This is a genomic window from Pseudomonas sp. FYR_5 (genome assembly GCF_043106315.1).
Lineage (GTDB): Bacteria > Pseudomonadota > Gammaproteobacteria > Pseudomonadales > Pseudomonadaceae > Aquipseudomonas > Aquipseudomonas putida_Y.
Genome location: NZ_JBICMK010000116.1, coordinates 1 through 57,671, shown reverse-complemented (window position 1 = coordinate 57,671; position 57,671 = coordinate 1). Strand labels below are relative to the sequence as shown.

General features: G+C 62.3%; 44 protein-coding genes and 1 pseudogene (1 of these 45 running past the window's edge). 34 read left to right on the top strand and 11 right to left on the bottom strand.

Features of this window, described 5'->3' with window-relative positions; all coding sequences use genetic code 11:
* The 5 genes in view from tssG to tssB are tightly spaced (at most 17 nt apart) and all read right to left on the bottom strand, a layout consistent with a single transcriptional unit that may run on beyond the window.
* A protein-coding gene (gene tssG, locus ACF8RA_RS24410) for a type VI secretion system baseplate subunit TssG (protein WP_176684150.1) crosses the window boundary here: on the bottom strand, window positions 1–433 show its beginning. Its footprint begins 584 nt before the window's first position; only the first 433 of its 1,017 coding nucleotides appear in the window; its start codon is at window positions 431–433; the stop codon falls past the left edge of the window.
* The gene (tssF, locus tag ACF8RA_RS24405; RefSeq protein ID WP_392519656.1) at window positions 397–2,163 is read right to left on the bottom strand and encodes a type VI secretion system baseplate subunit TssF; all 1,767 of its coding nucleotides are present in this window, start codon (window positions 2,161–2,163) and stop codon (window positions 397–399) included. Before tssF ends, tssG begins: the two co-directional genes overlap by 37 nt.
* Window positions 2,164–2,166: 3 nt before the next feature.
* Entirely contained in the window at window positions 2,167–2,577 is a 411-nt protein-coding gene (gene tssE, locus ACF8RA_RS24400; protein WP_252459129.1) for a type VI secretion system baseplate subunit TssE, read from the bottom strand.
* Window positions 2,574–4,064, bottom strand: a complete 1,491-nt coding sequence (tssC, locus tag ACF8RA_RS24395; protein ID WP_392519655.1) for a type VI secretion system contractile sheath large subunit — start codon at window positions 4,062–4,064, stop codon at window positions 2,574–2,576. Before tssC ends, tssE begins: the two co-directional genes overlap by 4 nt.
* A 17-nt stretch (window positions 4,065–4,081) precedes the next feature.
* Entirely contained in the window at window positions 4,082–4,585 is a 504-nt protein-coding gene (tssB, locus tag ACF8RA_RS24390) for a type VI secretion system contractile sheath small subunit (RefSeq protein ID WP_209966696.1), read from the bottom strand.
* A gap of 326 nt (window positions 4,586–4,911) precedes the next feature.
* Here tssB and vasI point away from each other — a divergent pair, with 326 nt between their 5' ends.
* The 3 genes from vasI to tssM are packed head-to-tail and all read left to right on the top strand — an operon-like array spanning window position 4,912 to window position 10,630.
* A complete protein-coding gene (gene vasI, locus ACF8RA_RS24385) occupies window positions 4,912–5,562 on the top strand; it encodes a type VI secretion system-associated protein VasI (protein ID WP_176684146.1) in 651 nt (216 codons plus the stop codon).
* Window positions 5,550–7,013: a type VI secretion system protein TssA gene (tssA, locus tag ACF8RA_RS24380; RefSeq protein ID WP_392519654.1), complete on the top strand. Its 1,464-nt coding sequence runs from the start codon at window positions 5,550–5,552 to the stop codon at window positions 7,011–7,013. Before vasI ends, tssA begins: the two co-directional genes overlap by 13 nt.
* Entirely contained in the window at window positions 7,010–10,630 is a 3,621-nt protein-coding gene (gene tssM, locus ACF8RA_RS24375) for a type VI secretion system membrane subunit TssM (RefSeq protein WP_392519653.1), read from the top strand. Before tssA ends, tssM begins: the two co-directional genes overlap by 4 nt.
* A gap of 77 nt (window positions 10,631–10,707) precedes the next feature.
* Here tssM and ACF8RA_RS24370 read toward each other — a convergent pair whose 3' ends face one another.
* Window positions 10,708–12,561 carry an ABC transporter ATP-binding protein gene (locus ACF8RA_RS24370; protein WP_176684143.1) on the bottom strand — a complete coding sequence of 618 codons (1,854 nt, stop codon included), beginning with the start codon at window positions 12,559–12,561 and terminating at the stop codon, window positions 10,708–10,710.
* Between the two features lie 303 nt (window positions 12,562–12,864).
* Here ACF8RA_RS24370 and ACF8RA_RS24365 point away from each other — a divergent pair, with 303 nt between their 5' ends.
* The 15 genes and pseudogenes from ACF8RA_RS24365 (at window position 12,865) to ACF8RA_RS24295 (ending at window position 32,469) form a co-directional block, all read left to right on the top strand.
* Window positions 12,865–14,355: a BcsE family c-di-GMP-binding protein gene (locus ACF8RA_RS24365; RefSeq protein WP_392519661.1), complete on the top strand. Its 1,491-nt coding sequence runs from the start codon at window positions 12,865–12,867 to the stop codon at window positions 14,353–14,355.
* Entirely contained in the window at window positions 14,352–14,537 is a 186-nt protein-coding gene (bcsF, locus tag ACF8RA_RS24360) for a cellulose biosynthesis protein BcsF (RefSeq protein ID WP_176684142.1), read from the top strand. The genes ACF8RA_RS24365 and bcsF overlap by 4 nt, the downstream gene beginning before the upstream one ends.
* Window positions 14,530–16,143 carry a cellulose biosynthesis protein BcsG gene (gene bcsG, locus ACF8RA_RS24355; protein ID WP_392461227.1) on the top strand — a complete coding sequence of 538 codons (1,614 nt, stop codon included), beginning with the start codon at window positions 14,530–14,532 and terminating at the stop codon, window positions 16,141–16,143. The genes bcsF and bcsG overlap by 8 nt, the downstream gene beginning before the upstream one ends.
* Window positions 16,140–16,358 carry a cellulose biosynthesis protein BcsR gene (bcsR, locus tag ACF8RA_RS24350; protein WP_176684140.1) on the top strand — a complete coding sequence of 73 codons (219 nt, stop codon included), beginning with the start codon at window positions 16,140–16,142 and terminating at the stop codon, window positions 16,356–16,358. The genes bcsG and bcsR overlap by 4 nt, the downstream gene beginning before the upstream one ends.
* Entirely contained in the window at window positions 16,355–17,062 is a 708-nt protein-coding gene (bcsQ, locus tag ACF8RA_RS24345; RefSeq protein WP_176684139.1) for a cellulose biosynthesis protein BcsQ, read from the top strand. Before bcsR ends, bcsQ begins: the two co-directional genes overlap by 4 nt.
* Window positions 17,059–19,668 (top strand): UDP-forming cellulose synthase catalytic subunit, encoded by a 2,610-nt coding sequence (gene bcsA / locus ACF8RA_RS24340; RefSeq protein ID WP_176684138.1) that lies wholly within the window; start codon window positions 17,059–17,061, stop codon window positions 19,666–19,668. The genes bcsQ and bcsA overlap by 4 nt, the downstream gene beginning before the upstream one ends.
* On the top strand, window positions 19,665–21,953 hold the full coding sequence (gene bcsB / locus ACF8RA_RS24335; protein WP_176684137.1) for a cellulose biosynthesis cyclic di-GMP-binding regulatory protein BcsB: 2,289 nt from the start codon (window positions 19,665–19,667) through the stop codon (window positions 21,951–21,953). Before bcsA ends, bcsB begins: the two co-directional genes overlap by 4 nt.
* On the top strand, window positions 21,953–23,068 hold the full coding sequence (gene bcsZ / locus ACF8RA_RS24330; protein WP_176684136.1) for a cellulose synthase complex periplasmic endoglucanase BcsZ: 1,116 nt from the start codon (window positions 21,953–21,955) through the stop codon (window positions 23,066–23,068). Before bcsB ends, bcsZ begins: the two co-directional genes overlap by 1 nt.
* Window positions 23,056–26,574, top strand: a complete 3,519-nt coding sequence (bcsC, locus tag ACF8RA_RS24325; RefSeq protein WP_392519652.1) for a cellulose synthase complex outer membrane protein BcsC — start codon at window positions 23,056–23,058, stop codon at window positions 26,572–26,574. The genes bcsZ and bcsC overlap by 13 nt, the downstream gene beginning before the upstream one ends.
* Window positions 26,575–26,911: 337 nt before the next feature.
* Window positions 26,912–27,778, top strand: a complete 867-nt coding sequence (gene dapA, locus ACF8RA_RS24320; RefSeq protein ID WP_176684134.1) for a 4-hydroxy-tetrahydrodipicolinate synthase — start codon at window positions 26,912–26,914, stop codon at window positions 27,776–27,778.
* Window positions 27,779–27,964: 186 nt separating this feature from the next.
* The gene (locus ACF8RA_RS24315) at window positions 27,965–29,008 is read left to right on the top strand and encodes an aliphatic amidase (protein ID WP_392519651.1); all 1,044 of its coding nucleotides are present in this window, start codon (window positions 27,965–27,967) and stop codon (window positions 29,006–29,008) included.
* Between the two features lie 55 nt (window positions 29,009–29,063).
* A pseudogene (locus tag ACF8RA_RS24310) lies at window positions 29,064–30,184 on the top strand (AAA family ATPase).
* Window positions 30,185–30,205: 21 nt separating this feature from the next.
* Window positions 30,206–31,363, top strand: a complete 1,158-nt coding sequence (locus tag ACF8RA_RS24305) for a transporter substrate-binding domain-containing protein (RefSeq protein WP_392461232.1) — start codon at window positions 30,206–30,208, stop codon at window positions 31,361–31,363.
* Window positions 31,360–31,944 carry an ANTAR domain-containing response regulator gene (locus ACF8RA_RS24300; RefSeq protein WP_012052055.1) on the top strand — a complete coding sequence of 195 codons (585 nt, stop codon included), beginning with the start codon at window positions 31,360–31,362 and terminating at the stop codon, window positions 31,942–31,944. Before ACF8RA_RS24305 ends, ACF8RA_RS24300 begins: the two co-directional genes overlap by 4 nt.
* Window positions 31,945–31,956: 12 nt before the next feature.
* Window positions 31,957–32,469, top strand: a complete 513-nt coding sequence (locus ACF8RA_RS24295; RefSeq protein WP_209966662.1) for an AmiS/UreI family transporter — start codon at window positions 31,957–31,959, stop codon at window positions 32,467–32,469.
* A gap of 36 nt (window positions 32,470–32,505) precedes the next feature.
* Here the strand turns inward: ACF8RA_RS24295 and ACF8RA_RS24290 are convergent, their stop codons facing one another.
* Window positions 32,506–32,952, bottom strand: coding sequence for a GNAT family N-acetyltransferase (locus ACF8RA_RS24290; protein ID WP_176684129.1), 447 nt, complete (start codon window positions 32,950–32,952; stop codon window positions 32,506–32,508).
* Between the two features lie 115 nt (window positions 32,953–33,067).
* Entirely contained in the window at window positions 33,068–34,834 is a 1,767-nt protein-coding gene (locus ACF8RA_RS24285; protein ID WP_392487527.1) for a M24 family metallopeptidase, read from the bottom strand.
* On the opposite strand from ACF8RA_RS24285, the gene ACF8RA_RS24280 reads away from it, so the two are divergent.
* From ACF8RA_RS24280 to ACF8RA_RS24260, 5 genes are all read left to right on the top strand, one after another.
* Entirely contained in the window at window positions 34,835–36,331 is a 1,497-nt protein-coding gene (locus ACF8RA_RS24280; RefSeq protein WP_392487526.1) for a PLP-dependent aminotransferase family protein, read from the top strand. It abuts the gene before it with no gap.
* Between the two features lie 319 nt (window positions 36,332–36,650).
* Window positions 36,651–37,541, top strand: coding sequence for an alpha/beta fold hydrolase (locus tag ACF8RA_RS24275; protein WP_392461235.1), 891 nt, complete (start codon window positions 36,651–36,653; stop codon window positions 37,539–37,541).
* Window positions 37,542–37,681: 140 nt separating this feature from the next.
* Window positions 37,682–39,307 (top strand): methyl-accepting chemotaxis protein, encoded by a 1,626-nt coding sequence (locus ACF8RA_RS24270; RefSeq protein ID WP_392461236.1) that lies wholly within the window; start codon window positions 37,682–37,684, stop codon window positions 39,305–39,307.
* Between the two features lie 740 nt (window positions 39,308–40,047).
* Entirely contained in the window at window positions 40,048–42,762 is a 2,715-nt protein-coding gene (gene mgtA, locus ACF8RA_RS24265; RefSeq protein WP_392487525.1) for a magnesium-translocating P-type ATPase, read from the top strand.
* 21 nt (window positions 42,763–42,783) lie between these two features.
* Window positions 42,784–43,161: a DUF2493 domain-containing protein gene (locus ACF8RA_RS24260; protein WP_392487524.1), complete on the top strand. Its 378-nt coding sequence runs from the start codon at window positions 42,784–42,786 to the stop codon at window positions 43,159–43,161.
* A 106-nt stretch (window positions 43,162–43,267) separates the two neighbouring features.
* Here the strand turns inward: ACF8RA_RS24260 and ACF8RA_RS24255 are convergent, their stop codons facing one another.
* The 3 genes from ACF8RA_RS24255 to ACF8RA_RS24245 all read right to left on the bottom strand — a co-directional run bounded on the left by ACF8RA_RS24255 (window position 43,268) and on the right by ACF8RA_RS24245 (window position 46,688).
* Window positions 43,268–44,494, bottom strand: a complete 1,227-nt coding sequence (locus ACF8RA_RS24255; protein WP_392515304.1) for an MFS transporter — start codon at window positions 44,492–44,494, stop codon at window positions 43,268–43,270.
* Between the two features lie 293 nt (window positions 44,495–44,787).
* Window positions 44,788–45,663, bottom strand: a complete 876-nt coding sequence (locus ACF8RA_RS24250; protein WP_392461238.1) for a universal stress protein — start codon at window positions 45,661–45,663, stop codon at window positions 44,788–44,790.
* Between the two features lie 206 nt (window positions 45,664–45,869).
* Window positions 45,870–46,688, bottom strand: coding sequence for a helix-turn-helix domain-containing protein (locus tag ACF8RA_RS24245; RefSeq protein WP_392515302.1), 819 nt, complete (start codon window positions 46,686–46,688; stop codon window positions 45,870–45,872).
* A 156-nt stretch (window positions 46,689–46,844) separates the two neighbouring features.
* Between ACF8RA_RS24245 and ACF8RA_RS24240 the strand changes: the two genes are divergently transcribed.
* The 11 genes from ACF8RA_RS24240 to ACF8RA_RS24190 form a co-directional block, all read left to right on the top strand.
* Window positions 46,845–47,270, top strand: a complete 426-nt coding sequence (locus ACF8RA_RS24240; protein ID WP_176684121.1) for an MAPEG family protein — start codon at window positions 46,845–46,847, stop codon at window positions 47,268–47,270.
* A 71-nt stretch (window positions 47,271–47,341) separates the two neighbouring features.
* Complete coding sequence (locus ACF8RA_RS24235) at window positions 47,342–47,575, top strand: hypothetical protein (protein WP_176684120.1); 234 nt, start codon at window positions 47,342–47,344, stop codon at window positions 47,573–47,575.
* 217 nt (window positions 47,576–47,792) lie between these two features.
* Window positions 47,793–48,824 (top strand): phosphate ABC transporter substrate-binding protein PstS, encoded by a 1,032-nt coding sequence (gene pstS, locus ACF8RA_RS24230; protein ID WP_176684119.1) that lies wholly within the window; start codon window positions 47,793–47,795, stop codon window positions 48,822–48,824.
* Between the two features lie 70 nt (window positions 48,825–48,894).
* Window positions 48,895–49,863 carry a phosphate ABC transporter permease subunit PstC gene (gene pstC / locus ACF8RA_RS24225; protein WP_004574212.1) on the top strand — a complete coding sequence of 323 codons (969 nt, stop codon included), beginning with the start codon at window positions 48,895–48,897 and terminating at the stop codon, window positions 49,861–49,863.
* Complete coding sequence (gene pstA, locus ACF8RA_RS24220) at window positions 49,860–50,753, top strand: phosphate ABC transporter permease PstA (RefSeq protein WP_104887448.1); 894 nt, start codon at window positions 49,860–49,862, stop codon at window positions 50,751–50,753. The genes pstC and pstA overlap by 4 nt, the downstream gene beginning before the upstream one ends.
* A gap of 50 nt (window positions 50,754–50,803) precedes the next feature.
* Entirely contained in the window at window positions 50,804–51,589 is a 786-nt protein-coding gene (pstB, locus tag ACF8RA_RS24215; RefSeq protein ID WP_003254117.1) for a phosphate ABC transporter ATP-binding protein PstB, read from the top strand.
* Between the two features lie 94 nt (window positions 51,590–51,683).
* Window positions 51,684–52,382 carry a hypothetical protein gene (locus tag ACF8RA_RS24210; RefSeq protein ID WP_392519650.1) on the top strand — a complete coding sequence of 233 codons (699 nt, stop codon included), beginning with the start codon at window positions 51,684–51,686 and terminating at the stop codon, window positions 52,380–52,382.
* Complete coding sequence (locus ACF8RA_RS24205) at window positions 52,382–52,981, top strand: hypothetical protein (RefSeq protein ID WP_021784016.1); 600 nt, start codon at window positions 52,382–52,384, stop codon at window positions 52,979–52,981. Before ACF8RA_RS24210 ends, ACF8RA_RS24205 begins: the two co-directional genes overlap by 1 nt.
* A 345-nt stretch (window positions 52,982–53,326) precedes the next feature.
* Window positions 53,327–54,514: a porin gene (locus ACF8RA_RS24200; RefSeq protein ID WP_392487520.1), complete on the top strand. Its 1,188-nt coding sequence runs from the start codon at window positions 53,327–53,329 to the stop codon at window positions 54,512–54,514.
* A gap of 140 nt (window positions 54,515–54,654) precedes the next feature.
* The gene (gene nosP, locus ACF8RA_RS24195) at window positions 54,655–55,818 is read left to right on the top strand and encodes a nitric oxide-sensing protein NosP (RefSeq protein ID WP_003254110.1); all 1,164 of its coding nucleotides are present in this window, start codon (window positions 54,655–54,657) and stop codon (window positions 55,816–55,818) included.
* On the top strand, window positions 55,787–57,671 hold a 1,885-nt coding region (locus ACF8RA_RS24190; RefSeq protein ID WP_392519649.1), incomplete at its 3' end, for a NahK/ErcS family hybrid sensor histidine kinase/response regulator. The genes nosP and ACF8RA_RS24190, both read left to right, overlap by 32 nt.

Here is a 57,671-nt window from a genome sequence, read left to right as displayed (position 1 = left end):
GGAAGCGGATGTAATAGCGGTACTTGCGCCAGATACGGTGCAACAGGCTGAGCAGGTAGTGGTTGAAGAAGTCGAAGAAGGCTGGCCGTACACCGATGCCATGCGCATGTTCGTACGCCACCTGTTCCAGGTAATAGGTGGGCAATGGCGAATCGGAGCCGTGCAACCCCAGGAACGTGGCAACGATGCGGTAGCGCTCGTCCTCAGCGGGCATTCTCTGGGCTTTGTACACGTCCGATACAGGGAAGGTCAGCCGTGGGTCGCAGGCCAGGCGCACGCGCAACCGGGTGGCCTCGTCCGGCCAACGCGGTTCCAGGTTATCGCCATGCAGCCCGTGCAACCGCTCCAGCAACTGGAAAAAGTTGTACTGGTGCGCTTTGCAGAGCAGCTTGTCGGCTAGATCAGCGGTTGCTTGCCGGTCTGTATTGGCCATGTGTAGTGCTCGTTATTGGTGGTGTTGATCACTTCCAGCTGGTGGAAGGAATTGATGCTGGCGTACAGGGCGAAGAAGTGCGCGAGCACACAGCTGAACAGGTACAAGTCGCCTTCGCAGAGGAAGGCGGTCTGGTCCAGTTTCAGCAGGGTGTGCAGGCCGCGAATGGGTTGCCCCTTGATCAGCCAATCCATGGGCTGCGTATGAATGTCGCGCATACCCTCCAGGCGTTTACGGGTGGTGCGGGCCTGCTGGATGTCGTGCAGGGCCATGAAGTCATAGGCGCGGATCACCGCTTTCAGCGGCTCTACCGAGAGCATGGACAGGTAGTTGAGCGACATGTTGGAGATCAACGCCCACTGCAACTGGCCGTCCAGCACCGGGCGACAGGGGCGGGTGGGGGTACAGAGATTGGTGTAGGTGGCCAGCGGCGGCGTAAGTTCGCTCAGGACGTTGATGTCATCCACGCCTAGCGCCAGCGGTAGGTCCCGATTTGTGCAGGTGAGGTCGATGGACGCGGTTTCCAGCTCGCCTATGTAGCTATTGGCGTCGGCGCGGACGAAGGCGATTCGATGCATGACGCCATTGCCGTGCAGGCACTCTTCCAGCTGGCAGCGGTAATACAGCGCCGTGCGCCCCTGAACGTGCTCGATTTCATGGGCGAAGGACTCGAAGGGACGGAAGGTCCGAAGGTGCTCACCGGTGTTACCGTCAGTCGTCGTTCGGGTGCTGATCACCTGGTCGACACTGAAGATTTCGTAGCCGTGCGGCGCTGTGCCCTTGGGCTTCAGTGGAACCATGGCGTCCTTGCCGGACAGGTCGATGGGCTCGGCGCTGTGCTGGAACAGGTTGACCGCAGGTGCGCAGAACAGGTTGAAATCTGCTTTGCCGACACGCAACGAGTCGGGTAGCTGGCGCGTGAAGTGAAATTCGAGGCTTACCTGCTGGCTGTCATGAGCTGGCCAGATCTTTTCCAGCCCGGTAACGCTGAAAAAGTGGAAGCGTTGGGGGAGCGCGAAGTATTCCTGCAGGATCCGGTAGCCATCAAAGACGTTCTGTGGGTAAGGCAGCAAGGCGTCGTTGGGGCTGAATCCTGGGAATGCGATGCTGTTTGCCGGCAGCCGACGAACCTCGCCATTGATGGTCACGCTGACATGCTTGAGGTATTGAGAAATCCACAGGTAAAGCGTGCGGGCGGTACCGGTATCGCCGCTGAGGTAAAAGTCGAGGCTGGTACAGCTTAGGCTGTTCAACGGACGCTCGACCAGTGTTTGAAGGCCGATGCAGACTACAGAACGGTCGGATGTCTGGGTGGCGGCCACTGTGTCGATCTCGAACGGATGAATGTTGACCGCTGTGCAGGTGCGGAACTCGCAGGCCACGCCGTCTACCGGTTTCGAGAACAACCGCGACCCCTTGGGAATGCGCTGTGACTGGCTGAGGGATTGCCTCACCGGGCTGAACTTGATGATCGTCGCACTGGGCAGCGGCCGCAGGTAGTTCGGCCAGAGCAACTGCAGCATGGGCTGGGTCAGCTCTGGCAAGTCGTCTTCCAGCTTCAGCCGTAGTTTGGCGGTCAGGAACGCAAAGGCTTCCATCAGGCGTTCGACATCGGGGTCGCTGGCGCCTTTGCCAAGCAATCGCGCGAGTTGTGGGTTGTCCTTGGCAAAGTCGTTCCCCAGTTCGTGCAGGTAACGCAGTTCTTCGCTGAAACTGTCTCTCAGTGACATCGGTCACCTCACTCGCGTGTAGCAGTTGTGGCCATCGACCAGCAGCTCGAGTTGCAGCTGCTCTGCGTGGTTGTTGACCTGTACCAGGCAATCCAGCCTGAAATGCAGCTCCAGCGGGGCATGGGTATCGGGCACTGCGTTGAGCGTGCGTACCTGTATGCGCGGCTCGAAGCGCTGGAGGGTGCGGCGGATATCCGCGCTCACCTGCACAAGCAAGTCGCCGTTGCTCACGTCATGCCCGTTGAAGTCGCGCAGGCCCAATTCAGGGCTGCTCTGGGAGCACCCCTGGCGGGCATTCAGCAGCGTTTCGAGGTGGCGCTTGATGGCGGCGAACTTGTGGGAAGCGCTCTCGCGTCGGGAGGCCTCCCGGCGGGTGCACTGGTCCACCATCAGGCGATCAAAAAGACCACTCATTGCGTATCGAGCCGCCCGACCAGGGAAATCTCGAAGTTCGCGCCCATGTACTTGAAGTGCGGACGTACGGCGAGCGAAACCTGGTACCAGCCCGGGTCACCCGCAACATCCGATACCTCAATACGCGCGGCACGCAGCGGCCGGCGGCTGCGAACGTCGGCAGACGGGTTCTCCTGGTCGGCGACGTACTGCTTGATCCATTTGTTCAGCTCGGACTCAAGGTCACGGCGCTCTTTCCAACTGCCGATCTGCTCGCGCTGCAGCACCTTGATGTAGTGGGCGAGCCGGTTGACGATGAACAGGTAGGGCAACTGGGTACCCAGCTTGTAGTTGGTCTGTGCCTGAAGCCCCTCAGGGGTTTTCGGGAAGTGCTTGGGCTTTTGTACCGAGTTGGCGGAGAAGAACGCGGCGTTGTCGCTGTCTTTGCGCATGGTCAGGGCGATGAAGCCCTCTTCGGCAAGTTCGAATTCCTTGCGGTCGGAAATCAGTACCTCGGTAGGAATCTTGGCCTGCAACTGGCCCAGTGATTCGTACAGGTGGACCGGCAAGTCTTCGACGGCACCGCCCGATTGGGGGCCGATGATGTTCGGGCACCAGCGGTAGCGGGCGAAGCTGTCGTTGATGCAACTGGCCAACAGGAAAGCAGAATTGCCCCACAGGTAGTTGTCGTGCTGCCCGGCGATGTCTTCGTCGTAGTTGAAGCTCTCGATCGGTTGTTCCTGCGGGTGGTAAGCGGAGCGAAGCATGAAGCGCGGCCCGGTCAGGGCGACGTGGCGGGCGTCTTCGCTTTCACGAAAAGCGCGCCACTTGGCATGCCGTGGGCCGGCGAAGAGGTCTTTTATTTCCTTGAGGTTCGGCAGCTCCTCGAAGCTGTTCAAATTGAAGAACTCGGGGGCAGGTGCGGCAAGAAAAGGGGCATGGGACATGGCGCCAACGGAGGCCATGTAACTTAGCAACTTGATGTCAGGGGAAGAGGGGGCGAAGTTGTAGTTGCCTACCATGGCCGCAATCGGCTCTCCCCCGAATTGGCCATAACCTGCGGTGTAAACATGTTTGTAGATACCACTGCAGGTAATGTCCGCAGCATTCTCGAAGTCGTCGAGCAGGTCCTCTTTAGTGACATGCAAGATTTCAAGCTTGATGTTCTCCCTGAAGTCCGTTCGGTCGACCAGAAGTTTCAGGCTGCGCCAGGATGATTCAAGCTGCTGGAACTCAGGCTGATGCAGAATGGCATCCATTTGTTTGCCGAGAACCCGGTCGATTTCGGCAATCATCTGGTCGGCCCGATGCTTGTTGATCATTTGGTCCGGGTCATTGCTCTTGAGGATTTCGGCGATGAAGGCAGATACGCCCTGCCTGGCAACCTGGTAGCCCTCCTGGGCAGGTACCAGTTTGGTTTCTGCCATGATCTGGTCGAGCAAGGTGGCATTGCTCAACGTGTCGGCCGTTGCGTCTGGGGTGATGGCGGTGCTGCTTGGCTTGGGCATGGGGACGCTCCGTTGTCTCAATCTTTTTCTGGCGCCTCGAGCACCAGGTCCAGTTCTTGGGCGAGCTGCTTACGCGCCTGCTCGTTGTTAAGCAGGTGCTGTAATTGCTTGCGGAAGGCCGGGACGTTGCCCAGCGGGCCCTTCAGGGCGACCAGCGCTTCGCGCAGCTCCAGCAGCCTGTTCAGCTCGGGCACCTGGCGCGCTATCCGGTCTGGTCCGAAATCGTTGATGGACCTGAACTGCAGCTGGACGGCCAGCTCGGTATCCGGGGCGGTGCTGAGCCTGGACGGTACCGTCACGTTCAGGCTTACGTTGGCGTCGTTCAACACGCTGTTGAATGTGTGTTTATCGATGCGCATGACCTGGCGGTCCTCAAGCGCACGGCCGTCATCCAGGCCGAAATCGCCCAGCACCAGCATCTTGTGCGGCAGCTCCACCTCAGCCTGCTCATCGCTGGTAGCGGGCACATACTTGATATTGACGCGCTCTTTCGGCGCGACGGATCCCGTCTTTTTAGGCATCAGTACGCAACTCCCTGTTGGGTTGTAGGATGTTCAGACATAAGTTGTGTTTAGTAATTTCTTGGCCTTGTAGGAAGATTCTTACATGCGTTTTATTGATTAGGTGTTCTGTCCGTTTTCTATAAAAACCATGCAGGGGGAAGTGCTCTTTGGTCGAGCGTGAAGTTGTAAGGAAATATTTGTTTGTGTGCGTTCGGTACTGTGTAATAGGCTTCTGCTGAATTTGTTTTGGTCGGTCGTGAGGGGGCATCGGTACTGCTATTTAGTTGTAGGAAAGTTCTTTGCTTCATATAGGCCATTTGTACTATTCAGAGAGTAAATTCAGGATGATTAACCGCTGTGCATATGGCGCCGGTCTCTCGTTGCTGTTTTGTCTGCAGCCGGTGCTGGCAGGCTCCACGCGGGACTGTCCCCGGATTGTGTCCAACGTCGAGCGACTGGCCTGTTTCGATCAGGCTGCCGGCACCCCGGCGTACACGCCAGAACGGCAGTGGTCTGCACCGGAGCAGCAGGCCCCCACTGTGTTGCGCGTGATGGCAAATGAAGCTGAACGGGCACCGGATGACCTGACGTTTCGCATCGGGAGCCAGACCCGGGACGGAGCAGGCGCACCAGCGCTTGTGATTTCGGCGCCCGCGATCGCATCGGGTGATGAACGTGCCTACATGGCAATCAGTTGCATCCAGGCCATCTCCCGGCTACAGCTGATTGCCAGGCGTCCGATCGAAGCAAGTTGGGTCAAGGTACGCCTGAGCGGGGAGGGCTGGTCTACCCATGAGACGCCTTGGCAGGTGATGGAGAACGGCCAAGTGCTCGATGCCGGGCGGGGTCTGCCCGCCATCGAGCAGATCAGGAAGCTCATCGGTGCTCAGCGTATCCAGGTTTCAAGTGATCACCGTGAGATCGACGGGCTGACTTTCGATGCGCTAGGCCTGGACTCCTTGATCAGCCGGGCGAGAAGCACATGTCGGTGGTAGCGCAGGTATCCGGGGAAGAGGTCACTCGGTTGCTCACGCCGATTGATCCGGCAGTTCCGGCTGGCCTGTTCGATGTCGAGGACGAAACCTACCAGGCCATTGATCAGGAGATGGTCAAGCTGGGTGGGTTGCAGGAAGCCTCTATCGACTGGGTCTACATCGAAGACGCGTCCCGTCAGTACCTGAGCCGGCAATGCAAGCACTTGCGAATCGTTGCGCACCTGAGTGCCGCATGGTTGCGTAGCGGCTGCTGGGAGCAGTGGGGATGCACCTTGGCGTTGCTGGCCGGCATGCTCGAGTGCTATTGGGAGGCCGCTCATCCCAAGCCGGGACCGAAAGGCTTCCTGGGTAAGCGCAAGCTGGTTGCCCTGGTGATCGACCGCTTGGCCGAGGCGCTCCCTCGTCTTGATCGTTTTACCTACACCCCGACCCACGCAGCGGCAGCGCAGGCTGCCTTGAAACGCCTGCAACAACAGGAAACGGTGCAGCTGGACACGGCAGCACTCGGCGAACTTGAGCGCCTGCTAGGCAAATACTCGGAACTTGCCAACGGCGTCAGCGAGGCTGCTGTGCCCAAAGCAACGGCTGCAACCGAGAAGCCTGCACCGTTGGCCGATGTCATCGCCACACCCGTGTCACGCATGTCGATGGGCAATGAGCGTGAGACACGCCGGGCCGTCCTGTCCATGGCCGAGCTCATCAACCAGCAGGACCCTTACGACACTACCGGCTACCAGTTACGGCGTTTCGGTTTGTGGGCGCACATTCAGGTTGCTCCGCAAGTCAGGCAGGGCAACCGTACGGAATTGATGGCGGTTCCGCTGGATATCACGCGGGTCTATGAAGAGGCCATAGCCAGTAGGGTGGTTGACCCTGCCTTGCTGCAGCGCATTGAAAAGAGCCTGACGGCTTGCCCCTTCTGGATTCGTGGCAGCTTTCTGGCTGCGACCGTCGCCACGCAGCTGGCGATGTGCGAGGTGGCCGAAGCCATCCGTTGTGCCACCGCCCGTTTTGTACAGCGTATGCCGTCGCTGCAGCAGTTGTGCTTCAGCGACGGGCTGGTATTTGTCGACGACCAGTGCCTGGCCTGGCTCAAGGGCACGCAAGGGCCGTCTGGCCAAGGTGCAACCCCCCAGGAGTTCAGCGGCCTGCGCGAGGAGTTGGTCAGCCAGCTGGAAACCGGTGGCGTAGAACCGCTGCTCCTTCGGCTGCAAGGGCTGCAAGCCGGCTTTCGTGCTCCCCGTGAGCGCTGCCACACCACGGTGATCGCAGCCGATCTGCTGGCCGCCCGGGGTGTGTCCTGGTTGGCCCAGGACCTGTGCGCCAGCGTTGCCCGAACCATGCAGCAAACCACCGCCAGTGCGTGGGAGCCCGAGGTATTTCAGCGGCTTCAGCAGTACGCGGCATCCCCAGTACTGGCAGTTCAAGACAAGGATCAGGAGCCTCGATGAATCAAATATGGACGCAACTCAAACGTTGGGGCTGGCCGTGGGTAACGCGCATTGGCCTGGCGCTGCCGCTGCTGCTCGGGCTTGGCGCGTTGCTGATGCTGGTCGCAATCTGGTGGCTTGGCCCGCAGTGGACGTGGCGTGAGCAGCAGCCGCTGGCAAGTGTGGCTCATCGCAGCGTGGCCAGTCTGGTGCTCGTGCTGGTGCCGCTTCTGTGCTGGCTTGGAGTGCTGCGCACGCGCTTTCGCCGCCTGCAAGCGGAGCGCCAGCAGGCATTGGCCGCCGAGCAGGATGTCGCGCTACCGTTTGTTCAGGCGCAAGAGCGGGCGTTGAGCCAGGGGCTTGAGCGGTACCTCTACAATGCCGGTGGGCGACGTGCGTTGTACCGGCTGCCCTGGTACCTGGTGTTGGGCGTCGAACAGTCCGGTAAAAGCAGCTTCATCGACCGCACCGATCAGCGCTTTACCCTGACGCGTATCGACCAGGCCCAGGCACGGGGCCGACAGTCTGAAGCGCTGGCCTACCCGGTAGGCTGGTGGGTGAGCGACGATGCCGTGATCATCGACCCGCCTGGTGTTTTCATCAGTCAAGAAACACCGGCGGGCTCGGCGGCCAACGCCCCCTCCGAAGCCTGCGCGCCGCCTGGCATCCAGGCCAGGTTGTGGGAGCACCTGTTGAGCTGGCTGCAGCGTAAGCGAAGCCAGCGGGCACTCAATGGTGTGTTGCTGGTGGTCGACTTGCCGGCGCTGCTGCATGGCAAGCCCGAGCAGCGCGTCGCGCTGGCCCATGGGTTGCGCACACGCCTGTACGAAGTGAGCAGTCAATTGGGGGCGCGCCTGCCGCTGTACGTGGTACTGACCAAATTCGATCTGCTGGACGGCTTCGACCAGTTCTACAGCCAGCTTCCGGCCGCCAAGCGTGAAAGCCTGTTGGGGTTTACCTTCAAGCTGGATGCGGTAGACGCGTTCGACGCCTGGCTGGATGAGTATGACGAGCACTACGGGCGGCTTCTCACCCAATTGCATGAGCAGGTTATCGACCGGCTGGATGTACTGGGCAAGACAGCACCGTGCGGGCGCCTGTTCTCACTGCATGCACAACTGATCGGGTTGCGCCCCATACTGCAAGCATTCTTGCGCGAAACCTTGGCGAGTGACCGGTTCACCACGCCACCCTTGGTACGTGGTGTGTACTGGTCGTCAGTGGTACAGCAAGGCGACATGCGCAATGCCTTTGTCCGTGAAGCGGCACAGCCCTACACGACGAAGCTGCCCCTGCGTGAAGGTAAGGCACAAGGGAAGGCGTTGGTCTATTTCATCCAGCAAGCATTCAGGCGGGTTATTTATCAGGAAGCCGGGCTGGCGGGCGACAATGTTCGGGTTGCGCGCAGCAAGCGCCACTTGCTGTGGGTGGGCTCTGGTGTAGGCATCCTGGCGTTCAGTATCGCCATTGCCAGTTGGCAGCGTTACGCCGATATCAATGGCGCCAAGGCTGCCAGTGTGCTCGCCAAAAGCCAGGAGTACAGCGGTCACGAAGTCGATATGCGTCTTGATCCGACCGGGCGCAACCTGCTGGCGCCACTGGACCAGATTCGCGATGCGGTGGCGGTGTTTGGCGACTATCGTGCGGCCTGGCCGGTGGTTGCCGATTTTGGCTTGTATCAAGGGCGCAACATTGGTCCCTTGGTTGATGAGGCGTACCTCAGCTTGTTGTCGAAACGTTTCTTGCCGGCCTTGGCCAGTGGTGTGATCGATGCCATGAACGCAGCACCCCCTGGCAGCGAGCAACAAATGGCCGCGCTCAGGGTTTACCGGATGATCGAGGACCGCCACAGCCGCCGCCCCGAATGGGTCGAGGACTGGATGGCCCGGCAGTGGCAACGCGCCTTTCCTGGCCAGGGGCAGTTGCAGCGTGACCTCATGCAGCACCTGAAATACGCCTTGGCCTATGCCGATACCGATTTGCCGCAGTATCGCCAGCGGGTCAGCGAAGTGCAGCAGGCGTTGCGCAAATTGCCGTTGCCACAGCGGGTCTATGCTGGGCTCAAACAACAATCGTACCAGCAGTTGCACGCCGGGCTGGACCTGCGCCACCAGGTAGGGCCTGCGTTCGATGTAGTGTACCAGCCGTCTTCCGGGGCCAGGCAAGGAAATGAGGATGTACGGCTGGCCGCCATGCTCACCGCCAAAGGCTTCAGGGAATACTTCGCGCCGCGCAGCCAGCGGTTCGCTGAAATGGCGATGGTTGATCAATGGGCATTGGGGGAGCGCAGTCAACTTGACTATTCGGACGTTGACCGCGATGCGCTGACCGAGCGGCTGTATAACCTATACAGCGCCGATTACATTGACAGCTGGCGGCGCGCCCTGAACGCTTTTACGGTGGCTGACTTCCGTGATCTGGACCATGGTGTCACGATCCTGGAACAGTTGACCGGCCCCGCAGCACCTTTGCAGCGGCTGCTGGATACGGTCAGGGATAACACCTCGCTCGCGCCGCCAGCAGGTGTTGAAGCACCGGGTGAGCTGAGTGCGTTGTGGGCAGCAACCGGGAAACCCGAGCAACAGCAAGCGTTGGCCATCCAGCGGGCGTTTGCAGGCTTGGGCGCCATGCTGCAGGCGACAGGAGAAAAGCCGAGCTACTACGATGAAACCCTTGGCGCTGTTGCGGCCGTGCTGGACTACGCCAAGGCCGTACAAGACAGCCCGGACCGCGGCAAGGCTGCGTTGCAAGCCGTGCATCAGCGCTTTGCGATGACAGGGCAGGACCCGATCGGCACCCTGCAACGTGTTGCCACAGGTTTACCGGAGCCCATCAGCCACCAGGTCAGAAAGCTCGCCGACCAGACTGCCCAGGTGCTGAACGTTGAAGCACTGCGCGAACTTGAGCGACGCTGGGATGCTGACGTGTACAGTTTTTTCCAGCAACGCCTGGCAGGCCGCTACCCCTTTGTGGTGAAGGCACCCGATGCTTCTTTGGATGACTTCGAGGCGTTCTTCGGGCCGAAAGGGCGCCTGCAGCAGTTCAATGAACGGTATCTCAAGGTTTTCCTGAAGGACAACCTTGAGGCCTTGCAATCCGCTCAGCACGGGCAATCCCTGATTCGTGCCGACGTGATCGAGCAGCTCGAGCTGGCGGATCGCATCCGCGAAACATTCTTCGATCAGCGTGGCAAGCTAAGTGTGCAGTTCAGCATCGAGCCCTTGGGGCTCAGTGCGAACCAGCGTACCAGCCTGCTGGACCTGGATGGCCAGTTGATTGCCTACACCCATGGCCCAAGCCATATCACGGGCATTGTCTGGCCCAACACTCTGGGGCAGCAGGTCCGCAGCAATCTCACCTTGCTAAGGCAAAATGGCAACAGTAGCAGCCTGGAGTACCGTGGCCCGTGGTCGATGTTCCGCTTGTTCAGCCGCGGCGCGCTCAATGGCCGGACGGCGACCAGCGTGGACCTGAGCTTCAGGACCGGAGATGGCGTGATGCGCTATCGGCTTAACGCTGAAAAAGCCTTCAACCCCATTACCCAGCAACCGTTCAAAGGCTTCCGCTTGCCCCGAGGCTTGTTGCAACAGCCAGCCAATGGGGGGCAGGCGATGTTGTCGGGTGAGCAGCGACCATGAACATCGTCACGGGCGCAGTTCATAGACTGCGCAGGCTTTCTAAGGCTGGGTATGCGCTGGCTGACCCCAGCCTCTGCTTACTCCACAGCCTCCGCCACGCCCTGATCCTCACCCAGGAACCCGCCACTCTGATGCTGCCACAACCGTGCATAGGTACCCTTTTTTGCCAACAGTTCGGCATGGGTGCCTTGCTCGATGATGCGCCCTTCATCCATCACGATCAGCCGGTCCATGGCGGCGATCGTCGACAACCGGTGGGCGATGGCAATAACGGTCTTGCCTTGCATCATTTCATCCAGGCTCTCCTGAATGGCCACTTCCACCTCCGAGTCCAGCGCGCTGGTGGCTTCGTCCAGCAGCAGGATCGGTGCGTTCTTCAGCATCACCCGGGCAATTGCAATGCGCTGGCGTTGGCCGCCAGACAGCTTGATGCCGCGTTCACCCACCAGGGTGTCGTAACCGCTGTTGCCCTGGCGGTCGCTGAGCTGGCTTATGAAACCATCGGCCTGGGCACTGGCCGCGGCGGCACGGATCTGTGCTTCGGTAGCATCAGGGCGGCCATAGGCAATGTTGTCGCGAATCGAACGGTGCAACAGCGAGGTGTCCTGAGTGACCATGCCGATGGCGCTGCGCAGGCTGTCTTGCGTGACCTTGGCGACGTTCTGCCCGTCGATGCGTATTTCCCCTTTGTCCACGTCGTAGAAGCGCAGCAGCAGGTTGATCAAGGTGGACTTGCCGGCGCCGGAGCGGCCGACCAGGCCGACTTTTTCGCCCGGCCGAATGTGCAGCGTCAGCTCATTGAGCACCTGGCGCTCGCCATTGTAGTTGAAGCTGACCTTGTCGAAACTCACCGCGCCACCCGTGGTTACCAGCTCTGCGGCACCCGGCGCATCCTGCACTTTGGGGCCGCGGGTAAGGGTGGCCATACCGTCCTGCACGGTGCCGATGTTTTCGAACAGCGAGGTAATTTCCCACATGATCCAGTGCGACATACCGTTGACGCGCAAGGCCATGGCGGTAATCGCCGCGACGGCCCCGGTGCCGACCTGTCCCTGGTGCCATAGCCACAGTGCATAGCCACCGGCACCAAAGATCAAGCCCACCACCAGCGCCTGGTTGACGATTTCGAACTGGCTCACCAGGCGCATCTGGCGAAAACCGGTCTGCTTGAAGTCTTCCATGGCTGCGCGCGCAAAGTGCGCTTCGCGGTTGGAGTGCGAAAACAGTTTTACCGTGGTGATGTTGGTGTAAGCGTCAGAAACCCGCCCGGTCATCGACGATCGGGCATTGGCCTGCTCCTGTCCGACCTTGCCCAACCGGGGTACGAAATACAGCATGGCCAAACCGAACAGCACGACCCAGGCAATGAAGGGCAGCATCAGTTTCAGGGCAAAGCCACCGGCCAGGGCAATGATCGCGATGAAATACACGCCAATCCCGGGCAGGATTTCGATGAGGGTAAACAGCACATCGCGTACTGCCAGCGCCGTCTGCATCACCTTGGTAGTGACCCGGCCAGAAAACTCGTCAGAAAAGAACGACAAGCTCTGGCGCAACATCAGGCGGTGAAAATCCCAACGCAGCCGCAGCGGCAGGTTGATCGCCAGCACTTGGTGCTGAACCATGGTGCGCAGCGCCACCAGCCCGATGCTGACCAGCAGGACGATGCCGATACCCCACAGCACTCGGCTTTCCTCGGGGCCAACAGTACCGCCGGCCTGCCAGGACGCGAGCAGGTCGACCACCTGACCGAGGAACGCGAACAGCCAGGCTTCGTATATCGACACCCCGGCACTGAGCAGTGCCAGCGCCAGGATGTAGCCACGAGCGCCGCGGGTACAAGCCCACATGAAGCGCAACAGGCCAACCGGCGGCGGTGGTACCTCGTCGGGCGGGAAGGGGTCGAGCCGACGTTCAAAGATACGCAGCATGCTTGTCTCCGGAAAACGGTTTTTGCATTGGCCAATGCCCTGCCGGCTTGCCTTTGGCGACTTTTGTTTTTAACCCGGAAAAGGTCGGCCTTGGGGTGTTTGTTAACAAACCTTTGCAACTCATTACATTTCAGATTGATTTCATTCTGCCTTGATGCTGTATAATTGACGCAACTTTGTGTTTCTCATCATTTTTGTCGTTTTTTTGACATGAGTCATAAGGCGTCAGCAGAGGATGTGACACATTCCGCCTTCAAACCGTTTCAATTTACCTTTTGCAGAGCCAGTGTTTTGACTAATGGAATGCAGTTGTTGGCGATTTCCGGCCTGAGCGTCGAGAGCAGCCAGCTTCATCAACAAGGACTGTACTGGTTAGCCTGTGACGCCGCCGAAGACGCTTCCTTGCTATGCCGCCAGGTAGTCGAAGGCATGCCCGATAATACCAGGGCAGCCTTGATCGCCGATGCGCAAGCCATGGATGACGTGCTGGGTGCGCTCGACGCAACGCGCGGCCCGGCCGAGCTGGCACTGTATGAGGCCAACTCGCAAGCCACCCGTTATCTGGTTGAAGACCTGCCTCGTCTTGATGCCCATGGGCGTGTGCTGGTGCTGCTGGCACCGGCACACGCCTGGCTGGATAGCGAAGTCGAGCACTGGTGCAATGCGCTGCGCACGGCATTGTTGGCTGAAGCGGCGTTGCTGCTGGTCGTCAGTGGGGGGCAGAGCACTGCCTTGGTCGAGCGTCTGCGCGTTTTCAACCAGTGCCTCGACGGCCTGGGGCAGGTGTACCGCGGCAAAGGTGGGGTACGCTACCTGCAGCATTTCTGGAGCAGCCCGCTTGGCAAAGCCGCCACCCGGGACATGGAGCTGACTCGGCTGAGCGCGGGCTTTGCCGTTGCTGCCGCGCCTCAGGCACCCAGCGACACCGGTGGTGACGAGTTGCTGTGCCTGGCCCAGCGCCCGGTACTGGAAGGCGCGCCAGCCTTCTCCGAACACTGGCAGGTCTGCGAAAGCTTTGAGGAACTGGGGGGCAAAGCCAGCCGGGCGGTGTCTGCCACGGTGATCTTTTCCATGGACGGTGGGCAGCGTCTGGATAGCCTGGCGCGCCAACTGCACCACCTGCGGCAGTCGCGTGGCAACGCCTTGAAGCTGGTCGTGCGCGAAATGGCGCCGACCCTGCGTTATCAGGACGAACAGTTGCTGCTGGCTTGTGGTGCCAGCCAGATCGTGCCGTTCGGTGCCAGCTTGTCACGCTTCCTGACCATGGTGGAGAGCATCCAGGGTTACGTCTGGCGTCGACACCTGCCAACCGACTTCGATGCCTTGCTGGCACGTCTGCGGCCGCTGGCCATCTGCGGATTGGTAGCGCCACGGGCGTTCGCCGATGCTGTGCAAAGCATGTGGCACGGGGTGCGCAACGGCGAAATCGTCCACCAGTTGCTGGTGTTGCGTCCGGCGCCTGGCCTGACCCCGTTGCAGGCTTGCTCGCGTACGGTATTCCGCCGTGATGGCGACATTGCCTGCGTGGTTGGCGAGGTGTTGTTCCTGTTCCTGTTCGCTTGCCGCTCCGAAGGGGTCGAGCAAGCGCTTGACCACATTTTCCAACTGTCATGGAAAGAGTTGTTCATCAGCCAGGAGGTGCTTGCCGGCGTCGACAGCCTGTCCACTCCGGCCTTCCTCGACAGCAACCTACCGCAGCCACCCCGGAGCGACACAGTGGCGCAACTGCCTGCACAGGCATGGTCGGCGCTGGCACCGCGCAAGGTAGGCCTGGCCAAGCGGGGCGACGCATGAACTTCGTGCAACTGCTGCAGGTGGTCGGCATTACCGCACTCGTCACGCTGGGCCTGGCCTTGTTGCTAGTGCGCCTGAGTTCGGCATTACGTGGCGGGTTGCGCCGCCGCCTTCCCCCCCGCTATCTGAAACCGCTGGGCGTACGCCGCCGCGCTGCACGCCAGGAACCCCAGAATGACTAATACCACCATCACCCTCCCGGTACTGGCCCGCTGGCCTGGACTGGGAGGGTGGAACCTCTATTTTTTTGCAAAGTTTCTGCTGGTCGCACTTGGCATGCTCGACTTCCAGGCGCTGCCGAACCTGTTGTTCGCTGCGTTTCTGCTTGTCCCTTTGCCGGGCAAGTGGCTGCGTATTGCCCGGCAACTGCTGGCGGTGCCAATCGGCATCGCGCTGTTCTACCAGGACACCTGGCTGCCACCCTTCAGCCGGCTGCTTGCGCAGCCGGGGGTGCTGGACTTCTCGTGGGACTATCTGCTCGAGCTGCTGGGCCGCTTCATCAACTGGAACCTGCTGGGGGCGCTGGCAATGTTGCTGGTGGGTTACCTGTACCTACGCCATTGGCTGCGCCTGAGCACCCTGAGCCTGCTGGGGTTGGCATGGCTGTCGGTCGGCGGCTTGCCGTTGCTGGGTGCAAGCCAGGCGCCCGGCGTGGCGGCGCGCACCGCAGCCGAACCCGCGCCAGCCACTGCAGTAGCCGACAATGCCGCGCTCGACAGCTGGCTTGAGCGCTTCTTCGCCAGTGAGCGCGAGCGGGTGACGGCGTTCCCGGCCGTGAATGCCGATGAGCAACCGTTCGACCTGCTGGTGATCAACATCTGCTCGCTGGCCTGGGATGACCTGTCTGCCGTGGGGCTACGGGACAACCCGCTGTTGTCGCGCATGGACGTGATCTTCGACCAGTTCAACTCGGCGACCTCCTACAGCGGCCCGGCCGCCATCCGTGTGCTGCGAGCCAGTTGCGGGCAGTCGTCGCACGCTGGCCTGTACCAACCGGCCCCGGAGCAGTGCCTGTTGTTCCAGAACCTGGCCCGGCTGGGTTTCCAGAGCAATACCTTGCTCAACCACAGCGGCCGGTTCGACAACTTCATCGGCGACATTACCCAGCAGCACATGCCGCAACCGGGCATGCGAAATACCGACTTCCCACGGGCACTGGTGGGCTTCGACGGCTCGCCGATTGCCAGTGACCTGGATGTATTGCGCCGTTGGTGGGGGCAACGCAAAGGTACCCCGGACGAGCATGTGTCACTGTTCTACAACAGCATCAGCCTGCATGACGGCAACCGTATCGTCACTGCCGACGGCGGTACCCGCGTGGCCGACTATGCCACCCGCGCCAATCGCCTGTTTGGCGAGCTTGGCACCTTCCTTGACGAACTGGAGCGCAGTGGCCGCCGGGTAGTGGTGGCCATTGTCCCTGAGCATGGGGCCGCGTTGCATGGTGACCGCATGCAGTTGTCTGGCATGCGCGAAATTCCCACGCCGTCGATTACCCATGTGCCGGTCGGCCTGAAGTTCATCGGCATGGGCCAGCCTGCCCGCAACGAGCCGCTGCGGGTCACAGCTGCCACCAGCTACCTGGCGTTGTCCGAGCTGATCTCGCGTGTGTATGCGGGCCTCGGCCAGCAGCCGGTGCTGGATGTGCCCGGCCTGCTGACCGACCTGCCAACCACCGAGCAGGTTGCCGAAACCTCTGGCGCACAGGTGCTGAATTACCAGGGGCGTGCCTACATGCGCCTGCAAGGCCAGCCTGACTGGCAGCCGATCCCCAAGGAGCGCCCATGATCACTGGCAAGTCAGACCCGTCCGACCGTAGCGACGATATTGCCCAGTTGCGCCAGCACCTGGACATGCCAGAGCTGAACTATCAGGACATCTCGATGCTGGTGGGCGTTCAGCAGGCCCTGCAGCGCTGGCCATTGCTGGGTGAAAGCTGCAGGGCCAGCAGCGACGATGCGCTGTACGCGGCTGTCATCCAGCGCGAGAGGGTCGCGCCATGACCAGCCTGGCATTGCATGGGGTGCGCGGAGGCCTGGGGCGCAGCGCCTTGCTGGCTGCATTGGGCTACGCGCTGCAGGGCGTGGGCGAACGGGTGCTGTTGATTGACCTGTGCCCCAGCAACTTGCTCGGGCTGCACTTCAACCTGCCGCTGAATACATCCGAGGGCTGGGCGCTGGCCGAGCGGGAAGGGCGGCCATTCAGTGATGCCGTGTACGAGGTGCTCGATGGCCTGTGCCTGCTGCCGTACGGCAACCTGGCCGACGGTGCGCAGCACCGTGTGCCCGATGCGCAGTCATGGCGCGCCCGCCAGGTCGAGCTGGCCAAGCATTTCGACTGGCTGTTGTACGACCTGCCGCAATTGCCGGGCGATACCGCCGGCAACGGCATCGAGACTGATGTACGGGTACTGGTGGCGGAAGCCGAAATGGCCAGCCACCTGCTGCTCGGGCGCCGCCCGGTCGAGCACTTCGACATGCTGCTGGTCAATCGCTACGACCCGGCCAGCCGCTTGCAGAGCGACCTGTTGATGGTGTGGCGTGATCTGTTCCGTGATCGCTTGCCGATCCAGGTGGTCCATCGCGACGAAGCCTTCCTCGAAGCGCTGGCGTACAAGGCACCTCTTGGCCTTTACGCACCGCAGAGCCTGGCCTGCCGTGATGTGCAGAGTCTGGCGGTGCGCTGTCTGACGAGGCGCCAGCCGTGACCCTGACCCCTCTGTCGGCCTATACCTGGTTCACAGTCCGTGGCACGCGCCTGCCGGTTGCATGGCTGTTCACCCTCGGCGTGTGGCTGGCCTTCCTGTTCCTGCGCCTGGAGTCTCCTGCCTGGCAGGCGCTGCTGGCCGAGCGCCAACGCCTGTACCCGCAGCTGGCGGGCAAGCGCCCCACGCTGGGTGACCCGCTACGCCTGTTGATCCAGAGCCTGTGGTTGTTGCTGCGGCGCCAACCGCAGGCACGTACTGCAGGGCCTGGCCGCCGCGCATTGGGCGCGGTGCGCATGCACCTGCGGGGGGCAGGCGGGGTGGCGCGCCACTACCGCGGCCTGCTGATCGATGCACTGCACCAGGTGCCTGCGCGCTACCGCGCCAGTGCTTTCAGGCACGAAGCCTCGGCACGCCTGCGCGGCCTGAACGCGGTTGCCCGGCGGACGTTCTACAGCGTGCTGACGGTGTTCGCCCTCAGCCTCGCCCTGCTGTGTGTGACCGAGCCGTTCGGCTACCTGGCGCAGCTGATGTTCATCTGCCTGCTGCTGGTCATCGCCATGCTGGTGCGACACATGCCGGGGCGTTTCCCGACTTTGATGCTGATCGTGCTGTCGACCATCATCTCCTGCCGCTATCTGTGGTGGCGCTACACCTCGACCCTGAACTGGAACGACAACACCGACTTGGTATTCGGGGTGATCCTGCTGGCGGCAGAAACCTATTCGTGGTTCGTGCTGATCCTGGGTTACATCCAGACCAGTTGGCCATTGCAGCGCAAGCCGGCGAACCTCCCGGCCAACACCAGGCACTGGCCAACCGTCGATTTGCTGATCCCCACCTACAACGAAGACCTGTCAGTGGTGCGCACCACGGTAATGGCCGCGCTGGGCCTGGACTGGCCACGCGAGTGCCTGCGCATCTACATCCTCGATGATGGCCGCCGCGACACGTTTCGTGCCTTTGCCGACGAAGTGGGGGTAGGGTATATCGTGCGGCCCGACAGCAAGCATGCCAAGGCCGGCAACCTCAATCATGCGCTGGGCGTCACCGACAGCGAGTTGATCGCCATCTTCGACTGCGACCATGTACCGGTGCGCTCCTTCCTGCAACTGACCGTGGGCTGGTTTCTCAAGGACTCGAAACTGGCGCTGGTGCAGACACCGCACCATTTCTTCTCGCCTGACCCGTTCGAGCGCAACCTCGGCTCGTTCCGCCGCCGCCCCAACGAAGGGGAGCTGTTCTACGGCCTGATTCAGGATGGCAACGATATGTGGAACGCGGCGTTTTTCTGCGGCTCTTGTGCCGTGCTGCGCCGCACCGCGCTGGAAAGCATCGGTGGTTTTGCCGTCGAGACCGTGACCGAAGATGCCCACACCGCCCTGCGCCTGCATCGCCAAGGGTGGACGTCGGCCTACCTGAGCATTCCGCAGGCCGCGGGCCTGGCCACCGAAAGCCTGTCGGCGCACATCGGCCAGCGCATTCGCTGGGCCCGTGGCATGGTGCAGATCTTCCGCACCGACAACCCGCTGTTCGGGCGTGGCCTTAGCCTGTTCCAGCGGGTGTGCTACGCCAACGCGATGCTGCACTTCCTGGCCGGCCTGCCGCGGCTGGTGTTCCTGACGGCGCCTCTGGCGTTCCTGTTGCTGCATGCCTATATCATCTACGCACCGGCATTGATGATTCTGCTGTACGTGCTGCCGCACATGATCCACGCCAGCCTGACCAACTCGCGGATGCAGGGCAAGTACCGACAAACCTTCTGGGGCGAGGTCTACGAGACCGTACTGGCCTGGTACATCGCCCGCCCGACCACGGTGGCGCTGTTCGCGCCGAAAAAAGGCACGTTCAACGTCACCGCCAAGGGCGGCCTGATGGAGCAGGAACAGTTCGACTGGCGCATCGCCCAACCTTACCTGTGGCTGGCGGCGCTCAACGTGGTGGGTCTGGGTTTTGCGGTGTGGCGTCTGTTCGCCGGCCCGACGTCCGAAATCGGCACGGTGATCGTCAGCTCGCTGTGGGTGATCTACAACCTGCTGATCATCGGTGCCGCAGTTGCGGTGGCCGCCGAAGTGCGCCAGGTGCGCCGCGCCCATCGGGTGCAGATGCGCTTGCCGGCGGGGTTGATGCTGGCCAGCGGTCATGCCTACCCCTGCACCCTGGTCGACTACTCCGACGGTGGTGTCGGCCTGCAGGTACAGCCAGGTCTGGAGCTGAACCCGGGGGAGCAGGTACGCCTGCTGCTCAACCGCGGCCAGCGTGAGTTCGCCTTCCAGGCGTGTGTCACCCGTACGGTCGGGCAACACGTGGGCCTGGTGTTCCACGACCTCGCCCTGCAACAGCGCATCGATCTGGTCCACTGCACCTTTGCCCGCGCCGATGCCTGGCTTGGCTGGAACGAGCAGCACGAGGTCGAGCGCCCGCTGCGCAGCCTGATCGATGTGTTGAAGCTGGGCGGCGTCGGTTACGTGCGCCTGGTCGAGCACATGCCGCCATGGCTGCGGGCGTGGTTGCGCCCACTGCGTTCGCTGGCGCTGTGGCTGGCCAGCTACTGGCCCCGCACACCGCGGGCCATCCCTTCCATGAACCCTGTTGATCGAGACGCATGATGACTGGTTATCCCGCGCGTACCTGGGGCCTGGCGATGGCGCTGTTTACCGCCTTGTCGCAGAGCGCCGCTGCTGCTCCTGTAGCCCCGCTTGCCGAGCCTGCGGTACCCACAACCACGGTACCAAACTGGCCGGTTGTGAAAACCTTCGAGCAGCTTGGGCATGCGTCCGACAGCCTGCTGCTGGGGGTACGCAACAGCGAGCATATCGAGTTCGGCCTGCGTCGCGATCGCCTGGCCACCGATGCCAGCTTGCAACTGGACTACACGCCTTCGCCAGCCTTGCTGCCGAACCTGTCGCACTTGCGTGTCTACCTCAACGACGAGCTGATGGGCGTAGTTCCGGTGGAAAAGGAGCAGTTGGGCCAGCGTGTACGTCGCCAGCTGCCGTTGGACCCTAAACTGCTCGGCGACTTCAACCGGGTACGTCTGGAGTTTGTCGGGCACTATACCGATGTCTGCGAAGACCCGGCGCACAGCGGCCTGTGGCTTAACCTTAACCGCAAGAGCCAGGTACAGTTGCACGAGCAGGCGCTGGTGCTGGAAAACGACCTGGCGTATTTCCCGTTGCCGTTCTTCGATACTCGCGACACCGGCAAGGTAGTACTGCCGGTGGTGTTCAGCGGCGTGCCGAGCCTGGGCGAGCAGCGTGCGGCAGCAATCCTGGCATCCTACTTCGGCAGCCAGGCCGGTTGGCGCAAGGCCAGCTTCCCTGTGCTGTACAACCACCTGCCGGCCCGTGGCGAAAAACCTGCACCGAGCATCGTGTTTGCCAGCAACGACCGTCGCCCGGCGTTCCTCGCCGATCTGCAGCAGTTCCCGCCAGTCGACGGCCCCGTGCTGCAGGTGATCGATCATCCGGACGACCGCTTCAGCAAAGTGCTGCTGGTGCTGGGCCGTAACGACGACGACCTGATCAAGGCCGCCTCGGCGCTGGCGGTCGGCAACAATCTGTTCCGTGGCGCGCGCGTCAAAGTGGAGCAGATGACCGCGCTGCAACCGCGTCAGCCCTACGATGCGCCGAACTGGACGCGCACCGACCGGCCGGTACGATTTGCCGAACTGATGGATTACCCCGAGCAACTGCAAGTCAGTGGCCTGCAACCGCGGCCGGTGACACTGGAACTGAACCTGCCGCCCGACTTGTTCGTCTGGCGCAACCAGGGTATTCCGCTGCGCACCCTGTACCGCTATACGGCGCCAGCGGTGACCGACGAATCGCGCCTGAGCATCAGCGTCAACGATCAGTACATCACCAGCATGCCGCTGGTGGGCAATGACCGGCGCGGCGGTACCCTTGAGGAAATGCGCCTGGCAGTGCTGTCCGGTGACAACACTGCATTGACCGAGAACTCGCTGGTGCCGGCGCTGAAGATTGGCGACCGCAACCGCCTGCGCTTCGACTTCAGCTTTGCCAGCACCCTGGGCAGCGCCCAGCGCGATCGCTGCCAGACCTCGCTGCCGGTGGACGTGCGTGCAGCGATCGACGACAACTCCACCATCGACCTTTCCGGTTACCACCATTACATCGCCATGCCCGACCTGCGTGCATTCGCCCGCAGTGGCTTCCCGTTCAGCCGCATGGCCGACCTGTCCGAGACGCTGGTCATCATGCCGGCCAAACCTACGGCGATGCAGGTCGGCACTTTGCTCGACACGGTTGGCGGGTTTGCCGGACAGATCGGTTACCCGGCGCTTGGCCTGCAATTGATCGACGACTGGCAACAGGCCGCAGCGGCAGATGCCGACTTGCTGCTGATCGGCAGCCTGCCCGAGGCCCTGCGCGATGCGCCCAACCTTGGCCTGTTGCTCAGCGCCCAGCGTGACTGGTTACTGCAGGGCCGCAGCGCATCGTTGCCCGGTGGCCAGCGTTTCGATACTGAGCCGGTGGCTGCAAGCAGCCGCGTGGCGGTCAGCGCCCAGGCGCCGATTGCGGCCATCACCGGGCTGAAGTCGCCGTTCCACGAGCAGCGCAGTGTTGTGGCCTTGCTGGCCAACAGCGACAGCGATTACGCATTGCTGCGCGACGTGCTTGGCGATGTGGGCAAGCTCGATGCGGTGGCGGGTTCGGTAACGCTGGTACGCAGCAGTGGCGTGAGCAGCCAGTTCGTCGGCGAGCACTACTTCGTGGGCGCGCTGCCGTGGTGGCTGCTGCTGTGGTTCCACTTGTCCGAGCACCCTGTGTTGCTGGCGGTGATCGCGGCTGTTTGTGTGGTGCTGTTCGCCTTCTTGTTGTGGCGGGCACTGCGCTGGGCTGGCAAGCGCCGCTTGGGTGAGGCGGGGTGATGATGCGCCAGATGCTGGTAGGGCTGGTCGCCTTGGGCCTGCCCGTTTTCGCCACTGCCGGGTCGGTTTGCCCATGGCCTGCCTGGGAGCGGTTCAAGGCCGAGCTGGTGAGTGTGGATGGGCGGGTCATCGACCCGAGTGACGAGCGCCTGATCACCACCTCGGAAGGGCAGAGTTACGCGCTGTTCTTCGCCCTGGTAGGCAACGACCGGCAAACCTTCGCGCAGTTGCTGCGTTGGACCAGCAACAACCTCGCCGAGGGTGACCTGGCCCGGCATCTGCCTGCCTGGCTGTGGGGCCGTGACGGGCAGCAGCAGTGGCAGGTGCTGGACGCCAACAACGCCAGTGATGCCGACCTGTGGATCGCCTACAGCCTGCTGGAAGCAGGGCGGTTGTGGGACCAGCCGGCCTACACGCAGCTGGGCCAGCACCTGCTGTGGCGTATCGCCGCGCAGACCGTGCGCAAGCTTCCAGGCCTCGGCGTGATGTTGCTGCCAGGTGACTACGGCTTCGAAGACGCCCAGGGTACCCGCCTGAACCCCAGCTACCTGCCGCTGCAGCTGCTCGACCGCTTCAGCGAGGTGGACCCATTGTGGGGTGAGCTGGCGGCCAACACGCGGCGTTTGTGGTTGGCATCGTCGCCAAAGGGCTTTGCCCCGGACTGGTTGCTGTGGACCCCGGCCGGAAAGCCAGCGGCAGACACGAAACATGGCAATGCCGGTGATTATGACGCCATTCGCGTGTACCTGTGGGTCGGCATGTTGGCCGAGGGGGCGGCGCAACGCCGCGAGCTGGTGGCCCATTATGCGCCGATGGCGGCATTGACCCAGCGCCAGGGGCTACCTCCTGAGCACCTGGATACACGCAGCGGTGAAGCCCGCGGCCATGGCCCGGCGGGTTTCTCTGCGGCCTTGCTGCCATTGCTTGCTGCCTCGCCTGAGCACGTGGCCGGCTTGGCGGCCCAGCGCCAGCGCTTGCGCGAACAGCCGATCGAGGCCAAGGCGTATTACAGCCAGGTGCTGGCGCTGTTCGGCCAGGGCTTCGACGAGGCCCGTTACCGTTTTGACCCGCACGGCCGCCTGTTGCCGGCCTGGAGCGCGCCATGCAGCGAATGATCGGCGTGTTGATGCTGGCGGCAATAACCTGGCAGGCAGATGCGCAACCCAAGGATATCGATGAACAGCGCCAATGGCTGCTGGACCAGGTACGCCGCGGCGAAGCGCTGCACCGTGACGACCTGGTGCGCGATGCGCTGGGCCGTTTGCAGTTGCTTGAACCGCGCAACCCGGACGTGTTGCTGGCGGCCTTGAGCCTGGCATTGCGCGAGAAGAACAGCAGTGAAGCCGAGCAGTTGAGTGCGCGGATCAGTGCCGTTGCGCCTGGCAGCCTGCAAGCACGTCAGGCCAGGCGCCTGCTTGAACTTCAACAACCGGCGCCTGCGCGGCGCTTGCAGCAGGCGCGTCTGCTGGCGGTTACCGGCCGTAACGAAGAGGCGCTGGCGGTGTACGAACAGTTGTTTGCCGGCGAACCACCCAGCCTTGAATTGGCCCTGGACTACTGGCGCGTGCGCGGCAATCTGCCAGGCCAACGCCCAGAGGCGATCCGCCAGTTGCAGCGGTTGGATCAGCAGTATCCAGGCAGTGCCGGGCTGCGCCAGACCTTGGCTGGCTGGTTGTTCGCCGAAAAGCGTGACCGCGAGGCCTTGGCCCTGCTCGATCAGCTGGCGCGAGACCCCGGTGCACGGGATGCCGCTGCCCAGCGCGAGTTCGACTACCTGTCCGGGCAAGCCGTGAGTGCCACCAGCGCGGCGGCCTGGCAAGCCTTTCTTCAGCGTTACCCGGCTTCACCGTTGTTGGCACAGGCCAGCGAGACCTTGCAACAGCAGCGCAAGCTGCTGGCCGACCCGGCATGGCAGGCCGGTCAACGGGGTAAGGCGTTGCTCGACAAGGGCCGTAATGTCGAAGCCGAAACGCAGCTGCGCCGCGCCCTGCGCCAGTACCCGGGCGATGCCAGCCTGCAGGGGGCCCTGGGTTATGCGTTGATGCGCCAGGGCCGCCATGAAGACGCCCATGCTGCGTTCCGCGCGGCGAGCGCCAAGGAGCAGGACACCTACCGGATCAGCCAATGGAAGGACCTGGAGTCGTCCAGCCAGTATTGGGCCCTGCTGAAAAAAGCCGAGCGGGCCCTGGCGGCGAAAGATGTGCGCGGTGCGCGCACACTTTACCGGCAGGCTCGCCAGCAACGGCCAAAGGATGAATACGCGTTGTTGGGCCTGGCAGATGTCTCGCTGGCCGAGGGCGATGTGGCGGCTGCCGAGCGGCAGTACCTGCAGGTACGGCGTATGGCGCCGGATAACGAAAGTGCCGTGCGTGGCTTGATGCGCGTTTACCAGGTGCAATCGCCAGGCAAGGCGCAGGCATACCTGGACAGCCTGCCACCACGGCAGCAGGCGCAGTTCGCCAGCCTGCGACGTAGCCTGGAACTTGCGCGGCTGCGCCAGCAAGGGGACGAAGCCCTGCAGCGCGAGGACTGGTCGACGGCCAGCCACGTGCTGGGCCAGGCCACGGCTCTGGCCCCCGATGAGCCTTGGCTGGTGTATCAGCTGGCCAACAGCCTGCGTCACCAAGGGCGTACTGGCGAGGCCGACGCGGCATTTGCCAGGCTGGTGCGGCACCAGCCACATGATCCGGCAACGCGCTATGCCCACGGCCTGTTCCTGGAGTCCAGCGACCGTGATGCCTTGGCTCTGGACAGTCTGAGGGCGGTACCTCAGGCGACCTGGAGCGCGGACATGCACGCGCTGGAGCAACGTGTTCAACGGCGTATGACCCTGGCCTCTGCGCAGCAGTTGCAGGCACAAGGCCGCAGTGCCGAGGCGACAGCCTTGCTTGAAGCCGGCCTGGCGCGTGGTGAAGGTAGCCCGGACGACTTAATGCTGTTGGCTGACTGGGCAGCAGCGCGTGGTGAACATGGCAAGGCGCGCAGCTATTACCAGCGTGTACTGGTCGTGCAGCCTGGGCGCCCTGATGCACGCCTTGGGGTGATGGAAAGCGCCGTGGCCGAAGGCAACCTGCAGCAGGCCCGGCACATGCTGGGCGTGAAGGTGCCACAATTTGCCGCTGATGACGGCAACGCCCAGCGGCGCCTGGCGGCGGTGTGGACCGCGCTGGGTGAACACGATCAGGCGGCCAGGCTGCTTGACCGGATTGCCGTGCAGCAGACGCGACCCGATCCGTTGTTGCGGCGCGACGCCGCCCGCCTGGTAGCGCAGGATGATCCTCAACGAGCACTGGACCTTTACGCGGCAGCGATGGCCGATGCGCAGTTGCTGGACCGTGCTGCCGTAGCGCCACGGGATGACCGTGCATTGACCCTGGCCAGCCGCGAGCAGGATGGCGACGACTGGCTGGCCCGCAGCCTGCGCAGTGATGTGGATGCCCTGTATCGCCAGCGCAATACCCATGTGACGCTGATGCATGACTACGGCTGGCGCGAGGATGACGGTACGCCCGGCACGTCGGAACTGAGTACCCAGTCGACCTTGTTGCATGTCGACACTCCTTGGCAGGAGGGCACCGCGTTTGCGCGGGTAGAGCGCATTGGCATGGATGCGGGGTCGTTCGAGCCGAACGATCAGGGGCGCTACACCCCCGACTTCGGCAGTTGCCAGTTTGTTGGCCAGACCGCTGACGGCAAAACACTGCCCGCGTGCACGGGGGGATCGCAGACTGCAAGCGGCAGTCTGTTGGCGTTGGGTTGGCAGGGCAGCCGCTGGGCGTTCGACCTGGGCACCACCCAGGGCTATGCAATCAACAACTGGCTGGGCGGCGCAACGGTCAACGGTGACCTCGGGCAGGTTGGCTGGTCGCTGACCGCCTCGCGCCGGCCGATGAGCAATTCATTGCTGTCGTTCGCCGGCGCACGCGACCGCCCGACGGGCGTGCGCTGGGGCGGGGTCACTGCCAATGGCGCCACGCTCGGCCTGAGCTGGGACCAAGGTGGCGACAACGGGGTGTGGGCCAGCCTGGGGCACCATTGGCTGTACGGCGAAAACGTGGCCGACAACCAGCGGACCCGGGCCATGGCCGGCTTTTACCACCGCGTGGTGGAAAAGGCCGACGAGCGTGTGCGTGTAGGCGTGACGCTGATGCACTGGCGCCACGACAAGGACCTGGGCGGCTACAGCCTGGGGCAGGGCGGTTACTACAGCCCGCAGCGTTACAGTTCGGTGGGCGTGCCGGTCAGTTATGCCTGGCGCAACTACGACTGGTCGCTGCTGCTGGAAGGTTCCGTCAGCTGGTCTCAGGCCCATAGTGGCAGTAGCCGCTTGTACCCGGACGCACACATCAACCGCAAGGTACTGGCGCAATATGGCGTCGATTCCAACCTCGATGCGATGACTGAAGCCAGCGACAGCAGTGGGTTGGGCTACCGCCTGCGCGGGCTGTTCGAACGGCGCCTGAGTGACCAGTGGGTACTGGGCGGCGGCTTCGACTGGCAGCACAGCGATGACTATGCGCCTAGCCATGGCATGCTCTACCTGCGCTACCTGTTCGAACCGTGGCGAGGCAACCTGGCCCTGCCGGTGACACCACTGGAGCCTTACAGCGAGTGGCGGTGACGGCAATCGCGGCGTTGCAAGGGGCGCGCCTGCACGGGGCGATGCGGGCCAAGGGTTGACACCAGGCACGCCGCCCCACCATTATCCAGCCATACCTACGCAACGGGCTTGCCAGCATGTCCCCATCCAACCACGCCATTTCCGCTTCGGGCTTCATCGCCCAGGCAGGCGCGTGCGTTGCCGTTGCCAAGAAATCCAAGAAACAGCCGCTCATCTGACCGAGGCGCGCTGTCTCGTCAGGTGGGCTGACGAGACAGAAGGCGCCAGGTATCCCTGCCACCACCTCCACTCTTCGCCCTGCTGACGCTGACTTTCGGTCAACATCAGGAGTTTTTGCATGTCGAATTTCCGTGGTATCTGGATCGCCCTCGTCACGCCAATGCGCGCCAATGAAATCGACTTCCCAGGCCTGGAAAAGCTGGTGAAGAAGCTGCTCGAAGACGGTGTGGCCGGTTTTGTGGTGTGCGGTACCACGGGTGAGGCGGCGGCATTGTCCAAGGTCGAGCAACTGGCGGTGCTGGATGCCGTGCTGGCCTGGGTGGAGCCGGGCAGGGTGGTCATGGGCCTGTCAGGTTACAACCTGCGCGAGCTGTTGGCCTTCCAGGCTGAGATCCAGCAGCGTGACATTGGCGGGCTGCTGGTTCCCGCACCTTGCTACATCCGCCCTTCGCAGGCTGGCATCGAAGCCTTCTTCGCCACCGTGGCCGATGCCGCCAGCGTGCCAGTGATCGTCTACGACATTCCCTACCGCACCGGCGTGCGCATCGAACGCGAAACCCTGCGCCGTATCGTGCGCCATCCACGCATTGCGGCAGTGAAAGACTGTGGCGGTGACAGCGAGACGGCCATGGCCCTGATCGAGGACGGCCACGCCCAGGTGCTGGCCGGTGAAGACCTGCAGATCTTCAATAACCTCTGCCTGGGCGGGGCTGGGGCCATTTCAGCCTCCGCGCATGTGCGCGCCGACCTGTACGTACGCATGGTGCAGCAGGTCGACAGCGGCGATTGGGCCGCCGCGCGTGGTACGTTCTACCAGTTGCTGCCCTGGATCAAGGTGGCTTTTACCGAGCCCAACCCGGCTGTGGTCAAGGCGGCGTTGCAGCTGCAAAGCCTGATTGCAGACGAGCTGCGCGAGCCCATGCAGGCGTGCACGAATACCACCCGAAACAAGCTGCAAAGCGTGCTGTGCTCACTCGGCGCCTGAAGCGGCAACGGTTGATGGCGGGTTGACAAGCCGCCACACCCGGCATATACCGTTGGTTGTCAGGAGCCGCGCATCAATGGCGATGTCGCGGCCTCCACACCGAACCCCAAAGAGCAAATGAGCTCTCTCCGCATGCGGAGAGGGCTTTTTTTCGTCCCTGAAAAATAACAACAAGAGGTGGTCAACATGCGTCATGGTGATATTTCCAGCAGCAATGACACCGTCGGCGTCGCCGTGGTCAACTATAAGATGCCGCGCCTGCATACCCGCGATGAAGTGCTCGAAAACGCCAGAAAAATCGCCGACATCATTGTCGGCATGAAGCAGGGGCTGCCGGGCATGGACCTGGTGATTTTTCCGGAGTACAGCCTGCAGGGCATCATGTATGACCCGGCCGAAATGATGGAAACCGCCGTGGCCATACCCGGCGTGGAAACCGAAGTGTTCGCCCAGGCCTGCCGCAAGGCCAACGTCTGGGGCGTGTTATCGCTGACCGGCGAGCGCCATGAAGAGCACCCGCGCAAATCCCCCTATAACACCCTGGTGCTGATCGACAACAACGGCGAGATCGTGCAGAAGTACCGCAAGATCATCCCCTGGTGTCCGATCGAGGGCTGGTACCCGGGCGACCAGACCTACGTTGCCGATGGCCCCAAGGGCCTGAAGATCAGCATGATCATCTGCGATGACGGCAACTACCCGGAGATCTGGCGCGATTGCGCCATGAAAGGCGCCGAGCTGATCGTGCGTTGCCAGGGTTACATGTACCCGGCCAAGGACCAGCAGGTGCTCATGGCCAAGGCCATGGCGTGGGCTAACAACTGCTATGTTGCAGTGGCCAACGCCGCGGGCTTCGATGGTGTGTATTCCTACTTCGGTCACTCGGCAATCATCGGTTTCGATGGCCGTACACTTGGCGAGTGCGGTGAAGAGGAGATGGGTATCCAGTACGCTCAGCTGTCGATCTCGCAAATTCGCGATGCGCGGCAGAACGACCAGTCGCAAAACCACCTGTACAAGATCCTGCACCGTGGCTACAGCGGTATGCATTTGTCTGGCGACGGTGACCGCGGCATTGCCGAATGCCCATTCGAGTTCTATCGCACCTGGGTGCTGGATGCCGAGAAGGCCCGCGAGGACGTCGAGGCCCTGACCCGGCGCACCTCGGGGGTGGCGCAGTGCCCGGTCGGCAGTCTTCCCTACGATGCCAAGGAAAAGGAAGCCCGCTGACGGGCTTGCCCAGCGTGCCTGCGGGCACGCTGTTTCACAGAGCGAGGGGAAGACCATGCCGTTCCTGAACGACCTGCTGGAGCAGACGCGTCGCGATGCGTCCTCCAGCGCTGCACTGAATGCCGAAAACTGCCACACCCGGGCAATCGTCGAGACCCACCAGCGTAGCGAAGACACCCTGCAGTCGCGTTTCCGCTTCGATGTCGCTGCCGTCATGCAGGTAGTACGCAACGAAGTACTGGGCAGGACGAAGCCTTGCAGGCCATCGAAGATGTGCTCACGGTGGTGCGGGCGGATATTCTCGACCCGCGCCGGCCGCTGTTCACGGCACTGTTCCTCGGCCCGACCGGAGTCGGCAAGACCGAGGTCGTGCGTGCCCTGGCCCGCGCCCTGCACGGTGATGCCGATGCCTACTGCCGGGTCGACATGAATACGCTGGCCCAGGAACACTACGCCGCCGCCCTGACCGGCGCGCCACCGGGCTATGCTGGCGCCAAGGAGGGCCGCACGCTGTTTGACCAGGCGCTGCTGGACGGAAGCCAGGGACGCCCGGGGATCGTGCTGTTCGATGAGCTGGAAAAGGCCAGCAAGGAGGTGTCCCAGGCGCTGCTCAATGTGTTTGACAACGGCCTGCTGCGCTTGGCCTCCGGTGAAAAGAGCTTCAATTTTCGTAACACGCTGGTGTTCATGACCAGCAACCTGGCGGCAGACGAGATACGCCAGCACCGGCTGGGCCCGCTGGCGTCGCTGCGGCGCCTGCTTGGCCTGCAGGCAGCGCGCCGCGAGCGTTTGCCGGGTCTGGTGCGGTGGCGCCTGGTGAAGCGTTTTTCTGCCGAGTTCGTCAACCGCATCGACAGCACCGTGGTGTTCAATGCCATCGAACAGGAGGTGGGCGAGCGCATCGTTGAACTGGAGGTGTCACGCCTGAACCGGCGCCTTGCCAAGCATCACTGCCGCCTGCAGCTGGATGCTGCGGTGGTTGGCAAGCTGGCCAGCGAAGGCCATGACCTGGAGTTTGGCGCGCGTGCGCTCAAGCGCTTTATCCGCCATGAGCTGGAAGTGCCACTGGCCGAGTACTTGCTCGGTAACCGCATCCCATGCCGGGCAGAAGTGGCGTGCATGACGGTGGCCGGCCACCTCGAGCGCGGGCGCATCCGTTTTTCGTTGCCGACATGATGGTTGTCACAGGATGGTGTGATGAGTAGACAAGACAGGCAATTGAAGGTGGGTTTGCTGTTCGCCGAAACCGGCGTTACCGCAGCCATTGAACGCTCGCAGCGCTGTGGCGCGCTGCTGGCGGTAGAACAGGTTAACCGCGAGGGGGGAGTGCTCGGCCAGCCGGTGCTGACCCTGGTCGGCGACCCCGGAGGCGACCCGGACCGTTATCGCAACCTGTGTGACGACTATGTGCGCAACCACGGCGTGCGCCTGATGCTCGGCTGCTACATGTCGCACACCCGCAAAGCCGTGATGCCCGTCATCGAGCGCGCCGATGGCTTGCTGTTCTATCCCACGCCCTACGAGGGCTTCGAGTACTCGCCCAATATCATCTACGGCGGCCCGGCACCCAACCAGAACAGCGCGCCGCTGGCGGCATACCTGACACGTCATTACGGCGCCAGGGTCGCCTTCGTCGGTTCCGACTACATCTACCCGCGGGAAAGCAACCATGTCATGCGTCACCTGTACAAGCAGCATGGCGGCGAAGTGGTGGAAGAAGCCTACATGCCCCTGTACCCCTCGGCCGATGACTTGGCCCTGGTGGTCGAGCGAGTGGTACGTTCTGCCCCGGATGTGGTGTTTTCGACCGTGGTCGGTACGGGGACGGCAAGCTTCTATCAAGCAATAGCACAGCGCTATGGCAATGGCCCTCGGCCGCCGATCGCCAGCTTGACTACCAGCGAGGCAGAAATTGCCGAAATGGGGGCCGAGGTGGCTCACGGCAACATCGTCGTGGCACCGTACTTCACCAGCGTCGAGTCGCCGCAAAGCAATGCATTCGTCAGTCAGTGCCGTGCGTTCTTTCCGGCCGATGTGCGCATCACTGCTTGGGCCGAGGCGGCGTATTGCCAGATGCGCATGCTGTGCCAGGCGGTGAATGCCACCGGCAGCCTGGAGGTGGAAGTGATCCGCAATCACCTGTACCACACGAGCATGGATAGCCCCCAGGGCAGGGTGCAGGTGGAGCAGCAGAACAACCATTCGCACCTGTTTTCACGCATTGGCGAGATCGATGCAAGCGGGCAGATCTGCATCAAATGGCAATCGCCTACGACCATCCGTCCTGACCCCTATGTGGTGGTTCACAACCTGGACGACTGGACTGCGAGCATGATGGGAGGCGGCCCCTCATGAGCACTTCGAACATCCTGAACACGCTGCGTGAACTGCACGTGGGCATTGTTTGTCCGCCCAGTGAAATCACTGATGCCCTGGTACTGCAACTGATGCGTATCGGCTGCTCGGTGAAGCAGTGCTGGCCACCGCCCAAGGCCTTCGACACCCACACTGACCTGGTGTTTTGCGGGGTGTTCGAAGGCCGCCACCATGCCGAGTTGGGCAAGCTGCTGGCCCAGGGCGGCGTACGCCTGACCGCCATCGCCTTGGTGGAGTACGAGAGCCCGACCATTCTTTCGCAAATCCTGGAGCTGGGGTGTCACGGCGTGATGGTGCTGCCGCTGGACAACCACAAGGTGCTTCCGGCGTTGGTGTGCGCCAGAAGCAACAGTGAGGCCCAGGCCCGCTTGATGCAGAAAAATGCCCAGTTGCAGGAGCGTCTGGAGCACCAGGCCGACATCAACAAAGCCAAGGTCCTGCTGATGGCGGCCCAGGGCTGGCAGGAGCCTGAAGCCCATGCCTACTTGTCGAAAGAGGCGATGAAACAGCGGTTGTCGATGCTGGAAATGGCAAGAAAAACCCTAAAACAATTCGAATGAGAAGAGGTTGCCATGTTGTACGGACTGGTTCTGCTGTATGTGGGTGCAGTGTTGTTCATCAACAGCATCTGGCTGATGGGGCGTATCACCGACCGCGAAGTGACGGTGATCAACCTGTTTGTCGGTTTGCTCAGCCTGTTGGTGGCGGTCTACCTGATCTTCGTGGTGGGCTCGGACGAAGGCATCAAGGCCGGAGCCTTGACCCTCCTGTTCGCCTTTACCTACCTGTGGGTGGCCGCCAACCAGATGCTGCAGGTAGATGGACGCGGGCTAGGCTGGTTCTGCCTGTTCGTCAGCGTGACGGCGCTGGTGGTGACAGTCAGCTCCATCCCTGGCGCCGAAGGGCTGTTGAGGGTGTGGGATGTGCTGAACTGGGCGGCGTGGACGGTGTTGTGGTTCAGCTTTTTCCTGCTGCTGGCGCTGGCCAGGAAGATCCAGCGTCTGGTGGCGGCAATGACCTTGCTGTGCGCGATCTTCACAGCCTGGGTGCCCGGGTTGTTGATCTTGTGGCAGCAGATGGGCTGACGACCATGCGCCCGCTGTGGAGCAGCCTTGCGCTGCTTACGGCAGGCGCTTTTCCATCGGCTGATACACCAGCCCGGCAAGCTCGCCCACGTCGCCTGCCGGGGTAAAGCCGTACCGTTGGTAAGCGGGTACAGAAGACAATGATGCCTTTACCGTCACCACCTCAGTTCTGGCATGCTCCAGTGCTGCGTTCATCAGGCGCTTGCCTATGCCCTGGCGTTGCAGGCCTGGTGCAATGAACAGCATCGCAACGTGACGGCCTTCCTTGAGCTCGATCAGCCCTGCGATAGCGCCTTCGACAAAACAGGCCAGCATGAGGTTGTCACCCTGCATGCGCTCGGCAAACGCCTGGGGTGCCGACACCTGGGTAAAGGTTTCGATACCTTGCGCCGACAGCGTGGGCGCGACCGCCTGCATGAAGGCATCCATGCACAAGGCGCAGGCCTGGGGGAGGTCGTCAGGGGTGAGCGTGCGTACTTGCATGGTAATCGTCCTTGTATGGTTTCCTTGTGCTGCCAACTTTAACTTGTTACGGGTTCAAGGGCCGAGCCTTGAGGCGTTAACCTGAGGTACACAGCTTGCGCTTTGATTGGCGGCCTCAAGCTGCCGTGGCAGCGCCCGGCTTGCGTTCGTCAATCAGGATGTCTTCGAAGAATGCCCCGACAGGTTCGGTAGGGTGGCACAGTTGTATCTCCAGCACCCATACCACCTCGCTCGGGACAATCTCCACCTCGGCCAGCTTGTCCTGGCTGTACAACACATGCGGGAAGTCGGCGATGCGATGCCCGGCCAGGTTGCGCTCCAGCTGCCAACCTTTGGCCTGGGCACTGCGCTCGGCGAAGTCATACAGTTTTCGCCCGGTCAACCCGCGGCCCCAGGCCTGACGAGTCTCGTCGAACACTTCATGCAGTGCCTTCACGCAGGCGTGGTGCAGGGCGTGCTGGCCAAACACGAACGTATCGCCATAATCACCTTCATAGCCATCCCATACCGGGCCAACGTCGACCACGACGATGTCCGTGGCGCGTAGCGCACGTTGAAGGTCAATGCCTTGCCGTGGCGTACGCACGGTATCATCGCCAAATCGGATGTAGGTGGGGTGCCAGGTGTGTGAGGCGCCCATCGCCTGCAGGGTATGCGCGGCCATCTCCAGTGCCTGTGCGGTGGTCATGCCGACCTGCAGTTGGCTGGCAATGGCGGCCACGGCCCGCACCGACTGTTCGCGGGCCGCGAGCATGCCGTCCAGCGAATAACGTGGGCCGACCTTTTCCAGCTCAGGGTGCAGCGTGCTGGCTGCTGAAGCCTGCGTTGTCAGTGCACCACTGGCGACAAAGGCCTCGGCCACAAAACGATGGGGCTGTACCCCTGCCGCAAGGCATTGCTCGCGAGTCTGGCTGATCATTGTGGCATTGCCACAGGCGTAGACCTGGGCTTCGCCCCAGCGATGCGTCTGGCTGAGCGCCACCTGCTGTATACGGGCCTGGGCCGAGAGTACCGGTTGCCAGTGGAAGTGTGGGTGCACACTGCTGGACACGTCGAGAAATTCGCGGTCATAAAAATCCGCCGGCGATGAGCCGCCCCAGTACAGCGTGACGTCGGCATCGCCGGCCAAGGCCGTCAGCAGCAGCGGCTTGATGCCGGCGTAACCTGTGCCGGTGGCGAAAAGGATCAGCGGGCGTTGGTCATCGTGCTGCCAGGTACAGGCGCCCAGCGGGCCTTCGAGCTTTACCGTTGCACCTGCTTGCAGGGTGGGCAGCAAACCTTCGGTGAACAGGCCGCCGCTGACCTTGCGGATGTGAAACACCAGTTGCCCTTGTTCCTGGGCAGGCAGGTTGGCGATGGAGAAACAGCGGCTGTCGCCGTTGCCCAACTGAAACCGCATGTACTGGCCCGCCCGCACCTCCAGCGGCTGAGCAGGCTGCAGCACCAGTTCGACGATATCTGCGCTCAGCGCGCGCTTGCCAACCACCTGTGCCTGGGTTTCCAGTGCTGGTGCGTCCAGTGACCAGCCGGGTATTTCCAGGCGCATGTCGCTGCAGGCGTGGCTCTGGCACAGCAACATCTCGTCGGCGGCCAAGGGATAGGAAGGCGGCGGTGTGTCCGCATCCCGCTGCTTGTCCTGATGCTGCCCCGATACCACCTTGACCTTGCACGAGCCGCAGGTGCCGCGGCGGCAGGAAAAGGGTACCGGCAGGCCGCTGGCGAGCATGGCATCGAGCAGCAGCTCCTGGCTGGCTTCGAAGGTTTTGCCCGAGGGCGACAATTCAATGACGTGGCGGCTTTGCATGAGCACCTCGGGGCAAATGGAGGTTCGATTGTTGCTATAGTCCAGGACCAGCAGAACCTCCAGTTTTGGATATTTCATATGGTCCAGCTTCGTAAATGGCAGCCACTGCTCAAACTCGATGGGGCACAGGCTTCGTACCGGCAGATCGTCGAAGGGCTGGTGGCCGCAATCAGCGAGGGTCGCCTGCGCCCTGGCACGCCGTTGCCGGGCACGCGGGAGATGGCGCAACTGCTGAACGTCAATCGCAAGACCGTGATCCTTGCTTATGAGGAAGCCGAAACCAAAGGCTGGCTGCAAAGCGTGCAACGCCGGGGCACCTTTGTCAGCCAGCAACTGGCGCCAGGCACAGCGGCCGTGCCCGGTGCCGTGCAGCCTTTTGCCCTGGCGCTGCCAGAGGAACCTGCCGTTGCCTACTTCAAGGCGAACGAACAGGCTGTAGCGCAGCAAGGGCGGCCGGGGGCCTTGTTCTTCGACAACGGCGCCTGTGACCACCGGCTGCTGCCACAGGCTGTGCTGCACCGCTATTACCGCAATGCCTTGCGCAGCAGCTTCACCAGCAACAGCGTGCGCCACGGCAGCGAGTGCAGCAGCCGCAATCTGCGCAGCGCCCTGGCCGACATGCTGCGGCACAATCGCAGCCTGAACGTTGGCGCCGAGCATATCTGCCTGACCCAGGGGGTGCAGATGTCGCTGTCCCTCGTGGCCAGTGTGTTGCTCAAGCCGGGTGACGTTGTGCTGGTCGAGCGCCTGAGTTACCCCCCTGCGTGGGAGATCTTCCGTCAGCTGGGTGCCCGCCTGGTGACCGTGGAGCTGGACCATGAGGGGTGCCGGGTCGATCAGCTCGAGGCCCTGTGCCGGCAGCACAAGGTGCGGATGATGTACATAACACCCCATCACCAGTTCCCGACCACGGTCAGCCTGCCAGCCGGGCGCAGGCAACAGTTGCTGGAGCTGGCGCGCCAGCATGCCTTTTGCGTGGTCGAAGAGGATTACGACTACGAATACCACTTTGCCGGGCGGCCTTATCTGCCGTTGGCCAGCGACCGCCATCAACGGCACGTGATTTACATTGGCTCACTGTCCAAGCCTTTGGGCAGCACGTTCCGTTGCAGCTATATCGTGGCACCGGTGGAAGTGACAACCGTGCTGGAACGCAGGGCGATGCTGACCCTGGGGCAGGGCGATGCAGTCATGCAGCAGATGTTGGCGGACCTGATCAATGATGGCGAGCTGAAGAAACACCTGCGCCGGGTCAACCGCGAGTACCGGCGCCGGCGTGAGACCTTGTTGGGGTGTTTGCGCGATGCGTTCGGTGAGCAGATCAGCGTGCAGGCGCCAGAAGGTGGTCTGGCGCTGTGGGTGAGGTTTGCCGATGGGATCAACGTGGATCAGTTGGTCGACAAAGCGCTGGAGCTGGGCCTGGTGGTGCGCAGCGGGCGACAGTTTTCACCGTTTGGCCATGCCGAGAACGCCTTGCGCCTGGGGTTTGCTTCGCTGGATGCGGATGAGATCCGGCAGGCAACCCAACGCCTGGTAGACGCAGCGAAAGCGATTGGCAAGGCGCGGTGGGTGTAGGCACGGCCATCTGCCGCGACAGGGGATGGCACGGGCTTCGCCCGTGTTCGCTGGCAAGCCCGCAGTGATCGCGCAGGCCTCAGGATCTGTGCAAGAGGGTTACTCCCCCAAGGATCCCGCGGCCTTTTGGATGTTCAGCAAGGCAGCTGCTCCTGCCTGTCAATGCGATAGCCTGAGCGCCCACTCAGGAACAGCGGGTCGTAGGCGTCGCCCCACCCCAGATGCAGCGCGCCGGGTCGCAAACGATAGTTTTCCCACGCCTTGCCGCGCGCCTTATAGTGGCGGGCTTTTCCCGATTGAAGTCAAAGGAGTGGCACACATGCGCGTACTAACCCTGCTTGCGGCAATAGGAGCCAGCTTGTCGCTGTCCTCAACGTTGGCAGCACCGAGCCAGGCAGTGCCAGCGCCTGGTGAGCGCATTTCGGTGCAGGTCGAAGGCGCGGGGCCGGACGTTATCCTGATCCCTGGGCTGGCTTCATCACGTGAGGTATGGGCGGGGCTCGCCACTACCCTGCGCCAGCAGTACCGCCTGCATCTGGTGCAGGTTGCGGGTTTTGCCGGCTCGCCTGCCGTGCCTTCTGTAGACGGTCGCGTGGCCGCTCCCGTTGCTGAGGCGGTTGCAGATTATATCCGCAGCCAGCACCTTGAGGCGCCAGCCATCATTGGCCATTCGCTGGGCGGTGAAGTCGCGCTGATGCTAGGCGCACGCCACCCCGAGCGGGTAGGGCGGCTGATGGTTGTCGATGCGCTGCCGTTCTACACGTTACTGATCGATCCCACGGCAACTGCTGAAACGGCCGCAGCGCAGGCTGGCACAGTGCGTGGCGCGATGTTGGCGGCCCCGGCAGCGCAGACCGAGGCCATGCAGCGCGCGGCCATCGACCGGTTGGCCAAGACGGCAGCGGTCAGGCCTGCACTGGTTGATGCGGCGCTGCGCTCGGACCGCCAGGCAGTAGCCGATGCCACCCATGAACTGATGATCACCGACCTGCGTCCCGAACTTGGCGATATCCAGGCACCGCTGGAGGTCGTGTATGCCTATGACTCCATGTATGGCATACCCGCTGCCAGCGTTGACGCAACCTTCGCTAAGGCCTATGCCGGGGCGCGAGGTGTCAGCTTCAAGCGTATCGATGGCAGCTTCCACTTCATCATGCTGGATCAACCGCAGGCGTTCGCCGAGGCGGTAGTGGACTTCCTCAGCCGCTGAGGTTGGCCTCAACGCATTCCGTTCGGTTACCGCACATAACCGCATCGCGGCGCCTCAAGCCTGCGCCAGTACCTCCGATAGCAGCACACCCACCCTCGAATCATCGATCAGAAGTGGTGCCAACAAGGAGTACTGCCCGCATGCTTGCAAACCTGAAAATTCGCACCGGAATGTTCTGGGTGTTGTCGCTGTTCAGCCTGACCCTGCTGTTTTCGACCGCCAGTGCCTGGTGGGCTGCCTTGGGTAGCGACCAGCAGATCACTGAACTGGACCAGACTGCGCACCAGTCGGACCGGTTGAACAATGCGTTGCTGATGGCGATTCGCTCCAGCGCCAATGTGTCTTCGGGCTTTGTCGAGCAGTTGGGTGGCCATGACGAGAGTGCAGGCAAGCGCATGGCGCTGTCGGTGGAACTGAACAACAAGAGCCAGGCGCTGGTCGACGAATTTGTCGAAAACGCCCGCGAACCGGCCCTTCGCGGGTTGGCAACCGAGCTGCAGGCAACCTTTGCCGAATACGCCAAGGCGGTAGCCGGGCAGCGTGAAGCGACTCGCCAGCGTTCGCTGGAGCAGTATTTCAAGGTCAATAGCGATGCCGGTAATGCCATGGCGCGGCTGCAAACCCTGCGCCAGCAACTGGTGGGCACACTGAGCGAGCGAGGCCAGCAGATCATGCTCGAGTCCGATCGGCGTCTGGCCAGGGCGCAATTGCTGAGCCTGTGCCTGTTGGGCGTGACCATGGTGCTGGCGGTGCTGTGCTGGGCCTTCATTGCCCAGCGTGTGTTGCACCCCCTGCGTGAAGCCGGTGGGCATTTCCGGCGCATTGCCAGTGGCGACCTGAGTGTGCCGGTGCAAGGGCAGGGTAACAACGAGATCGGTCAACTGTTCCATGAACTGCAGCGCATGCAGCAGAGCCAGCGCGACACCCTTGGGCAGATCAACAACTGTGCCCGGCAGCTGGATGCCGCCGCCACGGCGTTGAACGCGGTCACCGAGGAAAGCGCCAATAACCTGCGTCAGCAGGGGCAGGAGCTGGAGCAGGCCGCGACTGCCGTGACCGAAATGACCACGGCAGTGGAGGAGGTTGCGCGCAACGCGATCACCACCTCGCAAACCACCAGTGAGTCCAACCAGCTGGCCGCGCAAAGCCGCCGGCAAGTCAGTGAAAACATTGACGGCACCGAAGCCATGACCCGCGAAATCCAGACCAGCAGTGCGCACCTGCAGCAGTTGGTGGGGCAGGTGCGGGACATCGGCAAGGTGCTGGAAGTGATCCGCTCGGTGTCCGAGCAGACCAACCTGCTGGCGCTCAATGCTGCCATCGAGGCGGCCCGTGCCGGTGAGGCCGGGCGCGGCTTTGCGGTGGTGGCGGATGAGGTGCGCACACTGGCCTACCGCACGCAACAATCGACCCAGGAAATCGAGCAGATGATCGGCAGCGTGCAGGCGGGGACCGAAGCTGCGGTGGCTTCCATGCAGGCCAGCACCAACCGCGCCCAGTCGACACTGGACGTGACCCTGGCCTCGGGGCAAGTGCTGGAGGGCATCTACAGTGCGATCGGCGAAATCAACGAGCGCAATCTGGTCATTGCCAGTGCGGCCGAAGAGCAGGCTCAGGTGGCGCGGGAAGTAGACCGCAACTTGCTGAACATCCGCGAACTGTCGAACCATTCCGCGGCAGGTGCGCAGCAGACCAGCGAGGCGAGCAAGGCGTTGTCGGGGCTGGTGGGGGAGATGACGGCGTTGGTGGGGCGGTTCAAGGTTTGAGCCGCTGCGCCTGCGTGGAACATTAAGATAAGGTTAAACTTATTCAAAGTTCCCCTTGCGGGTTGACTTCGATACTACGCTTGAATAAAGTTCGACCGCCCCGAGCGCGGGGCCTTTTTTCCCTTCACTGAAGAATTCAATGGACACAGTATCTAGTCGCTGTCTGACCCCTGCCGTATGGCCCGGTCAGGCACTTGAACCGGAACACCGGTCCCGACACCCCGGTCGGGCAAGCCGCGCCAGAGCCTGATGCTCCCCGTGACTTGCCGCCGCCGGTGTTGGCCGGTTGGAGGCAAGCTCATGAACCTCACTTCATTCGTTTCACATCGCCAGCCTGCGTGCCTTGCGCCGCGGCAGGCCCGCGCCTGGCCGCTGCGTCTGCACGGCTATCTTGACCACCACCAGGACCCCCCAAGTAGTTGCGGGGTGCTGGCGCGTCTTCATGCACGCTTGAGCCCCCGCACTTCTCACTGAATAAAAGATATTGAGCGGTATCTTTATGCTCGAGCTTTTCACGTTAAAAGTTCGCGGGATGACTATTGCCCTGTGTTTATGAAAAGGAATTAAACCATGGATTGCGCGAGTAGAAAGTTCGCTGCCGAAACAACTTCCGACTCTCGGCAGCGGACAGACAACTGTCGGAAAGAACCAGCATTATTCAGCGACCCGACATGCCTTCGTTCACCGCCTGAGTGAAACGTCTGTGTGTCGTGCCGCCGCAGCGGCAGGAGCACAGCAACATGACTGTCAAACACCGTAACACCTTATCGGCCAAGGCCGAACGCGAAACCCGCCTGTCCACCCGCGCCGCCCGTGAAGCGCGCAATGGCCTGGCGGTCACCCTCGCCAATCTCGATGCCAGCGATCAGGGCCTGACCGAGCACGAAGCCGCCAAGCGCCTGGCGCGCGATGGGGCCAACCAGGTCGCCCACGGCCCGCAACCCCACGCCTTGGTGCAGTTGCTCAAGGCCCTGCATAACCCGTTCATCTATGTACTACTGACCCTGGCCGGGATCAGCTTCGTCACCGACTACTGGCTGCCGCTCAGCGCAGGCGAAGCCGACGACGCCGACCTGACCAAGGTCATCATCATCATGACCATGGTCAGCCTCAGCAGCCTGCTGCGCTTCTGGCAGGAGTACCGCTCGAACAAGGCTGCCGACGCGCTCAAGGCAATGGTGCGCACTACCGCCACTGTGTTGCGCCGCGAGCAGATCGGGCAAGCCCCGCGCCTGCGCGAAGTGCCCATGGACGAACTGGTGGCCGGCGACATCGTGCAGCTTTCTGCAGGTGACATGATTCCCGCCGATATCCGCCTGCTCGAAGCGCGTGACCTGTTTATCAGCCAGGCCGTGCTCACTGGCGAAGCGTTGCCGGTCGAAAAGTACGACACCTTGGGCAATGTCGCGCAGAAGTCCGCCGCCGAGCATGGCGCCCGCCAGGACAACCTGCTCGAGTTGCCGAACATCTGCTTCATGGGTACCAATGTGGTCAGTGGCCGCGCCCGCGCCGTGGTGGTCGCCACCGGCCGACGCACCTATTTTGGCTCGCTGGCCAAGGCCATTGCCGGTTCGCGCAGTCAGACCGCGTTTGACCGCGGCGTGAACAGCGTCAGCAGCCTGCTGATCCGCTTCATGCTGGTGATGGTGCCGGTGGTGTTCATGATCAACGGTGTGGTGAAAGGCGACTGGGGTGATGCCTTCCTCTTCGCGCTTGCCGTGGCAGTGGGCCTGACCCCGGAAATGCTGCCGATGATCGTCAGCGCCAACCTGGCCAAGGGCGCCGTGGCCATGGCCCGGCGCAAGGTGGTGGTCAAACGCCTGAACGCCATCCAGAACCTGGGCTCCATGGATGTACTGTGCACCGACAAGACCGGCACGCTCACCCAGGACCGGATCATCCTCGAGCACCATGTGCGCTTCGACGGCCAAACCGACAAGCACATCCTCAAACTGGCCTGGCTCAACAGCCATCACCAAAGCGGCATCCGCAACCTGATGGACCAGGCCGTGCTGCATTTCGCCAGCCAGGATCGCCAGTTCCAGGCGCCTTACGCCTACGCAAAGGTCGACGAACTGCCGTTCGACTTCATCCGCCGCCGCCTGTCAGTGGTGGTGAAGAATGCCTTGGGCGATCACCTGCTGGTAAGCAAAGGGGCGGTCGAGGAGATGCTCGCCATCGCCACCCATGTGCAGGAAGGCGACAAGGTCGTTGCCCTTGATCCGTGCCGTCGCCAGCAGCTGATGGCCAGGGTCGATGCCTTCAACCAGGACGGCTTCCGCGTGCTGGTGGTTGCCACCCGGGAGATCCCGGCGGCCGAAGGCAAGGCGCAGTATCACACCGAAGATGAGCGCGATCTGGTCATCCAGGGCATGCTGACCTTCCTCGACCCGCCCAAGGAAACTGCCGGCCCGGCCATCGCCGCCTTGCGCGACATGGGCGTGCAGGTAAAGGTACTGACCGGCGACAACCCGGTGGTCACGTCCAAGGTCTGCCGTGAAGTGGGCCTGGCGCCAGGCCAGCCCTTGCTCGGCCAGGACATCGAGGGCATGGACGACACCACCCTGAAGCTTCAGGTGGAGGAGCGCACCGTCTTCGCCAAGCTCACCCCGCTGCAGAAATCACGGGTGCTCAAGGCCCTGCAGGCCAATGGTCACACCGTGGGCTTCCTTGGCGACGGCATCAACGACGCCGCCGCCCTGCGCGATGCTGACGTCGGTATCTCGGTGGACAGCGGCACCGACATCGCCAAAGAATCAGCCGACATCATTTTGCTGGAAAAGAGCCTGATGGTGCTCGAGGAGGGCGTGCTCAAAGGCCGCGAAACCTTCGGCAACATCATGAAGTACCTGTGCATGACTGCCAGCTCCAACTTCGGCAACGTGTTCTCGGTCCTGGTGGCCAGTGCGTTCATTCCGTTCCTGCCGATGCTGGCGATTCACTTGTTGCTACAGAATCTGATGTACGACTTTTCCCAGCTGTCGTTGCCCTGGGACCGCATGGACAAGGAGTTCCTCAGCAAGCCACGCAAATGGGATGCCCGCAACATCGGCCGATTCATGTTGTGGATAGGTCCTACGTCGTCGATCTTCGACATCACCACGTTCGCCCTGATGTGGTACGTGTTCGCCGCCAACAGCGTCGAAATGCAGGCGCTGTTCCAGTCTGGCTGGTTCATCGAGGGCTTGCTGTCACAGACGCTGGTAGTGCACATGCTGCGCACTCGCAAGGTGCCGTTCTTCCAGAGCACCGCTGCATTGCCAGTGATATTGGCAACGGGGCTGGTCATGGCATTGGGTATCTATATCCCGTTTTCCCCTGTGGGCGCGATGGTTGGCCTGGTGCCGCTGCCGTGGGAGTACTTCCCTTGGCTGGTCGCTACCCTGCTGGGCTACTGCGTGGTCGCCCAGGCCATAAAGACCCTCTATATCCGCCGTTTCGGCCAGTGGTTTTGAGCCATTCAAGGAGATCCGACCATGCGAGTGCTGATCTGTGCAGGACGCAACTACGCCGACACCCGGCGCTGCCGGCAGGCCTTGGACGACGTCCAGCGCCAGCGGCCGATCCGGGTGTTGATCCACGGTGGCAGCCAGTTCCTTGGCGGGGAAATCGAAAGTTGGGCACGCGAGCATGGCGCCGATCTGGTGCGTTACCCGCCAAACTGGCAGTTGCACGGCAAGCAGGCCGAACGCCTGCGCAACCTGTTCATGCTCAATGACAGCCGCCCTGACTTGTTGCTTGCCTTGCCCGGGGGGGATGACACCGAGGAGCTGCTGGCCAGGGCCCGTGGTGCCGAGGTTCAGGTGATTTGCGCCAGGCAACCACGTCAGCCTGAGCGGGGCGATTGCAGCTAATGCAAGCGCCTGGGGCCGTACGGTACCTGTGGCAGCGGGCTTGCCCGCGAAGCAGGCGCCTCGGTTTCACGGCCTCAAGCATTGAGCAGCCGCCCTGGGCGGCTGCTCAGCCTGGCTGCACTGCCAGATCGTTGCTGACGTTGCGCCCCAGCACCAGCACGGTGACAAAGCCACAGCCCACCAGCGCTGTGGCCAGGCTCAGCAGCACCGCAGTGCCCATGTGGTCTACGACTTGCCCGCCGAAGAACGACCCCACGGCAATGATCACCTGGAACATGGCCACGAACAGTGGCATGCCACGCTCGACATCCTTGGGCGCCACGACAAACATCCAGATATTGGCGCAAGCCGGGAACGCACCGAAGGCAAAGCCCCACAGTGCGATCAGCATCGCGGCTCCCGTCATGCCGGTGGCGAAGTGTGGGAACAGGGCGGTGCTGACTGCGATCATGAGCGCGACCAGCATCAGCGTATGCCGCACGCTGCGGTTGGCTGCAAAGCCGGCGAAGATGTTACCCATGAAGCCGGCCACGCCATACAGCAGCAACAATGAACCGATCGTAGGCCCGTCAAAGCCGGCATTCTGTTTGAAAAACGGTGCGACATAGGTGTACGCAGCAAAGTGTGCCAGGCCGATCAGCAATACGGCGATCAAGCCGACCCGTGCTTGCGGGTTGATGAACAACGCCGGCAGGTCGCGGATGCGGATGGCCTTTTCCGGCATCAGCCGCGGCAGCAGGAATACCTGTGCCAGCAGCACCGGTACGCCTACCAGTGCAGTGACCAGGAAAGTCATGCGCCAGCCCATCAGGCCACTCAGCCACGTGCCCACAGGCACGCCCACTACCGTCGCCAGGGTTACGCCCGCCATGATGATGGAGTTGGCTTTGGCTACGCCCATCCCTTCAGGTGCCAGGCGGCCGCTGAGGGCGATGGCTGTGGCCCAGAAGCCGCCAATACTGATACCCAGTAGCACCCGGCCGGCCAACAGCAGGCTGAAGTCGCCGGCGTAGGCCACGATGGTGTTGGCGATAATCATGATCAGCGTCAGGCCGATCAGCAGGTAGCGCCGGTCCAGCGCGCCGACGCCTACGGAAATCAACGGGGCGGCCAACGCAGCCATGATGCCGGGCAGGGTCACCATCAGGCCGGCAAGGCCTGCACTGATGCCAAGGTCGCTGGCCACATCGTTCAGTACCCCCACCGGGAGGAACTCACTTGTGACCAGGGCGAACGCACCCACGGCTACCGAGAGGATTGCCAGCCATTGCTGGGTGACACTCTGTTGATTGTGCTCGGGAAGGCCGCGAGGGGCCTGGCTGTTGCTTGGCATGGGTTAGGTTCCATGAGGGATCTCGCCTGTAGCAGGCGCAAGAGCGGGGGGATTTGCAGGCGATTGTAGAGACGGCCTTGCCTGGCCGACAGGCAGGCCGCTCGATAGTAATCATCAGTGCAATCGATGAAACGCCTTGCGTAGAGCGGCTGCTCTGAGCAATGGCGTCCCGCTTGCGAATGCTATGGGCGGGGGCCTTTCTTCCCTAACCCGCGCGCCGTCAGGCTAGCCAAGGGCGCTTGTGCTTGACCCGGACAGGTGCAAGAGGCGGCACTGCAGCGTGCTCATGCCGCCTATGGCGCCACCAGCACATCACACAGTGATTCGTTCAGCACATGCTTGGTGACGCTGCCCACCAGCAGCTCCTCCAGCGCGCTTGCCCCCTGCTTGCCGACCACAATCAGGTCGCACTCCAGCTCCTGCTCCTGCTCGACAATGCACCAGCCCGGGTTACCGTGCACCAGGACCTGCCGTGCATCGGCCATGCCGGCAGCCTCACTCAACGCCGCGAGTTGTGCTTCTGCATCCTTGCGGATGACATTGCGGTACTGGGTGAGGGTGCCGTGGTCGATATGGGCGAAGCGCACGCTGGCTTCGAATGGCGCTTCGTACACATGCAGCAGAATGATCTCTGCTTGCGGGGCAAGGGCCTTGGCCAGTTTGATGGCGCGCAGTGAAACGGGCGAAAAATCGACTGGCACCAGCACGGTGCGGTAGGCATCACGCGGGGCCGGCTTGACCACGAGCAAAGGGCAGGGCATGTGGTTGAGCATTTTCTGCACGGTTGACCCCAGCAGCAGGCGCCGCGCCACGCTCTGGCCCCTGGCGCCACACACCAGCAGGTCGCTGTGCTTGTCCTGCGCCACCCGGTTGATCTCCGTGATCACCGAGCCGCTGGCAACCTGCACGCCAGCGGAGATGCCGTAGCGCTGGAACAGCATGGCTGCCAGTGCGCGGGTTTTTTCGCCTGCGCTCTCCAGTACGCGTTTCAACAGGTCGTCATCAGGCGTCATCAACTGTTTGAGGCGCTCGAAGGGTGCCGGGTTGGCAACGTAGAGCAGGTCCAGCGAGGCCTGCTGCGCATCGCTCAGGTAGGCAGCGCGCTCAGCTGCGTTGCGGGCGTGTGGGGAAAGGTCGGTGGCAACCAGTATGTGTTTCAGCGGGTTCATGTGGGGCTCCTTGTCCAAGGTTGCGCACCGTGATCAAGCGGTAAACCTTGAGCACAGTGCGCCTGGCGGTACTTGAGTCGTTCCTTGCGTGCAGCCATCGTCGCGCGAACCCGGCGCGAGGGCTTGATTTGGGTCAATGGAGTGTCGGTGCGGCGGCGGATCATGCCGGCAACAGCACGCAACCAGGCGCAGCCAGACCCTGACGTTCAGGCAGTAACGGCCGACCATTGCTCGAACGCTGCCTGCATTCTTTGCCGGGTCTGTGCGTCGGCGGGGATCAGGTGTTCGATGCGCAGTGATTGCACGGTGACATCCAGCGGCATACCGAAGGTGGTGAACGTGGACAGGAACCTCAGCTCGCCATACGGGGTGTTCACGCGGGTCAGCAACAAGGGGGTGGCTGTCGCCGTCTGGCACGGGCTTGCCGGGGCCGGCAAGTCGCGCAAGTGCGCTGCCAGTGCCGGATTGCCTGCGGCCTCCCTGGATGCGCGGTGCCAGGCTGCAGCGCGGATTTCCGGCGCGTTGGCCAGGTGATCACCCAGACCACCGGGGCACAGCAGTGTCTGCAGCAGGTTGAGGCCGGTCGCCGGCTGTGCGCTGACACCGGCCATCGCCAGCAGCAGCCCGGTACTGGTGTTGGCGGCGATGACGTCCCAGCTGCTGTCGATGACGATCGCCGGAGCGGGGTTGTTCACCTGCAGAATATGCTCGATGGCAGTATTCACCAAGGCCAGTTCAGGCGCATCGAGTGGCGTGGCGGCATAGCGGGGCGCGTATCCAGCAGCAACGAACACTTCATTGCACCGCTCCAACGGCGTATCCAGGGCCGACAGGAGGGCATGCAAGGTGCCTGGGCTGGCTTTGGCGCGTCCTGTTTCCACACAGCTCAGATGACGCTGCGACAGCCCTGTCAGCAGCGCCAGTTCCAGCTGGCTGAGGTTGGCCTGACGGCGCAGTTCGCGAAGATGCTGGCCCGCTGAGATGTGCGGGGCAGGGGTGCTGCGATGGAACAGATGATGATTCATGCGTTGCCCTGATCGTCCTTGAGTGCAATGTCCATGACCTCACGGGTCATTGAGTGCAAGCAACCCTATCACTACTGTGCCGGTAAACCCTATCAAGGAGAGCCCTATGGGCTTGCGTAACCTGGTGACCAGAGGCGTTGCCGAGGGGTGCCAGCCATGAGCGGTGCTCTGCAGGTCTATGCGCTGTGCGTGGTGGTGCTGTCCCTCAAGATGTTCCTGGTTTCCTGCTATCAGGGCTATCACCGCTTGCGCTTCGTCGCGTTCACCAACCCGGAGGACGCTGCCGTGTTCAGGCGCGTCGCCCAGGCCGTTGAACGCCCGCAGGTGATACGTGCTGCCAAGGTATGGGCCAACGATCTGGAGAACATCCCCATGTTCTTTGCCCTCGGCGGGCTGGCTGTCGCGCTGGAGGCAGCCACGCTGCCGGTGCTGTGGCTGAGTACGGTGTTCACGGTTGCCAGGGTCCTGCACACGCTGGCCTATCTGCGGGGCCTGCAGCCATGGAGAACGTTGTTCTATGGCATTGGGGTCATCTGCCTGCTGGGCTTCTGCTCACTCATCGCAGCGAAAATAGGCGACTGACCCAAAATATTGCATGAGTCATCTTGATGCTTTCACATAGCAGTACTAATACTTAAGCACTGCCGAAGGGGATGATCATGCAAACACGCTTCGTTGTGGTTCCCGCAGTGCCACCCAAGAAAGAGGCTTATCCTCGGCGGCTTGGCTTTCCCGCCGCACTGGGGGAGGGGTATGACCTCTATGACACGCAAGACAAGATGCGTCTGAGCCTGAACTTTTCCACCCGTGCCCAAGCCGAGTTCGAATGTGCATGCCGCAACCGCTGTGGGGATGCCGGTGATGCAGATCTCGCCAGTATTGGTTGATCGCCTGCAGTGGCCCGGTTCTTGTTCCTTGTGCTGCTTTGCAGGGTCTATCGCCACATTCAAGCGTTTGCGATGAGGCTGGAACCGTTTCAGGGTTCCGGCTCAGCGGCTGATGGCACAGGCAAAAAGCTCTACCGCGCGGCTTGCCATTCAACAGTCACAAAGTTGTAACACAGCTGATGCAAAGTGTGCTGGCCATCACACGGAGCACTTTTTGATGAAACGCCTGATGAAGTCTGCTGCACTCGCCGTTGCGGTTTCCCTTTGCGCCACCTCGGCAGCCTTTGCTGCAGAAAACGTCCGCTTGACCGGTTCGGGCGCCAGCTTCCCTGCACCGATCTACCTGACCTGGTTCAAGGACTTCAGCAAGAACACGGCTGGCGTCACCGTCGATTACCAGTCCAAGGGCAGCGGTGCGGGCGTTCAGGACTTCCTGAACAAGACTGTCGACTTCGCCGCCAGTGACTCGGCCATGAGCGAAGCAGACATTGCCAAGGTTGGCGAAGGCGTGCAGTTGCTGCCAATGACAGCCGGTGAAATCGTCCTGGCTTACAACCTGCCGGGTAACCCTAAAGGGCTGAAGCTGCCGCGCGACGTCTACTCCAATATCTTCCTCGGCAAGATCACCCAGTGGAACGACCCGCAAATCGCGGCGGCCAACCCTGACCTGAAGCTGCCTGCCACCCCGATCACCGTGGTCGTGCGTGCCGACTCCAGCGGCACCACTGCCGTCTTCACCAAGCACCTGTCGGCCATCAACGCTGACTTCAAGCAAGGGCTGGGCGAAGGCAACACCGTCAACTGGCCGGCCACCGACAAGTTCATCAAGTCGCCGAAGAACGACGGCGTAACCGCCACCGTCCGCCAGACCCCGGGCGCCATCGGCTACATCGAGTACGGCTTCGCCAAGCTGGCCAAGGTCGATTTCGCCGTGTTGCAGAACAAGGCTGGCCAATACGTCGTGCCAAATGCCGAGAGCGGTGCCGAAGCACTGGCAGCGGTGAACATGCCGGAAAACCTGGTGGCCTGGCTGCCTGATCCGGACGGTGCCAAGTCCTACCCGATCACTTCCTACACCTGGATGATTTTCCGCAAGGACAACGGCAACCCGGAAAAAGCCAAGGCCATGCGTGAAATGGTCGAGTACAGCCTGACCAAAGGCCAGACCATCGCCGACTCGATGGGTTACATCCCGCTGCCGCCGTCGGTAGTCGACCAGGTGCGTAAAGCGTCCGCCAACATCCAGTAATACCCAGGCGCTCCCGGTATCGGCATGAAGCCGTGCCGGGGGTGTTTGTCCCTTGTCCCGGAACTCGCCAATGAACACTCCTTTTGCCATACCGGATAACCCCGACTCCGCGTGCCAGCCACCGTCTGCGAAAGACTTCCTGGTCGATCGCACCTTCCGTGCGCTTGCGCGCATTGGCGTGGTGCTGGTGCTGGCGCTGGTCTTCGCGCTGGTCTACGAAGTCGGCCGCAAGGCACTGCCCGGCATTGAAAAGCACGGTTTTGACGTGTTGTTCGGCAGCGTCTGGGACGTTAACCAAGGCAAGTACGGTATTCTGCCAGCGATCTGGGGTACGCTTTACAGCGCCTTGATCGCCCTGTTGATCGCCGGTTTCTTCGGCGTCAGCATGGCCATTTTCCTGACCCAGGATTTCCTTCCGGCCAAGCTTGCCGCGGTGTTTCGCACCATCGTCGAGTTGCTCGCCGCCATCCCCAGCGTGGTGTACGGCCTGTGGGGCATCTATGTGGTCATCCCGGCGATTCGCCCGCTGACCGCCTGGCTGAACAGCGAGCTGGGCTGGATCCCGTTTTTCGGCACCTCCCTCAGTGGCCCAGGCCTGCTGCCTGCGGCGCTGGTGCTGGCGATCATGATCCTGCCGACCATCGCGGCGGTTTCCCAGGATGCGCTGACCAGCGTACCGATGAAAACCAAGCAGGCTGCCTACGGCATGGGTACCACCCACTGGGAAGCCATCCTCAAGGTGATGGTGCCCTCGGCGGCTACCGGCATCTTCGGTTCGCTGGTGCTGGGCCTTGGCCGTGCACTCGGTGAAACCATGGCGCTGGCCATGCTGGTCGGCAACGCCAACACCATTTCCCTGTCCTTGTTCGCACCGGCCAACACCCTGGCGGCGCTGCTGGCGCTGAACTTCCCGGAAGCCGGCCCGAACGAGGTCGAAGTGCTGATGTACGCGGCACTGGTTCTGATGTTCATCACCCTGCTGGTGAACGTCCTCGGCTCTATGATCATGCTCTACGCCCAGCGTGGTAACAAACAATGACTGACCTGACGACCCCTGTAGCCGCGTTGCCCAGCCTGCAGCGCAAGCTGGAAGGCCGCGCCCTGCGCAGCCTGGTATTGACCACCCTGGCATGGTTCGCGGCACTGGTGGCCAGCGTGCCGCTGATTTCCGTGCTGTACATGCTGATCACTCGCGGCGGGGCACGCCTTAATCTGGAAGTGTTCACCGAGCTGCCGCCGACCGGCTTCGAGATGGGCGGTGGTTTCGGTAACGCCATGGCCGGTACCTTCGTCATGGTCGGCATTGCCGCCGCCATCGCTGTGCCGGTCGGTATCCTGGCAGCGGTGTTCCTGGCCGAGCTAGGCCCCGACAGCAAGCTGGCCAACACTGCGCGCTTTGCCGCCAAGATGCTCACTGGCCTGCCATCGATCCTGGCCGGGGTGTTTGCCTACGCCCTGGTGGTGATGACCACCGGTACCTACTCGGCACCGGCAGGCGGCGTGGCCCTGGCGGTGCTGATGCTGCCGATCGTGGTGCTCACCGCTGAAGAGTCGATGAAGATGGTGCCCAAGATCATGAAGGATGCTGCCTACGGCATGGGCTGCACCCGTGCCCAGGTGATCTGGAAGATCGTCCTGCCCACCGGCCTGCCGGCCATCCTTACCGGGGTGATGCTGGCCGTGGCCCGCGCCGCTGGCGAAACCGCGCCACTGCTGTTCACCGCATTGTTCAGCAACTACTGGATCTACCACGACGGCGACCTGGCGGTGATGAACCCCACAGCCTCGCTTGCGGTACTGATCTACAACTTCTCCGGCATGCCGTTCGACAACCAGCTGGAGCTCGCCTGGGCGGCCTCGCTGGTGCTGGTCATGATCGTGCTGGTCATCAACATTTTGAGCCGAGTCTTCGGCAAGCCCAAGTATTGAGAAAGGGAGCATCCAACTTGAACGTATCCACTGCGCAAAGAGCCGCTCCCATGGTCAGCGAAGCCCCCATCGTCATGGACTGCAAGCTCGACAAGATTTTCTACGGTAACTTCATGGCCGTGCGTGACAGCCATGTGCCGATCAGGAAAAACGAGATCACCGGTTTCATCGGCCCTTCGGGCTGCGGTAAGAGTACCGTGCTGCGTAGCTTGAACCGTATGAATGACCTGGTGAAGGGCTTCCGTTTCGAAGGCCATGTGCACTTTCTTGGGCAGGATGTCTACGGCAAGGGCGTCGACCCTGTTGTGGTGCGCCGCTATATCGGCATGGTGTTCCAGCAGCCCAACCCGTTCTCGATGAGCATCTTCGACAATGTGGCCTTCGGCCTGCGCCTGAACCGCTACAAAGGCGACTTGGGCGATCGCGTGAAGCACGCCTTGCAAGGCGCCGCCCTGTGGGACGAAGTGAAGGACAAGCTCAAGGTCAGCGGGCTGTCACTGTCCGGTGGCCAGCAGCAGCGCCTTTGCATCGCCCGTGCCATCGCCACCGAGCCGGAAGTGCTGTTGCTGGACGAGCCCTGCTCGGCACTCGACCCAATCGCCACCCGCCGCGTGGAAGAGCTGATGGTCGAGCTGAAAAAGGACTACACCATCGCCCTGGTGACCCATAACATGCAGCAGGCGATTCGTGTGGCCGACACCACCGCTTTCTTCTCGGTCGACATTTCCCAGGGCACCCGCACCGGCTACCTGGTCGAGATGGGCCCGACCGCGCAGATTTTCCAGAACCCGCGCGAGCAGCTGACCAGCGACTACATCAGCGGCAAGTTCAGCTGAGCCCTGCAAGCCCAAGGTGGGCGGGTGTTGCAGCCAGGAAGGTTGCAACGCCCGGCCGCGTTACCTTCCGTTAAAGTGTTACCCGGGATTACCAATGCGAGCGACGCGTCGTCTTGATCTGTCAGCGGTAGAGCGCGCACTGCGCGAGGTGCAGGGCCGCTTTACCGAACTCAGCCAGCATTTCACCGAACCGCGGGACCCGTTTACCGACGAGGTACTGCTGAATGTGCTTGAAGGCTATGCGCTGATTGACGACTATGTCGCCCGCGGTATCGACCTGTTCGACCTGCAACAGCTGAACCTGATGCTGGAAATCAATGCCACCGTGCTATGCGGCAGCGATCCGGCCCGTCGCCTGGAATTCGCCCCACACCTTGCGGCAACCGAAGCGCACTTTTTCAACAACGTGGAAGGTGGCATCAAAGATTTGTACAACTGGTACTGCGCGTACCGCAGCGATTCGATCTGGAAGCGGGCGGCGGGTGTGTATGTACGCATTCTCAGCAAGCCGCAGCTGTTCATCGAAGGCAACAACCGCACGGGTTCGCTCATTGTCAGTTATTTGCTGATGCGTGCCGGGCTGCCGCCATTCGTGCTGTCACTGGACAACGCCGAGGGTTACTTCAACCCGTCCTCGGTCATACGAAACTCCGCCAAACACGGTGTCAAGGCTTTGTACGAACTCCCCAAGATCAAGAAAAAGTACGCTGCTTTCCTGGAAGCGAAGGCGCCTGAGCCCGGCAAGTTCTTCCTGAGCGGCACGCCCGAGCCTGCCTGTGAGGGGAGCCGCTGATGCAACATTCATCACTGTTCGCACGAGGGCGGCAAGCCATCGAACGCAAGCTCAAGCGTGGCCAGGTACGCATTTCGTTCGATATCGACGACACGCTGGCCTGCCTGCCCGAACACGCTGCCGCCGAGGACAGCAAGCTGCCGGGTTTCGTCCATCGCTGGCTGGGTGAGCCCCTGCGCAGCGGCACCCGCGAACTGATCCGCGACCTGCGCCGCCAGGGCTGCAGCATCTGGATCTACACCTCGTCGGGGCGCACCCCGGCTTACATCCGCCGGTGGCTGATGCTTTACGGCATTCATGTCGATGGTGTGGTCAACAGCGATCGGCACCAGCATATCCTGGCCCAGCGCGGGCTGGAAAATTCACCCTCCAAGCTGCCTTCGGCTTTTGATATTGATCTGCACGTAGATGATTCCGAAGGCGTGCGCCTGGAAGGTGTCGACCACGGTTTCCGCGTGGTGGTGGTGTGCCCGAAGGATGAGCACTGGGCGCAGAAGGTGAAGGATGCGGTGGTGGATGTGCAGGCACGGCTGGCCTGGCAGCAACCGCACCGCTATGAGATGCCTGCTTGCCAGCGTTCGCAGGCGCTGGCTTCCTGAAGCCAGGAAATTCCGCTCAGACAATGTAATGGGGGCTGCTTTGCAGCCCTTCGCGGGCTCGCCCGCTCCCACAGGGGTCGTGGATATCCTGAAATTGTGGGAGCGGGCGAGCCCGCGAAGGGCCGCAAGGCGGCCCCGGTTCATTCAATCGTATTGATACCCGCCTGCCACTCCTGCCTGAGCCATAAGTCTCGAACCAGGACCCAAGCAGGTACCGGGACCAAATCACCGGGCCGCACCCTCCCGCCCCAAAGCACTCGCCACCCCACGCCAAAGCAGCGTTCCTGGCAATTTGCCCCCTTCTGATAATCGCCTCCGACATCCCGTCCCCGTTTGGAGCGCGCCATGCACAACAACAATAAGCACCTGCCGCCTCGTTTTCTCGCAGCCGCCATCGCCAGCTTTTCTGCGCTTGGCCTGAGCAGCGTCGCCGAAGCCGAGATCATGCTGTACGACAAGGACCAGACGACGTTTTCCACCGATGGCTATATCAACGCCTTCTACGTCAACAGCGAGGTCGACCGTGAGGGCGAGCAGTTTGACCGCCGCCAGTCGCGGGTGAAGATGGGCTTCTTGCCCAACTACCTCGGCTTCAACATGGGCAAGCAGGTGGATGACCTGAAGCTCGGCGCGCGTGCCTCGTTCTGGGTAACCATCAACGACAGTGAAACCAACGGCACCGACACCGCCATCGACGTGCGCCAGTTTTACGGCACGGTGGCCAACCCCGAGTGGGGCGAGGTGCTGATCGGTAAGGACTTCGGGCTGTTCGCCCGTTCCAACATCCTGCTCGACGAACTGCTGGCCGGTTATGGCCAGGTCAGCGACACCCTGGGGCTGGTGGACGGCGGCGGGGTTTCGTTCGGCAACATTGGCAGCGGTTACCCATACCCGTTCCCTACCTCGCAGATCACCTACCGTACGCCAGTGATGGAGGGCCTGCGGGTGGCGGTGGGCATCATGGACCCGGTGGACACCAACGACAGCAGCCCGACCGGAAAGGCCTATCAGGAAAACCCACGCACCGAGAGCGAGATCACCTACCAGTTCGACCTGGGTGGGGCGCAGATCTACAGCTGGGTCAACGGCAGTTACCAGACCTCGGACAATACTGACTCCACGGTAGAAACGATCACTTCCAAGGGGGTGGGTTACGGGGTGCAGGCAAAGATGGGCGGCTGGTCGCTGACCGGTTCGGGGTTCCAGGCCAAGGGCATCAACCCGTTCTTCACCAACAATGCCGGCGAACCGGTTCTGCGCAATGTCGACAGTGACGGCTACCTGCTGCAGGGCTCTTACAAGTTCGGCAAGAACCGCGTGGCGCTGTCCTATGGCAAGACCAAGGACGATGGCAATGGTGCGGTTGGCAGCGGTGCGGACTACGAGACCCGGGGGGTGGCGCTGTTCCATGACATCAACGACAACCTGAAACTGGTGGCCGAGTACAACCAGTTTTCCATCGACGGGCATGACACCCGTGCGCAGAACGAAGACACCGATACCTTTGCCGTGGGCGCGGTATTGACCTGGTAAGCGCCCGGGGCCGCAAGGCGGCCCCGATTGACGCGCTCTTTTACGCCCATGGAACCGCCCACCCGCTACCCAAGTAGCATTCGTCACCCGCCACCACCTCCTTAAACTGATCGCTCAGCCACCCCGTGCCGGAGACCACGATGCAGCAGGCTCATAACGACGGTGTGGTCAGTGCCATGTCTCAGGCGACCGACGCGCGGCTGGCCGCCCAGGACCTGGCGCGGCAGTTGCTGCACCCGCACTTGGGTTTCGTGCTGTTCTTCTGTTCCGCCGAATATGACTTGCAGGCTTTGGGCGAAGCGTTGGAGCAGGACTTTGGCGGCATACGCCTGGTCGGCTGCACCAGCGCCGGTGAAATCACACCGTTGGGCTACGGCCGTAATTGCGTGACGGCGGTGGGCTTCGATCACCGGCACTTTTCGATCGCCACCGCGTTGATCGATGAAATGGAGCGCTTCAGCCTGATCGACGCGCAGCAGATGGTCGAGCGGCTGGTCGGCACCTGCCGCAGCAATACCCTGGCGCCAATCAAGGGCCACAGTTTTGCACTCACACTGCTCGATGGCTTGTCCAGCCGCGAGGAAATGGTGCTTGCCGCACTCAGCGCAGCACTGGGGGATATCCCGCACTTCGGCGGCTCGGCCGGTGACGACAACTACCTGAACCGCACCCATGTGTATTACGGCGGTACATTCCACAACGGCGCAGCCGTGGTGGTGCTGGTCAACACCTGGCTCGACTTCGAAGTGTTCACCACGCATCACATCCTGCCGCGCCAGGAAAAGCTGGTGGTAACCGGTGCCGACAGCGCCCAGCGCCGGGTTTTCGAACTGAATGCCGAACCGGCGGCCGAGGAATATGCCCGCCACATCGGTGTGCCAGTGGCCGCGCTTGATCACCGGGTGTTCGCCGCCCACCCGCTGGCCGTGCGCATTCATGATCAGTACTACGTGCGGGCGATCCAGCAGATGCATCCTGACCTCAGTTTGAGCTTCTACTGCGCGGTGGAGAACGGCATCGTGCTCACGGCCATGACTCCGGGCCCGCTGTTGCCGAACCTGCACCAGCTGTTCGATGGCCTGCACCAGCGTCTCGGACCGTTGCTGCTGACCATCGGTTGTGATTGTTTCCTGCGGCGGCTGGAGCTGGAGGCCCATCACGGCCTGGAGCCGGTCGGCGCGTTCCTGCGCGAGCAACGGGTGATTGGCTTCAACACCTACGGAGAACAGTTCAATGGCATGCACATCAACCAGACCTTCACCGGGGTCGCCATTGCCCGCAACCGACCTCCTGTCGGTCGCTGAACTGCAGGCCGAGCTGACCCGGCTGCAGCATCAGAACCACAAGCTGCAGCGCATCAATGACGCACTGATCGAGCGCATCGAGTCGGGCGTGACCCGGGGCAACGACCCATACGCCGCGTTCCAGCATTCGGTGGTGCTGGCCGAGCAGGTGCGTGAACGCACCGATGCGCTGAACCAGGCCATGGCCGAGCTCAAGGCCGTCAACCGCCTGCTCAGCGAGGCCCGGCAGCGGGCCGAGACGGCCCACCAGCACCAGATTCGCCTGATTACCGACAACGTCCCGGCACTGATCGCCTACCTGAATGCCGATCTGGTCTACGAATTCACCAACAAGGTTTACGAAGAGTGGTATTGCTGGCCGCATGGCGTGATGCTGGGCCAGAGCCTGCGCGAGGCCCACAGCGAGCAGCACTACCAGCGCCTGGAAGGCTATGTGGCACGGGCGCTGGCGGGGGAGAGCGTGACGTTCGAGTTCGCCGAAACCAATATCAACGGCCAGGAACGCTACATGCTGCGCTCGTACGTGCCGAACCGCCTGGCCAGTGGCGAGGTGGTGGGCATCTTCGTGCTGATCCGCGACATCACCGAGCGCCGCAACACCGCGCAGGCGTTGCACCAGGCTTATCAGCATCTGGAGCAACGGGTACGTGAACGCACTGCCGAACTGACCAGCCTCAACGACCAGTTGCTGCGCGAAATCGAAGAGCGCAGCCAGGCCGAGTCGCGTCTGCGCGAGGCCAAGCGCGAGGCCGAGCAGGCCAACCTGTCGAAAACCAAGTTCCTTGCTGCGGTCAGCCATGACCTGTTGCAACCGCTGAACGCGGCGCGGCTGTTCACCAGCGCGTTGCTAGAGCGCGACGAGCCGCAAAACGCTGCCCACCTGGTGCGTAATGTCAGCAATTCGCTGGAGGATGTGGAAAACCTGTTGGGCACGCTGGTGGATATTTCCAAGCTCGATGCTGGCGTGATCAAGGCCGATGTCGCTCCGTTCGCCCTCAGCGAGCTGATGGACAACCTGGCCGCCGAATACGCCCAGGTGGCGCGTAGCGAAGGGTTGGCGCTGCACTTTGTGGGGTGTTCTGCCGTAGTGCGCAGTGACATCCAGCTGCTGGCACGCATCCTGCGCAACCTGCTCAGCAATGCCATCCGCTACACCCGCAGCGGGCGCGTGGTGCTGGGGTGTCGGCGCCAGCGCGGTGGTGTGCGGATTGAAGTCTGGGACAGCGGCATCGGCATTGCCGAAGAACACCTGGAAGACATGTTCCTGGAGTTCAAGCGGGGTGAGGTGCAGCGCCCGGACCAGGACCGTGGGCTGGGCCTGGGCCTGGCGATCGTGGAGAAGATCGCCGGCATCCTCGGCCACCGGATCCGCGTGCGGTCATGGCTGGGCAAAGGCTCGGTGTTTGCTGTCGAGGTGCCGCTGAGTGCCACCGCACCCAAAGCCCAGCCGAGCCAGGCGATCTGCGAGCCGATGCTCGAACGCCTGCGCGGGGCGCGGGTGTGGGTGCTGGATAACGACGCGGCGATTTGCGCGGGCATGCGCACCTTGCTGGAAGGCTGGGGCTGTCGGGTGGTCACTGCGCTGTCGGAGGAAGACCTGGCGCGTCAGGTGGACAACTACCACGCCGAGGCCGACCTGCTGATTGCCGACTACCACCTGGACAATGACTGCAATGGTGTCGACGCCGTAGCGCGGATCAATGCCCGCCGTGCCCAGCCGCTACCGGCGCTGATGATCACTGCCAACTACAGCAACGATCTCAAGCAGCAGATCCGCGAGCTGGGTCACACACTGATGCACAAGCCCGTACGGCCCATGAAGCTCAAGACGGCGATGAGCCATCTGCTGGCCA

What these genes read in the sequence shown, in the direction of transcription:
- tssF (WP_392519656.1), bottom strand. Translation starts at nt 2,163, where the DNA reads ATGTCACTGAGAGACAGTTTCAGCGAAGAACTGCGTTACCTGCACGAA.
- tssE (WP_252459129.1), bottom strand. Translation starts at nt 2,577, where the DNA reads ATGAGTGGTCTTTTTGATCGCCTGATGGTGGACCAGTGCACCCGCCGG.
- tssC (WP_392519655.1), bottom strand. Translation starts at nt 4,064, where the DNA reads ATGCCCAAGCCAAGCAGCACCGCCATCACCCCAGACGCAACGGCCGAC.
- tssB (WP_209966696.1), bottom strand. Translation starts at nt 4,585, where the DNA reads ATGCCTAAAAAGACGGGATCCGTCGCGCCGAAAGAGCGCGTCAATATC.
- vasI (WP_176684146.1), top strand. Translation starts at nt 4,912, where the DNA reads ATGATTAACCGCTGTGCATATGGCGCCGGTCTCTCGTTGCTGTTTTGT.
- tssA (WP_392519654.1), top strand. Translation starts at nt 5,550, where the DNA reads ATGTCGGTGGTAGCGCAGGTATCCGGGGAAGAGGTCACTCGGTTGCTC.
- tssM (WP_392519653.1), top strand. Translation starts at nt 7,010, where the DNA reads ATGAATCAAATATGGACGCAACTCAAACGTTGGGGCTGGCCGTGGGTA.
- ACF8RA_RS24370 (WP_176684143.1), bottom strand. Translation starts at nt 12,561, where the DNA reads ATGCTGCGTATCTTTGAACGTCGGCTCGACCCCTTCCCGCCCGACGAG.
- ACF8RA_RS24365 (WP_392519661.1), top strand. Translation starts at nt 12,865, where the DNA reads ATGCAGTTGTTGGCGATTTCCGGCCTGAGCGTCGAGAGCAGCCAGCTT.
- bcsF (WP_176684142.1), top strand. Translation starts at nt 14,352, where the DNA reads ATGAACTTCGTGCAACTGCTGCAGGTGGTCGGCATTACCGCACTCGTC.
- bcsG (WP_392461227.1), top strand. Translation starts at nt 14,530, where the DNA reads ATGACTAATACCACCATCACCCTCCCGGTACTGGCCCGCTGGCCTGGA.
- bcsR (WP_176684140.1), top strand. Translation starts at nt 16,140, where the DNA reads ATGATCACTGGCAAGTCAGACCCGTCCGACCGTAGCGACGATATTGCC.
- bcsQ (WP_176684139.1), top strand. Translation starts at nt 16,355, where the DNA reads ATGACCAGCCTGGCATTGCATGGGGTGCGCGGAGGCCTGGGGCGCAGC.
- bcsB (WP_176684137.1), top strand. Translation starts at nt 19,665, where the DNA reads ATGATGACTGGTTATCCCGCGCGTACCTGGGGCCTGGCGATGGCGCTG.
- bcsZ (WP_176684136.1), top strand. Translation starts at nt 21,953, where the DNA reads ATGATGCGCCAGATGCTGGTAGGGCTGGTCGCCTTGGGCCTGCCCGTT.
- bcsC (WP_392519652.1), top strand. Translation starts at nt 23,056, where the DNA reads ATGCAGCGAATGATCGGCGTGTTGATGCTGGCGGCAATAACCTGGCAG.
- dapA (WP_176684134.1), top strand. Translation starts at nt 26,912, where the DNA reads ATGTCGAATTTCCGTGGTATCTGGATCGCCCTCGTCACGCCAATGCGC.
- ACF8RA_RS24315 (WP_392519651.1), top strand. Translation starts at nt 27,965, where the DNA reads ATGCGTCATGGTGATATTTCCAGCAGCAATGACACCGTCGGCGTCGCC.
- ACF8RA_RS24305 (WP_392461232.1), top strand. Translation starts at nt 30,206, where the DNA reads ATGAGTAGACAAGACAGGCAATTGAAGGTGGGTTTGCTGTTCGCCGAA.
- ACF8RA_RS24300 (WP_012052055.1), top strand. Translation starts at nt 31,360, where the DNA reads ATGAGCACTTCGAACATCCTGAACACGCTGCGTGAACTGCACGTGGGC.
- ACF8RA_RS24295 (WP_209966662.1), top strand. Translation starts at nt 31,957, where the DNA reads ATGTTGTACGGACTGGTTCTGCTGTATGTGGGTGCAGTGTTGTTCATC.
- ACF8RA_RS24290 (WP_176684129.1), bottom strand. Translation starts at nt 32,952, where the DNA reads ATGCAAGTACGCACGCTCACCCCTGACGACCTCCCCCAGGCCTGCGCC.
- ACF8RA_RS24285 (WP_392487527.1), bottom strand. Translation starts at nt 34,834, where the DNA reads ATGAAATATCCAAAACTGGAGGTTCTGCTGGTCCTGGACTATAGCAAC.
- ACF8RA_RS24280 (WP_392487526.1), top strand. Translation starts at nt 34,835, where the DNA reads ATGGTCCAGCTTCGTAAATGGCAGCCACTGCTCAAACTCGATGGGGCA.
- ACF8RA_RS24275 (WP_392461235.1), top strand. Translation starts at nt 36,651, where the DNA reads ATGCGCGTACTAACCCTGCTTGCGGCAATAGGAGCCAGCTTGTCGCTG.
- ACF8RA_RS24270 (WP_392461236.1), top strand. Translation starts at nt 37,682, where the DNA reads ATGCTTGCAAACCTGAAAATTCGCACCGGAATGTTCTGGGTGTTGTCG.
- mgtA (WP_392487525.1), top strand. Translation starts at nt 40,048, where the DNA reads ATGACTGTCAAACACCGTAACACCTTATCGGCCAAGGCCGAACGCGAA.
- ACF8RA_RS24260 (WP_392487524.1), top strand. Translation starts at nt 42,784, where the DNA reads ATGCGAGTGCTGATCTGTGCAGGACGCAACTACGCCGACACCCGGCGC.
- ACF8RA_RS24255 (WP_392515304.1), bottom strand. Translation starts at nt 44,494, where the DNA reads ATGCCAAGCAACAGCCAGGCCCCTCGCGGCCTTCCCGAGCACAATCAA.
- ACF8RA_RS24250 (WP_392461238.1), bottom strand. Translation starts at nt 45,663, where the DNA reads ATGAACCCGCTGAAACACATACTGGTTGCCACCGACCTTTCCCCACAC.
- ACF8RA_RS24245 (WP_392515302.1), bottom strand. Translation starts at nt 46,688, where the DNA reads ATGAATCATCATCTGTTCCATCGCAGCACCCCTGCCCCGCACATCTCA.
- ACF8RA_RS24240 (WP_176684121.1), top strand. Translation starts at nt 46,845, where the DNA reads ATGAGCGGTGCTCTGCAGGTCTATGCGCTGTGCGTGGTGGTGCTGTCC.
- ACF8RA_RS24235 (WP_176684120.1), top strand. Translation starts at nt 47,342, where the DNA reads ATGATCATGCAAACACGCTTCGTTGTGGTTCCCGCAGTGCCACCCAAG.
- pstS (WP_176684119.1), top strand. Translation starts at nt 47,793, where the DNA reads ATGAAACGCCTGATGAAGTCTGCTGCACTCGCCGTTGCGGTTTCCCTT.
- pstC (WP_004574212.1), top strand. Translation starts at nt 48,895, where the DNA reads ATGAACACTCCTTTTGCCATACCGGATAACCCCGACTCCGCGTGCCAG.
- pstA (WP_104887448.1), top strand. Translation starts at nt 49,860, where the DNA reads ATGACTGACCTGACGACCCCTGTAGCCGCGTTGCCCAGCCTGCAGCGC.
- pstB (WP_003254117.1), top strand. Translation starts at nt 50,804, where the DNA reads ATGGTCAGCGAAGCCCCCATCGTCATGGACTGCAAGCTCGACAAGATT.
- ACF8RA_RS24210 (WP_392519650.1), top strand. Translation starts at nt 51,684, where the DNA reads ATGCGAGCGACGCGTCGTCTTGATCTGTCAGCGGTAGAGCGCGCACTG.
- ACF8RA_RS24205 (WP_021784016.1), top strand. Translation starts at nt 52,382, where the DNA reads ATGCAACATTCATCACTGTTCGCACGAGGGCGGCAAGCCATCGAACGC.
- ACF8RA_RS24200 (WP_392487520.1), top strand. Translation starts at nt 53,327, where the DNA reads ATGCACAACAACAATAAGCACCTGCCGCCTCGTTTTCTCGCAGCCGCC.
- nosP (WP_003254110.1), top strand. Translation starts at nt 54,655, where the DNA reads ATGCAGCAGGCTCATAACGACGGTGTGGTCAGTGCCATGTCTCAGGCG.